57 protein-coding genes (2 of these 57 cut by a window edge) are annotated in these 55603 nt (G+C 61.7%); 15 read left to right on the top strand and 42 right to left on the bottom strand.

Going from position 1 to position 55603, the window contains the following annotated elements:
• The 6 genes from RAK1035_RS14895 to RAK1035_RS20410 form a co-directional block, all read left to right on the top strand.
• Positions 1–520, top strand: the 3' end of a protein-coding gene (locus tag RAK1035_RS14895; protein ID WP_008280942.1) for a response regulator. It extends 842 nt beyond the left edge of the window; 520 of the gene's 1362 nt are visible here — the last part of the coding sequence; its start codon lies beyond the left edge, outside the window; the stop codon is at positions 518–520.
• Positions 521–572: 52 nt separating this feature from the next.
• Entirely contained in the window at positions 573–2888 is a 2316-nt protein-coding gene (locus RAK1035_RS14890) for an ATP-binding protein (RefSeq protein WP_441346847.1), read from the top strand.
• A gap of 7 nt (positions 2889–2895) precedes the next feature.
• Positions 2896–4305, top strand: a complete 1410-nt coding sequence (gene ntrX, locus RAK1035_RS14885; protein ID WP_008280940.1) for a nitrogen assimilation response regulator NtrX — start codon at positions 2896–2898, stop codon at positions 4303–4305.
• Positions 4306–4500: 195 nt separating this feature from the next.
• Entirely contained in the window at positions 4501–5442 is a 942-nt protein-coding gene (locus tag RAK1035_RS14880) for a sulfurtransferase (protein ID WP_037297623.1), read from the top strand.
• Between the two features lie 48 nt (positions 5443–5490).
• Complete coding sequence (locus tag RAK1035_RS14875) at positions 5491–6594, top strand: YeeE/YedE family protein (RefSeq protein ID WP_008280938.1); 1104 nt, start codon at positions 5491–5493, stop codon at positions 6592–6594.
• On the top strand, positions 6591–6761 hold the full coding sequence (locus tag RAK1035_RS20410; RefSeq protein ID WP_008280937.1) for a hypothetical protein: 171 nt from the start codon (positions 6591–6593) through the stop codon (positions 6759–6761). The genes RAK1035_RS14875 and RAK1035_RS20410 overlap by 4 nt, the downstream gene beginning before the upstream one ends.
• Positions 6762–6773: 12 nt before the next feature.
• Here the strand turns inward: RAK1035_RS20410 and RAK1035_RS14870 are convergent, their stop codons facing one another.
• From RAK1035_RS14870 to RAK1035_RS14855, 4 genes are all read right to left on the bottom strand, one after another.
• Complete coding sequence (locus RAK1035_RS14870) at positions 6774–7976, bottom strand: M23 family metallopeptidase (RefSeq protein ID WP_008280936.1); 1203 nt, start codon at positions 7974–7976, stop codon at positions 6774–6776.
• 104 nt (positions 7977–8080) lie between these two features.
• A complete protein-coding gene (locus tag RAK1035_RS14865; protein WP_008280935.1) occupies positions 8081–8740 on the bottom strand; it encodes a protein-L-isoaspartate(D-aspartate) O-methyltransferase in 660 nt (219 codons plus the stop codon).
• Positions 8737–9519 (bottom strand): 5'/3'-nucleotidase SurE, encoded by a 783-nt coding sequence (gene surE, locus RAK1035_RS14860; RefSeq protein WP_008280934.1) that lies wholly within the window; start codon positions 9517–9519, stop codon positions 8737–8739. Before surE ends, RAK1035_RS14865 begins: the two co-directional genes overlap by 4 nt.
• A gap of 73 nt (positions 9520–9592) precedes the next feature.
• Positions 9593–10246, bottom strand: coding sequence for an SDR family NAD(P)-dependent oxidoreductase (locus RAK1035_RS14855; protein WP_008280933.1), 654 nt, complete (start codon positions 10244–10246; stop codon positions 9593–9595).
• Between the two features lie 107 nt (positions 10247–10353).
• Between RAK1035_RS14855 and RAK1035_RS14850 the strand changes: the two genes are divergently transcribed.
• Positions 10354–10923 (top strand): biotin transporter BioY, encoded by a 570-nt coding sequence (locus tag RAK1035_RS14850; RefSeq protein WP_008280932.1) that lies wholly within the window; start codon positions 10354–10356, stop codon positions 10921–10923.
• Positions 10924–11000: 77 nt separating this feature from the next.
• On the opposite strand, the gene RAK1035_RS14845 is transcribed toward RAK1035_RS14850, so the two are convergent.
• The 12 genes from RAK1035_RS14845 to RAK1035_RS14790 form a co-directional block, all read right to left on the bottom strand.
• A complete protein-coding gene (locus RAK1035_RS14845) occupies positions 11001–11261 on the bottom strand; it encodes a hypothetical protein (RefSeq protein ID WP_008280931.1) in 261 nt (86 codons plus the stop codon).
• 155 nt (positions 11262–11416) lie between these two features.
• Positions 11417–12871 carry an amidophosphoribosyltransferase gene (purF, locus tag RAK1035_RS14840; protein WP_037297727.1) on the bottom strand — a complete coding sequence of 485 codons (1455 nt, stop codon included), beginning with the start codon at positions 12869–12871 and terminating at the stop codon, positions 11417–11419.
• A 123-nt stretch (positions 12872–12994) separates the two neighbouring features.
• Positions 12995–13444, bottom strand: a complete 450-nt coding sequence (locus tag RAK1035_RS14835; RefSeq protein WP_008280929.1) for a DMT family transporter — start codon at positions 13442–13444, stop codon at positions 12995–12997.
• 3 nt (positions 13445–13447) lie between these two features.
• A complete protein-coding gene (locus RAK1035_RS14830) occupies positions 13448–14008 on the bottom strand; it encodes a CvpA family protein (protein WP_008280928.1) in 561 nt (186 codons plus the stop codon).
• Positions 14009–14034: 26 nt separating this feature from the next.
• Positions 14035–15399 (bottom strand): DNA repair protein RadA, encoded by a 1365-nt coding sequence (gene radA / locus RAK1035_RS14825; RefSeq protein WP_008280927.1) that lies wholly within the window; start codon positions 15397–15399, stop codon positions 14035–14037.
• A 55-nt stretch (positions 15400–15454) separates the two neighbouring features.
• The gene (locus RAK1035_RS14820) at positions 15455–16219 is read right to left on the bottom strand and encodes a hypothetical protein (RefSeq protein WP_050775750.1); all 765 of its coding nucleotides are present in this window, start codon (positions 16217–16219) and stop codon (positions 15455–15457) included.
• Between the two features lie 135 nt (positions 16220–16354).
• Positions 16355–16816 (bottom strand): paraquat-inducible protein A, encoded by a 462-nt coding sequence (locus RAK1035_RS14815; RefSeq protein WP_037297620.1) that lies wholly within the window; start codon positions 16814–16816, stop codon positions 16355–16357.
• Positions 16813–17559, bottom strand: coding sequence for an ABC transporter ATP-binding protein (locus RAK1035_RS14810; protein WP_008280924.1), 747 nt, complete (start codon positions 17557–17559; stop codon positions 16813–16815). Before RAK1035_RS14810 ends, RAK1035_RS14815 begins: the two co-directional genes overlap by 4 nt.
• Positions 17556–18341, bottom strand: a complete 786-nt coding sequence (locus tag RAK1035_RS14805) for an MlaE family ABC transporter permease (protein WP_008280923.1) — start codon at positions 18339–18341, stop codon at positions 17556–17558. Before RAK1035_RS14805 ends, RAK1035_RS14810 begins: the two co-directional genes overlap by 4 nt.
• Positions 18338–19375, bottom strand: coding sequence for an alanine racemase (alr, locus tag RAK1035_RS14800; RefSeq protein WP_008280922.1), 1038 nt, complete (start codon positions 19373–19375; stop codon positions 18338–18340). The genes RAK1035_RS14805 and alr overlap by 4 nt, the downstream gene beginning before the upstream one ends.
• Before the next feature lie 132 nt (positions 19376–19507).
• A complete protein-coding gene (locus tag RAK1035_RS14795; protein ID WP_375553612.1) occupies positions 19508–19636 on the bottom strand; it encodes an entericidin EcnA/B family protein in 129 nt (42 codons plus the stop codon).
• Between the two features lie 29 nt (positions 19637–19665).
• Positions 19666–21489 carry an extracellular solute-binding protein gene (locus tag RAK1035_RS14790; protein ID WP_037297618.1) on the bottom strand — a complete coding sequence of 608 codons (1824 nt, stop codon included), beginning with the start codon at positions 21487–21489 and terminating at the stop codon, positions 19666–19668.
• Between the two features lie 282 nt (positions 21490–21771).
• Between RAK1035_RS14790 and RAK1035_RS14785 the strand changes: the two genes are divergently transcribed.
• Positions 21772–22545 (top strand): 3-hydroxybutyrate dehydrogenase, encoded by a 774-nt coding sequence (locus RAK1035_RS14785; protein ID WP_037297722.1) that lies wholly within the window; start codon positions 21772–21774, stop codon positions 22543–22545.
• Positions 22546–22675: 130 nt separating this feature from the next.
• Here the strand turns inward: RAK1035_RS14785 and RAK1035_RS14780 are convergent, their stop codons facing one another.
• The gene (locus tag RAK1035_RS14780) at positions 22676–23371 is read right to left on the bottom strand and encodes a DUF502 domain-containing protein (protein ID WP_008280918.1); all 696 of its coding nucleotides are present in this window, start codon (positions 23369–23371) and stop codon (positions 22676–22678) included.
• Between the two features lie 257 nt (positions 23372–23628).
• Here RAK1035_RS14780 and rpsB point away from each other — a divergent pair, with 257 nt between their 5' ends.
• On the top strand, positions 23629–24393 hold the full coding sequence (rpsB, locus tag RAK1035_RS14775) for a 30S ribosomal protein S2 (RefSeq protein ID WP_037297615.1): 765 nt from the start codon (positions 23629–23631) through the stop codon (positions 24391–24393).
• Positions 24394–24470: 77 nt separating this feature from the next.
• Positions 24471–25343 (top strand): translation elongation factor Ts, encoded by an 873-nt coding sequence (tsf, locus tag RAK1035_RS14770; RefSeq protein ID WP_008280916.1) that lies wholly within the window; start codon positions 24471–24473, stop codon positions 25341–25343.
• A 376-nt stretch (positions 25344–25719) separates the two neighbouring features.
• On the opposite strand, the gene RAK1035_RS14765 is transcribed toward tsf, so the two are convergent.
• The 5 genes from RAK1035_RS14765 to RAK1035_RS14745 form a co-directional block, all read right to left on the bottom strand.
• A complete protein-coding gene (locus RAK1035_RS14765; protein ID WP_008280915.1) occupies positions 25720–26475 on the bottom strand; it encodes a LuxR family transcriptional regulator in 756 nt (251 codons plus the stop codon).
• The gene (gene aroQ / locus RAK1035_RS14760; RefSeq protein ID WP_008280914.1) at positions 26472–26915 is read right to left on the bottom strand and encodes a type II 3-dehydroquinate dehydratase; all 444 of its coding nucleotides are present in this window, start codon (positions 26913–26915) and stop codon (positions 26472–26474) included. The genes RAK1035_RS14765 and aroQ overlap by 4 nt, the downstream gene beginning before the upstream one ends.
• A gap of 249 nt (positions 26916–27164) precedes the next feature.
• Positions 27165–28571, bottom strand: a complete 1407-nt coding sequence (locus RAK1035_RS14755) for an MATE family efflux transporter (RefSeq protein ID WP_008280913.1) — start codon at positions 28569–28571, stop codon at positions 27165–27167.
• A gap of 91 nt (positions 28572–28662) precedes the next feature.
• Positions 28663–29922 carry an NAD(P)/FAD-dependent oxidoreductase gene (locus tag RAK1035_RS14750; protein WP_008280912.1) on the bottom strand — a complete coding sequence of 420 codons (1260 nt, stop codon included), beginning with the start codon at positions 29920–29922 and terminating at the stop codon, positions 28663–28665.
• A 3-nt stretch (positions 29923–29925) separates the two neighbouring features.
• Complete coding sequence (locus tag RAK1035_RS14745; RefSeq protein WP_008280911.1) at positions 29926–31149, bottom strand: acyl-CoA dehydrogenase; 1224 nt, start codon at positions 31147–31149, stop codon at positions 29926–29928.
• A 103-nt stretch (positions 31150–31252) separates the two neighbouring features.
• On the opposite strand from RAK1035_RS14745, the gene RAK1035_RS14740 reads away from it, so the two are divergent.
• A complete protein-coding gene (locus tag RAK1035_RS14740) occupies positions 31253–32164 on the top strand; it encodes a LysR substrate-binding domain-containing protein (RefSeq protein WP_008280910.1) in 912 nt (303 codons plus the stop codon).
• A 6-nt stretch (positions 32165–32170) separates the two neighbouring features.
• On the opposite strand, the gene phoB is transcribed toward RAK1035_RS14740, so the two are convergent.
• From phoB to RAK1035_RS14690, 10 genes are all read right to left on the bottom strand, one after another.
• Positions 32171–32860 carry a phosphate regulon transcriptional regulator PhoB gene (gene phoB, locus RAK1035_RS14735; protein ID WP_008280909.1) on the bottom strand — a complete coding sequence of 230 codons (690 nt, stop codon included), beginning with the start codon at positions 32858–32860 and terminating at the stop codon, positions 32171–32173.
• 15 nt (positions 32861–32875) lie between these two features.
• Entirely contained in the window at positions 32876–33604 is a 729-nt protein-coding gene (gene phoU, locus RAK1035_RS14730; RefSeq protein WP_008280908.1) for a phosphate signaling complex protein PhoU, read from the bottom strand.
• Positions 33605–33614: 10 nt separating this feature from the next.
• Positions 33615–34415 carry a phosphate ABC transporter ATP-binding protein PstB gene (pstB, locus tag RAK1035_RS14725; protein ID WP_008280907.1) on the bottom strand — a complete coding sequence of 267 codons (801 nt, stop codon included), beginning with the start codon at positions 34413–34415 and terminating at the stop codon, positions 33615–33617.
• Between the two features lie 16 nt (positions 34416–34431).
• The gene (pstA, locus tag RAK1035_RS14720) at positions 34432–35784 is read right to left on the bottom strand and encodes a phosphate ABC transporter permease PstA (protein WP_008280906.1); all 1353 of its coding nucleotides are present in this window, start codon (positions 35782–35784) and stop codon (positions 34432–34434) included.
• On the bottom strand, positions 35781–37241 hold the full coding sequence (gene pstC / locus RAK1035_RS14715) for a phosphate ABC transporter permease subunit PstC (protein ID WP_112303171.1): 1461 nt from the start codon (positions 37239–37241) through the stop codon (positions 35781–35783). Before pstC ends, pstA begins: the two co-directional genes overlap by 4 nt.
• Positions 37242–37301: 60 nt before the next feature.
• Entirely contained in the window at positions 37302–38339 is a 1038-nt protein-coding gene (locus RAK1035_RS14710) for a substrate-binding domain-containing protein (protein ID WP_008280903.1), read from the bottom strand.
• 165 nt (positions 38340–38504) lie between these two features.
• A complete protein-coding gene (locus tag RAK1035_RS14705) occupies positions 38505–39551 on the bottom strand; it encodes an ATP-binding protein (RefSeq protein WP_008280902.1) in 1047 nt (348 codons plus the stop codon).
• Positions 39552–39557: 6 nt separating this feature from the next.
• Positions 39558–40079 (bottom strand): gamma carbonic anhydrase family protein, encoded by a 522-nt coding sequence (locus RAK1035_RS14700; protein WP_008280901.1) that lies wholly within the window; start codon positions 40077–40079, stop codon positions 39558–39560.
• Positions 40076–40717 (bottom strand): guanylate kinase, encoded by a 642-nt coding sequence (gmk, locus tag RAK1035_RS14695; protein WP_008280900.1) that lies wholly within the window; start codon positions 40715–40717, stop codon positions 40076–40078. The genes RAK1035_RS14700 and gmk overlap by 4 nt, the downstream gene beginning before the upstream one ends.
• A gap of 60 nt (positions 40718–40777) precedes the next feature.
• A complete protein-coding gene (locus RAK1035_RS14690; protein WP_008280899.1) occupies positions 40778–41668 on the bottom strand; it encodes a YicC/YloC family endoribonuclease in 891 nt (296 codons plus the stop codon).
• 254 nt (positions 41669–41922) lie between these two features.
• Between RAK1035_RS14690 and RAK1035_RS14685 the strand changes: the two genes are divergently transcribed.
• A complete protein-coding gene (locus RAK1035_RS14685; protein ID WP_008280897.1) occupies positions 41923–42573 on the top strand; it encodes a PAS domain-containing protein in 651 nt (216 codons plus the stop codon).
• A 60-nt stretch (positions 42574–42633) separates the two neighbouring features.
• Here RAK1035_RS14685 and RAK1035_RS14680 read toward each other — a convergent pair whose 3' ends face one another.
• Entirely contained in the window at positions 42634–44004 is a 1371-nt protein-coding gene (locus tag RAK1035_RS14680) for a class II 3-deoxy-7-phosphoheptulonate synthase (protein ID WP_008280896.1), read from the bottom strand.
• A 174-nt stretch (positions 44005–44178) separates the two neighbouring features.
• Between RAK1035_RS14680 and RAK1035_RS14675 the strand changes: the two genes are divergently transcribed.
• Positions 44179–45180 (top strand): GlxA family transcriptional regulator, encoded by a 1002-nt coding sequence (locus RAK1035_RS14675; RefSeq protein ID WP_037297719.1) that lies wholly within the window; start codon positions 44179–44181, stop codon positions 45178–45180.
• Positions 45181–45242: 62 nt separating this feature from the next.
• Here RAK1035_RS14675 and RAK1035_RS14670 read toward each other — a convergent pair whose 3' ends face one another.
• From RAK1035_RS14670 to RAK1035_RS14655, 4 genes are read right to left on the bottom strand one after another with little or no spacing between them, the layout of a single operon-like run.
• Complete coding sequence (locus RAK1035_RS14670; RefSeq protein WP_008280894.1) at positions 45243–46331, bottom strand: PQQ-dependent sugar dehydrogenase; 1089 nt, start codon at positions 46329–46331, stop codon at positions 45243–45245.
• 32 nt (positions 46332–46363) lie between these two features.
• Positions 46364–48292, bottom strand: coding sequence for a 1-deoxy-D-xylulose-5-phosphate synthase (gene dxs, locus RAK1035_RS14665; protein WP_037297612.1), 1929 nt, complete (start codon positions 48290–48292; stop codon positions 46364–46366).
• Positions 48293–48324: 32 nt separating this feature from the next.
• Positions 48325–49188, bottom strand: coding sequence for a polyprenyl synthetase family protein (locus RAK1035_RS14660; protein ID WP_008280892.1), 864 nt, complete (start codon positions 49186–49188; stop codon positions 48325–48327).
• Positions 49189–49193: 5 nt separating this feature from the next.
• Positions 49194–49436: an exodeoxyribonuclease VII small subunit gene (locus RAK1035_RS14655; RefSeq protein WP_008280891.1), complete on the bottom strand. Its 243-nt coding sequence runs from the start codon at positions 49434–49436 to the stop codon at positions 49194–49196.
• Positions 49437–49538: 102 nt separating this feature from the next.
• On the opposite strand from RAK1035_RS14655, the gene RAK1035_RS14650 reads away from it, so the two are divergent.
• Positions 49539–50495, top strand: coding sequence for a phosphotransferase (locus tag RAK1035_RS14650; RefSeq protein ID WP_008280890.1), 957 nt, complete (start codon positions 49539–49541; stop codon positions 50493–50495).
• Positions 50496–50507: 12 nt separating this feature from the next.
• Here the strand turns inward: RAK1035_RS14650 and RAK1035_RS14645 are convergent, their stop codons facing one another.
• The 3 genes from RAK1035_RS14645 to RAK1035_RS14635 are packed head-to-tail and all read right to left on the bottom strand — an operon-like array spanning position 50508 to position 52195.
• On the bottom strand, positions 50508–51107 hold the full coding sequence (locus RAK1035_RS14645; RefSeq protein WP_008280889.1) for a pyridoxamine 5'-phosphate oxidase family protein: 600 nt from the start codon (positions 51105–51107) through the stop codon (positions 50508–50510).
• A 15-nt stretch (positions 51108–51122) separates the two neighbouring features.
• Positions 51123–51596: a nuclear transport factor 2 family protein gene (locus RAK1035_RS14640; protein WP_037297610.1), complete on the bottom strand. Its 474-nt coding sequence runs from the start codon at positions 51594–51596 to the stop codon at positions 51123–51125.
• A 53-nt stretch (positions 51597–51649) separates the two neighbouring features.
• Complete coding sequence (locus tag RAK1035_RS14635; protein WP_008280887.1) at positions 51650–52195, bottom strand: carboxymuconolactone decarboxylase family protein; 546 nt, start codon at positions 52193–52195, stop codon at positions 51650–51652.
• Between the two features lie 126 nt (positions 52196–52321).
• On the opposite strand from RAK1035_RS14635, the gene RAK1035_RS14630 reads away from it, so the two are divergent.
• Complete coding sequence (locus RAK1035_RS14630; protein WP_008280886.1) at positions 52322–53251, top strand: LysR family transcriptional regulator; 930 nt, start codon at positions 52322–52324, stop codon at positions 53249–53251.
• Between the two features lie 3 nt (positions 53252–53254).
• Here the strand turns inward: RAK1035_RS14630 and RAK1035_RS14625 are convergent, their stop codons facing one another.
• Both RAK1035_RS14625 and RAK1035_RS20660 read right to left on the bottom strand, forming a co-directional pair.
• The gene (locus RAK1035_RS14625; protein ID WP_008280885.1) at positions 53255–54985 is read right to left on the bottom strand and encodes a calcium-binding protein; all 1731 of its coding nucleotides are present in this window, start codon (positions 54983–54985) and stop codon (positions 53255–53257) included.
• A 149-nt stretch (positions 54986–55134) separates the two neighbouring features.
• On the bottom strand, positions 55135–55603 hold the 3' portion of the coding sequence (locus RAK1035_RS20660; protein ID WP_037297607.1) for a calcium-binding protein. It continues 2444 nt past the right edge of the window; the window shows 469 of its 2913 coding nt (coding positions 2445–2913); its start codon lies beyond the right edge, outside the window — the gene reads right to left on this strand; the stop codon is at positions 55135–55137.

Here is a 55603-nt window from a genome sequence, read left to right as displayed (position 1 = left end):
TTTGCGGGCACGGGTTGAGGATATTCCGCTGTTGGCAGAGCATTTTCTGGCGCGCGACGAGCGGGATGGACAACCCGCGCGGCATCTGTCGGAACAGGCGGCCGAGCTGATGCGCGCCTATAGCTGGCCGGGCAATGTGCGGCAGTTGGAGAATGCCGTGCGGCGAATCGGGTTGACCGCAATGGCAGAGGAAATCAGCCGGACCGAGGTTGAGGCGGTGCTGGGAAATCAGCCGCGCGCCGAGCCGGTGATGCGCGAGGGGCGGGGCGAAAGCCTGACAGCGTCGGTTGCGGGGCATTTGCGGCGGTATTTCGATCTGCATGGCGATGCCTTGCCGCCACCGGGGCTATATACTCGCGTTTTACGGGAAATCGAGCTGCCTTTGATCGAGATTGCCTTGGATGCTACGGCGGGCAATCAGGCGAAATGCGCCGATCTGCTTGGCATCAACCGCAATACGTTGCGCAAGAAGATCACCGATTTGGATATTAACGTGACACGCCGCCGCAAGTTGATGTAAAACTGCAACAGGGCTGTTGCTGAACGGGGGCTTGTGCCCTCTGACAGCCCATATGTTGCGGGGAAGCAGATGCAGCCCCACGAGGGAATGGGGGGTGTGCGTGGCAACGCAGACACGCGGGTTCAGGGGCAGACGGTTGTCGTGGGAGGGTGTGAGCCGCCTGCGCCGGTTGCAGCGTCTTCAGAATGGGGCAACGCTGAGCCTTGTGCTGTTGGGTCCTGTGCTGGCGCTTGCGACCTATCTTATGATGGGGCCGCTTGATCAGGGGGCCACGTCGAACGGGCTACGGCTGGTTCTGCTCTGCGACATGATCTATGTGTTGATGGTGGCCGGGCTGGTCATGCAGCGCGTGGCGCGGATGGTGGCGGCGCGGCGCAGTCGCTCGGCGGGATCACGGCTGCACCTGCGGTTGACGGGGGTGTTTGCGCTGATGGCGCTGTTGCCCACGATTACCGTGGCGGTGTTTGCGACATTGTCGGTGAATATGGGCCTAGAGGCGTGGTTTTCCGAGCGTGTGGGCCGGGTGGTGGACAGTTCCGTTGCAGCGGCGCAGGCCTATGAAGAGGAACATCGCCGCGATCTGGAGACGGATATTCGCGTGCTGGCGCGGGTGATCAATGCCACCAAACGCGCCGCCGTATTCATGACGGATGGGGATATTCGGCAAGTTCTGTCCTCTGGGCAGCGCGAGATTCAGCGGGGGCTGCGCGAGGCCTTTGTGATTGATGGCACGGGCGAGATCCGGGCCCGCGGTGAGCGGTCGTATCTGTTTGACTATGAGCGCCCGACGGCGGCGCAGATTGCCGAGGCGCAGGCCGAGGGCGTGGTGGTGATCCGGGATTGGGAGAATAACGAGTTTCGCGCGCTGATGCCGCTTGAGGCGTTGCCCGACCGGTTGCTTTACGTGAGCCGCACGGTGGATGGGGCCATTTTGAACCTGCTGGATGAGACCAAGGAAACCGCGAATTTCTACAAGCAGCGCGAGAGTGAGCGGGGGCGGGTTCTGTTTGAATTCGGGCTCTTGTATCTAGGGTTTGCCGTGATCCTGATCCTTGCGGCGATCTGGCTGGGCATGTGGTTTGCCGAGCGGCTGTCGCAACCGGTTGGGCGGCTGACCTCTGCGGCGCAGCGTGTGGGCGAGGGGGATCTGGATACGCAGGTGCGCGAGGAGGAGGGCGACGACGAAATTGCGCAACTCAGCACCTATTTCAACCAGATGACGCGGCAATTGAAGGGGCAGCGTGAGGCGCTCTTGACCAATACGCAGCAGATCGAGCGACGGCGGCGGCTGTTTGACTCGGTGCTTGGGTCTGTGTCATCGGGCGTTGTGGGATTGGATGCTGAGGGGCGCGTGACCTTTGTCAACCGTGCGGCAGAGCGGTTGCTGGATTGGTCCGAGGATCAGCAATCGCTGGCGCTGAATGCGGTGGTGCCGGAATTTGGTGCGCTGTTTGATCGGCTGCGCATGGTGCCGGGCGGATTTGTGCAAGAAGAAATCAAGGTGATGCGCGGCACGCGGCAGGAAAATTTGCTGGTGCGGATGTCGACCCGGATCAGCGAGGCGGGCACGCGCGAGGGCTATGTGGTGGCGTTTGACGATGTGACCGATCTTGTGAGCGCGCAGCGCATGGCCGCATGGGGGGATGTGGCGCGCCGGATTGCGCATGAAATCAAGAACCCGCTGACGCCCATTCAATTGAGCGCTGAGCGGATCAAGCGCAAGTTTGCCAAGCAGTTGCCGCCCGAAGAGGCGCAGAGCCTCGAGCAATTGACCGATGTTGTGGTGCGCCAGACCAATGATCTGCGTCGGATTGTTGACGAGTTTTCCAAGTTTGCGCGGATGCCAGAGCCGGTGACGCAGCAAGAGAGCCTGAGTCAGGTGTTGCGCGAGGTCGTGCTATTGCAAGAGACTGGGCAGCCGGGGGTTGTGTTCGACCTGCGGTTGGATACGGCACCGCTTAGGGCAGATATTGACGCGGCGATGATCGGGCAGGCCCTGACGAATTTGGTGAAGAACGCCGGGGAAGCGATTGAAACGCTTCAAGAAAAAGGAGCGCCAGACGGGCATCGCCCAACGATTCGGATCGAGAGCGGAATCGAGGAAGACCGCGCCGTGATCCGCATTTCTGACAATGGGATCGGGTTGCCGCAGGACCGCGCGCGGCTGTTCGAGCCCTATGTGACGACGCGCGACAAGGGCACAGGTCTTGGCCTGCCCATCGTGAAGAAGATCATCGAAGAGCATGGCGGAACGTTGGTGCTGGTCGATGCCGAACCGTTCGAGGCGGGGGCACATGCAGGGGCGATGGCCGTGGTCAGCCTGCCGCTGGTTGTGCAAGACACTGTAGAGGCCAAATTGGCTGTTTGAGGGACCGATGAGTGATATTCTGATTGTCGATGACGAGCGTGATATTCGAGAGTTGATCTCGGATATTCTGGAGGATGAAGGCTATGCCACCCGTCGGGCGGGCAATTCTGACGAGGCGATGGCAGCGATTGCCGCGGAACAGCCGGGCCTCTTGATCCTCGATATCTGGCTCAAGGATAGCCATATGGACGGGATCGATATCCTCAAGACGGTCAAACGCGAATATCCGGATGTGCCGGTGGTGATCATCTCGGGCCATGGCAATATCGAAATCGCCGTCGCGGCGATCAAGCAGGGCGCCTATGACTTTATCGAAAAACCGTTCAACATTGATCAGTTGATGGTGGTGATCCGGCGCGGCATGGAAACCAGCCGGTTGCGGCGGGAAAATCAGGCGTTGAAGCGGCGGGAAACGGCACCGTCGGAGATGTTGGGCGAGGCTTCGGCGTTTCGGGCGCTGATGGGGCAATTGGACAAGGTGACGAAATCCAACGGCCGCGTCATGCTGTCGGGCCCTGCGGGGGCCGGCAAGGAATTGGCGGCGCGCTATATTCATGCCAATTCGGCGCGCGCTTCGGCACCGTTTGTCACGGTTGGCTGTGCCTCGATCGCGCCGGAGCGGATGGAAGAGGTGCTCTTTGGTCGCGAATCTGACGAGAGTGGCGTGGTGCCGGGCCTGTTGGAAGAGGCCAATGGCGGGGTGATCTATTTTGACGAGGTTGCGGATATGCCGATGGGCACGCAATCCAAGATTTTGCGGGTATTGGTGGATCAGACGTTTTTGCGGGTGGGGGGCAGCAGCAAGATTCAGGTGGATTTGCGGGTGATCTCTTCGACCAGCCGGGATCTGGAAGCGGAGATTGCCGCCGAGCGATTCCGGCGGGAGCTGTTTCATCGGCTGAATGTCGTGCCGATTGCGGTGCCGAGCCTCGAAGAGCGGCGCGAGGATATTCCGGCGCTGGCTGAGCATTTCATTGCCATGTTCCACAAGACCCAAGGGCTCGCGCTGCGGTCCCTGAGCGAGGAGGCGGCGGCGCTGTTGCAGACGATGCGCTGGCCGGGGAATGTGCGGCAGTTGCGCAATGTGATCGAGCGGGTGTTGATCTTGGGCGAAGGCAGCGGGCCGATTGCGGCGCGCGAATTGCCCAGCGAGAGCAGCGGGCCGGTTGACGAGGGGCGTGTGGTGTTGTCGGGGGCGATTGCCACCATGGCCCTGCGTGAGGCGCGCGAAGCGTTCGAGCGGGAATATCTGCTGACACAGATCAACCGCTTTGGCGGCAATATCAGCCGCACGGCGGAGTTTGTGGGCATGGAGCGCAGCGCCTTGCATCGCAAGCTGAAATCCTTGGGCATTGTGACCGGGGCCAAGGGTTCGGGGCGCGGGGACGAGAGTGAGGATTTTGAGGCATTCGGATAGAATGATCTGGGCGTTACGTATGAATTGGAAAAATATTCGTATTTGAGCGGCGTTGTAGTATCTTGATGGGATGACATCCCGCTGACCGGACGATGCGTCTTATTCGCGCGCGCGGCTGCGAAATAGGGGCGGATGTCTTGTTGTTACGCTATGCCGGGCCTAGGTACGGCGTCAGAACATCAAGGGGAGATCACCATGTTTGACAGCTTTAGAAAACTGGGACTGGCGGCGGCGCTGGCTGTAGCACCGCTCACCGCGATGGCGCAATTGGGGCCGCTCACCAACCCGGAGGAGGTGACGCAGGCGCAGGCGACACAAGAGGCGATCGTGCTCGATATTCGCCCCGGTGACGCTTATGAGGCCGGGCATATTCCGGGGGCGATCCCGGCACCTTATGGGCTGTTTCGCGGACCGGCCGACAATCCCGGACAAATCGTGCCCGAAGACAAGATGACCGAAGTTCTGCGCAGTCTGGGTGTGACGGCGGGACGGCCCATTGTGGTTGTGCATCAAGGCAGCGATCAGACCGATTTTGGCGCGGCAGCGCGGGTCTATTGGTCGCTCAAGTCGAGTGGGCTGACGGATCTGGCTATTCTCAACGGTGGTATGAACGCCTGGGAACAGGCGGGCAAACCGACCGCGACGGGTGCAGCAGGGGCAATCACCCCAAGCGATATAACTGTGACCTATGATCCGACCTGGACCGCCACGCGCGAGGATGTGAAGGCGATCATCGACGGCAAGGACAGCGCCGAATTGATCGACGCGCGCCCCGAAGCGTTCTGGAAGGGTGAAACCAAGCATGCCGCGGCCACCCAACCGGGCACCTTGCCGCAATCGCGGTATTTCACGCATGACCGTTGGTTCGGGAATGATGAGCCGTCGCTGATCAAGCCGGACCTGATCCGCGAGTTGGCAACGAAAAACGGGTTTGAGGCGGGGGATCGGCTGGTTTCTTTCTGCAACACCGGGCATTGGGCCGCGACCAACTGGTTCGCCCTGAGCGAAGTGGCGGGCATTGAAGGGGTGCGGATGTATCCCGAATCTATGGTCGGCTGGTCGAATGCGGGCTATGACATGGCCAATGTGCCGGGGCTGTTCCAGAATCTGCTGAACAAGATCACCGGCAAATACTGAAATAACACCTGATAGGAGCCCCGCGTGAGCCAAGCCGCTTCTGCCGCGATGTCGTCCTCACCCGGCGCTCTGTCGCGCCTTTTGGCTCTGGCCGCTGTGGCGGCGGTGGTTCTGGCGGTGGCCCTGTTCGCAGGGCCCCGCTATGGTCTTTTGCTGCTGATCGGGCTTGGCTTTGGTCTGGCGCTTGAAGGGTTTCGCTTTGGCTTTACCGGGCCATGGCGGCGGATGATCCTTGAGCGGGATGCCTCGGGGTTGTTGGCACAGCTTATTTGCATTGCCCTTGTGGCGAGCGTTGCCTTTCCGCTTTTGGCGGCGAATGGGGCAGAGCTGAAGGGTGCGCATGCGCCGATTGGCGTGGCGATGATCGGCGGTGCCTTTGTGTTCGGCGCGGCGATGCAGATCGTTCTGGGCTGTGGATCGGGCACGCTGGTCAATGCCGGGAGCGGCAATGCCATCGGCGCGGTGGCGCTGCCATTCTTTGCCATTGGCAGTTTTGCGGGCGCGTATCACCTGACATGGTGGACCAATCTGGGCAGTCTACCGGTCGTCGCGCTGTCGGGCGGGCAGGGGTTGGCGATCACGATGGTGGGTCTGGGCGCAGTCGCGGCCCTTGCCCTGATGGTGGGCAAGCCCGGCTCTTATCGCCTGCCTGCGCGGTATTGGGGGGCAATTCTGGCACTTGCGGGGCTGGCGATCCTGCATCTGGTGGTGGCGGGGCAACCTTGGGGCGTGGTTTACGGCTTGGGTCTCTGGGTGGCCAAGGTGGTGGTGGCCGTGGGGGGCGATCTGTCGGGATCGGCGTTCTGGTCGGCACCGGGCAATCAGGGGCAGGTGGCGGCAAGTGTGCTGACGGATGTGACCTCGCTCACCGATTTCGGATTGATCGGGGGGGCGGCGCTGATGGCGTGGTGGCGGGCCGGTCTCGCCTCGCCGGTGGGTGTTCTGCCTGCGCGGGCCTGGGCTGCGGTGATCATCGCGGGGCTGGTGCTGGGCTATAGTTCGCGGCTGGCCTTTGGCTGCAACATCGGCGCGTTTTTCAGCGGTATCGGCACCGGATCGGCGCATGGCTGGGTGTGGTTTGTCGCGGCCTTTGCCGGGTCTTGGGTGGGCGTGCGGTTGCGACCCTTTTTGGGGTTGGAGGCGCGCAAATGATCCGGGCGCATGTGACAGGTGCAGTGCTGGTGCTGATCGTCGCGATTGTTGCGTTTGATGCCGGGACGGCAGAGCCGCTCAATCCCTATACCGCGCCGCCGATGCTGGCGCTTGGCTCTGGCATGGCGGCGGCGGGGGCGCATTGCGCCGCACCGCCGCCGAAATAAACCCCGAGACAGTTAGCCCCCGAGAAAGCCCATCGGATCGACGCTGTCGAACCCGTCGCGCACCTCGAAATGCAGGGCGGGGGTGCCGGTACGACGGATCTCGGCCAGCTTTTGGCCGCGTGTCACGCTATCGCCTTTCTTGACGGTCAGACCTTCGACATTGGAATAGACGGTCAAGAGCGAGCCTGCGTGTTTGACCACGATGATCGGGATGCCGTTGGTATCCTCGGTGATGGCGGCGACGGTGCCCGCATCAGCGGCCACGACCGGCGCGCCCGGAGCGGCGGAGATGTCGATGCCATCATTGCGGCCCTTGGCATATTCACGGATGATATCGCCCTTGACCGGGAAGGCCATGCGCGCGCTCGTGGTCTTGGTTTCGGTCTTGCCCAGATCGGGAGCGGCGATTTTCTCGACCGGCGCGGCCTTGGGGGTTGTGACCTCGTCGGGCAGCGGTTTGGAGGCGCTCGGCGGGGTCGGGGTGGGCGTGCCTGCGCCGGGGGGCGTGACGGCGACCACATCCGCCTCGTCAAAGGGTTCGGTTTTCTCGCCCGGAAGCGCCACCGGGATCAGCAGGAATTGCCCCTCGCGCACCGCGAAATCCGGGCCTAGCCCGTTCCAATCGGCCAAGCTGCGGATCGAGACATTGTAGAGCCGGGCGATGGAAAAGGCGGTTTCGCCGCGCTCGACCTTGTGGCGCACGGGTTCTGCGCCGACCTGCGCCGGGGCTGTGGCGGTGCCGGGCGTTGCGGGAGGCAAGGCGGTGGCGGTCACAGTCTGGGAATCCGCGCGGCGGATCGCACCATCGGCGATGCTGCCGATGTCGACGCCGGAGGGCGATTGGATCGGGCCGCCCAAGGGTTCGGCGACGCGGCCGGGCAGGGCGATGATTTCGCCTTTGCGCAGGGGATCGCCGGTCTGCACGCCGTTGAAGCGGGCAATCTCTCCGGGGTCGGCCCCGATGCGGCGGGCAAGGCTGCCGACGGTATCGCCACGCTCGGCCACGGCGACCTGATAGCCGGGGTAAGAGATGATGCCGCGCGCATCGGGTTGTGGGCGCGGGGCGGTGGCATTGCGTGCCGCCTCGGCGGTGCTGGGGGCATTGCCAAAAGCGCCGCGCATGTCGAGATCCAGCGGTTTATCACAGGCCGCCAGAGCGAAGGCCATCGTCGCCAGAAGCGGTGCGGAGCGGGAAAATTTGCGCATCTCGATCATCCTCTTGAGTGGTCCCTTGTTGGCCGGGGCCTTGGGTTTACTGTTACTTTACGACGCCGTGGGTCACCGTATTCAGTTGTCATTGTGTTCAGTTGTCACCGTGGTCACCCATCGCGCCCCAGCCCCTCGACCAGAGGGACAAAGCGCACGGGGCGCAATTCGTCATAGTCAAACCCGGCCTCGTGCCGGGTTACGCGGATCAGCCGCTGCACGGCATCGGACTGGCCCACGGGCACAACCATGATACCCCCGATCTTGAGCTGGGCCAATAGGGGGCCGGGCGGGTCTTCGGCGGCAGCCGTAACGATTATTCGGTCAAAGGGGGCCTGATCGGGCAAGCCAAAGCTGCCATCGGCGGTGAGCGCGGTGATATTCGTCAGATCGAGGGCGCGAAAAATCTCGGACGCCTCTGTGACCAGACGTTTGTGACGGTCCACGGTATAGACACGGCGGGCCAACTGGCTGAGGATCGCGGCCTGATAGCCCGATCCGGTGCCCACTTCGAGCACCTTGTCGCGGTTCGTGACCTTGAGGGCCTGCGTCATCAGCCCCACCACAGAGGGTTGGCTGATGGTCTGGCCACAGGCGATGGGCAGCGGCATATCCTCATAGGCGCGCTCTGCGAAGTAGCCCCGGATAAAGGGGCCACGGTCGATCTGCTCCATCGCGGTCAGAACCCGCGCATCGGTCACGCCCTTGGAGCGCAGGGCAAAGAGAAACTGCATCTTGCGTTCGGCGCTGCTGTGATCCTCGTCGTCGGTCATTCGATCGCCTTGAGCGCCTCCAGCGCGTCATGGGCGGTAAGATCCGCGCGCATCGGGGTGACGGATATATAGCCTTGCAGGTTCACATCGGCATCTGATCCGGGGCTGGTGGGCTCGTTCTGGGGCGCGCCCGTGACCCAGAGAAAGCGCCGACCGGATGGGGCGACATGCGGTTCGACGCCAAAGCCCATGTCCCGGCGGAACCCTTGGTGTGCGGCGCGGATGCCCTTGACCCCGGAGGCAGGAAAGGGCGGAAAGTTGATGTTGTAGAAGATGCCGTAATCGTCACGTGTCCAGACGCCTTTATCCAGCAGGCGCTTTAGTGTGGGCAGGCCGTGCACGCGCGCCGCCTCGAATGTGTCGTCAAGATCGCGATTGGCGGGGCCGTAATATTGGCTGAGGGCCACGGCGGGCACGCCTTGCAACGCGGCCTCCATCGCGGCACCGACGGTGCCAGAATAGACGGCGTTTTCTGCGGCGTTGTTGCCGCGATTGACGCCCGAGAGCACAAGATCGGGGCGGGCGTCCTTCATCACGTCATGCAGACCTGCGAGAACGCAATCAGCGGGGCTGCCTTCGGCGGCGTAGCGACGCTCTGCCATTTTCGAGATCATCATCGGGCGCGTATAAGAGATGCAATGCCCGACGCCCGATTGTTCAAAGGCGGGGGCCACTGTCCAGACTTCGCCATCTGGACCGGCGAGCGCGTTGGCGATTTCGTCAAGGACAGCCAGACCGGGGGCGTTGATGCCGTCGTCATTGGTGATGAGAATACGCATGTGCCTGCCCTTTGTTTTTGTCTGGTCTCTGTCTAACGGGCGCGGGCGCGGGCGGCAAGCATGGGACGCCGGATCAGGACAAGGCCGCCATCAGGCGCGCTGCCTCGTCCCGCGGAGAGGCGAGACCCTCGCGGTCTTCACCGGGGTGAAAGCGGGCGCGGGTGGCGGTTGGCATGGGGGCCGGTGCCAAGATATGCACGCGCGGGCCGGTTTTGGCGGTCTCGGCTTGCCAAGAGCGCGCGAGCGCGATTTGTGAGGCTTTTGTTGCGCCATAGGCGCCATAGAATTTTTCGCCTGCGCGGGGATCGTCAAAAAACACAGCCTGACCATCTGTGCCCAGAAGCGGCGCGATGAAAGGGATCAGGATGCCGGTGGCGGTGACGTTGCAGGCCACGGATTTGGCCCAATCCCCCTCAGAGAGATGCGCGACAGGGGTCAAGGGGGCGGCATGGACCGCCGCGTGAACCCATGTTGCAACAGCGCCCCAGCGGTCGTGGATCGAGCGGCACAGCTGCGCCATGGCCCCGGTATTGGTGATGTCCATCGGGGCCAGCGTCGCCTGACCGCCTGCGGCCTGAATGCGGTCATCCAGTTCCTCAAGCGCGCCAGTGGTGCGGGCGACCGCGACGACGTGATGGGTTTTGGCCAAGGCTTCGGCCATGGCGGCCCCAAGGCCGCGCGAGGCGCCGGTGACAAGGGCGATCGGGAGGGGTGTGCTTGTGTCCATATAAGGGAAATCCCACCAGTTGCGGGGCAATTCAAGGGCAATCGCTTGACTTTCTCGCGCATGCAGCGAAAAAGTCGTGCCAGAGACATAACAGAGGGACGCGAACCATGCGCGATACAGTTTTGACCAAGGCCGTGATCGGTCACGACACAGTGCTCCGGAAGGTGGGGCTGGTTCTAGGCGGCTCTTTCCTGATTGCTGTGGCGGCACAGATCAGTGTGCCGTTCTATCCGGTGCCGCTCACACTTCAGACGCTGGCGATCCTGATGGTCGGGTTGACCTTTGGCTCGCGTCTGGGTGCGCTGACGCTGCTGGCCTATCTGGCTGAGGGCGCGATGGGCCTGCCGGTGTTTGCAGGTGGCTTGAACGGTGTGGCGTTGATGGGGCCGACCGCCGGTTTCCTTTTTGGGTTTGTCGCCATGGCCTATCTGGCCGGTCTTGCGGTCGAGCGTGGTCTGGCGCGCGGCGTCGTATCCACGGCGCTCTGTGGCATGGGCATTTCGGCGCTGCTTTATATTCCGGGGCTTGCATGGCCTGCGGCGATGCTGGGCAAGAGCGCGGATGCGCTGTGGTCGGGGTGGATGGCACCCTTCCTGCTGGGCGATGCGGTCAAGGCTGTGATCGCGGCGATGATCGTGACCGGGGCAACCGTGCTGATCCGCGCGCGCAAGGGCTGAGCCGCGCGCCAAGCGTACAACGTCAAAGAAACGCCGCCTCTGTAAAAGGGGCGGCGTTTTTCTTTGGGTGCATAGGATCAGGAGGCGGGCAAACTGAGGCGTTCGCTGCGGCCTGCGCGGGCGAGGATCACGACCCCTTCGCCAATGGCGGCGACGGTCGCGCTGCCAAGGTCTGTGCCGACCTCGACGGTGTGGACCGCGCCCTTTACGCGCAACAGCGCACGGGCATGGGACGGGCCGTGCAATGTGCCCAGCAGAACAAGCCCGGCATCGGGCAGAGCGCCGCGCAGGGTTGCGGCCTCTAATGTGGCGAGAGGAGTTTCTGTTTGATCTGTCACCCTGTGCCTCTTTCGTAAGATACTTTGGGGGCATCTAGACAGGGCAGGGGGCAGGGAGAAGGGGGGCCTGCGCGCATCGGCAAGGAGTTGCCGCAACGCAGCATTTCACGCGCAATTATCCGCTCAGCCGGGTTTCAGGGCTGAGCGGAGCGGTTTTATTCGGCGGCTTTCAGCGCGAAGCCTTTTTCGATCATGTCGGAGGGGGCCACCGGGTATTCGCCCGAGAAGCAGGCATCGCAATATTGCGGGCATTTGGCATTACGCCCGCCCGCTTCGCCCACGGCGCGATAGAGACCGTCGAGCGAGATGAACTTGAGGCTGTCCACCTGCAAGTGATCGCGCATCTCATCCTCGGACATGGTGGCGGCGAGCAGTTTTTCGCGCTGCGGTGTGTCGACCCCGTAAAAGCACGGCCAAGCCGTGGGGGGCGACGCGATCCGGAAATGCACCTCGGCGGCACCGGCATCAAGGATCATCTCTTTGATCTTGCGGCTGGTGGTGCCGCGCACCACGCTGTCATCCACGAGGATGACGCGCTTGCCCTCGATCAGGGCGCGGTTCACGTTGAGTTTGAGGCGCACGCCCATGTTGCGGATCTGTTCGGTGGGTTCGATAAATGTCCGGCCCATGTATTGGTTTCGGATGATCCCCATTGCAAAGGGAATGCCCGATTCGTGGCTATAGCCGATGGCTGCAGGCGTGCCGCTATCGGGGACGGGGCAGACCAGATCGGCATCAACCGGGGCTTCACGCGCCAGTTCCACCCCGATTTGATGGCGGGTTTCATAGACTGAGCGGCCACCGATGATGGAATCGGGGCGCGAGAAATAGACATGCTCGAAGATACAGAAGCGCGAGGATTGGCGGCGGAATGGAAAATGGCTTTCGACGCCGCTTTTGGCGGAAATCACCACCATTTCGCCGGGCTCGATCTCGCGTACGAAGGTGGCACCGATGATGTCGAGCGCGCAGGTTTCCGAGCTGAGCACCCAGCCTTCGCCCAACTGACCCAAGACCAGCGGGCGCACGCCCAAGGGATCGCGCACGCCGATCAGTTTGGAGCGGGTCATGGCGACCACGGAAAAGGCCCCCTCGACCCGGCGCAGCGCATCTTCCATCCGTTCGGGGATGTTGCGTTGCAGCGAGCGGGCCATGAGGTGAATGATACATTCCGTGTCCGAACCGGACTGAAAGATCGAGCCGCGCTCGATCAGTTCCTTGCGCAGCGCGATGGCGTTGGTGATGTTGCCATTATGGGCAATCGCCGCCCCGCCCATGGAAAACTCGCCAAAGAAGGGCTGCACATCGCGGATGGCGGCCCCTTTGGCCCCGGCGGTGGAATAGCGCACATGGCCGATAGCCAGCGGGCCGGGCAGGGTTTCCATCAGCGATTGGCTGGTGAAGTTGTCGCGCACATAGCCAAAGCGGCGCACGGAATTGAAACCTTGGTCGGGGCAATGGCTGACAATGCCGCCAGCCTCTTGGCCACGATGTTGCAGGGCATGCAGGCCGAGGGCTACGAAATTGGCCGCGTCGGTCAGACCGATCACGCCAAATATTCCGCATTCCTCCTTCAGCTTGTCATCGTCGAAGGGGTGGGCGGGGGGCATATGTTTGGGCAAAGCGGGCAGCTCCGAATCCATGGATATCGCTTGGGCGTGTCATACGCGCTCAGGCGACGCATGTCACGAAACTATCACAGATAACGTGGGGATGCGATGGGGGCCGCCGCGTCAGAACCGGGAAAGAATAACGCCGGTTCCCACCAAGAGGGCGGCGGTGAGCCGTGTCCAGGAGAGATCGCGCGCCGCGATGCCAAAGGCACCGATGTAATCGAGCACCATGGACCCAACCATTTGGCCAAGAATGAGCGCTGCCGTGGTGGTGAGCACGCCCAGAACCGGCACGCTCCAGAGGGAGGCCCAGACAAAGAAGGCCCCAAGCAGGCCCCCCAGCAAAAGCCAGCGTGGCGCTAGGGCCGCGCGACCAAAAGCGGCGCTATCCCCCGAGAGCGCCACCAAGAGCACCAGTGCCACAAAGCCCACGCCAAAGGAGACAGCCGCCGCCGCGACCGAGCTTTCGATGCTGCGTCCGAGGGCCGAATTGAGCGGAGCCTGAATGGCCACGGCAAGCCCGGCCACGGCCATGAAGAAAAGGGCGAGAACGGGGCTCTGCGGGAGCATGGGTTACTGCGGTGCCTCGCATTTGGCGATCAGCTGTTCGTATTGCCGGGTGATCCAGCCCAAGGCCTCATCGGGGTTGCGATCTTCGATCTTGCCGGTCAGTTGCGAGAAGACACGGGCCGAGCGGCTATCGTCGATGATCTGGATGGATTGCGAGGATATCACCGTCTGATAGACGAAATAGGCGATGGCAATCAGCAGCACGCCGCGCGCCACGCCAAAGACAAAGCCAAGCCCCTGATCCAAACCGCCCAGAACCGAGCGTTGCACCAGCGACGAAAAGAGCGGTGTGATCAGAGAGGCAATGATCAGCCCCACGGCAAAGACCACCGCGAAGGCCCCGATCATCGAAAGTTCGCAGCTATCGGCGATGAATTCGCCGATCACGGGGATTTCCTTGACCAGCGGTTCCACCTGCGGGGCGAAGATAAAGGCGAGAATGCCCGCCACAACCCAGCCTGCGATGGCCAGAGATTCGCGCACGAAGCCGCGCGAATAGGCGAGCAGTGCCGAGAGCACGATGAACAGCGCTACGACGCCGTCGATGATGGTAAAACCTTCCATATGCCTCTTCCTGTCTCGATAGACGCCTAACCCGCGCCGAAAATGTCACCCACGAATGTGGTCAGATCGCCCATATGGGTGAGTTTGAGACCACTGTCGCCCGTCGTCTTGCCACCCGACGGGGTAATCGCGGCTGTGAAACCAAGTTTTTGCGCCTCTTTCAACCTGTTTTCGGTCTGACCCACCGGGCGCAGCGCGCCAGAGAGGCTGATTTCGCCGAAAACTACGGTTTCTGCGGGGAGGGCGGTATCCTCACGCGCGCTCAAAAGAGCGGCGGCAACGGCCAAATCGGCGGCGGGTTCGCTGATCTTGAGACCACCGGCGACGTTGAGATAGACATCAAGCCCGGCAAAGGGGATGCCGCAGCGCGCCTCGAGCACGGCGAGAATCATCGCAAGCCGCGCGCCGTCCCATCCAACAACCGCGCGGCGCGGTTGGGCATGGGGCGTAGGGGCAACAAGCGCCTGCATCTCGACAAGCAGGGGGCGCGTGCCCTCGATGCCGGAAAACACGACCGAGCCGGGGGTGGGCGCGCCGCGCCCCGAGAGAAAGAGGGCAGAGGGGTTGGCCACCTCGGCCAGCCCTGCGCCCGTCATCTCGAACACGCCAATTTCATCAGCGGGGCCAAAGCGGTTCTTGACGGACCGCAGGATACGGAATTGATGGCCGCGCTCGCCCTCGAAATAGAGCACGCAATCGACCATGTGTTCGACCACGCGGGGGCCAGCGATCTGGCCGTCCTTGGTGACATGGCCGACAAGGATCACGGAGGTGCCAAAGCGTTTGGCAAAGCTGGTCAGTTCATGGGCGGCGGCGCGCACCTGGCTGACGCTGCCGGGGGCGGCCTCGACCGTGTCGGACCAGACGGTCTGGATCGAGTCGATGATCACGAGATCCGGCTTTTCGGATTCCATCGTGGTCAGTATGTCGCGCAGCGATGTGGCGGCGGCAAGTTTGACAGGGGCCTCGCCCAAGCCCAAGCGCTGCGCCCGCATGCGGACCTGCGCGCTGGCCTCTTCGCCGGAGATGTAGAAGGTTTTGAGGCCCGCGCCCGCAAAGCGCGCGGCGGCCTGCAAGAGCAGTGTGGATTTGCCGATGCCGGGATCGCCGCCCACCAGAATGGCACTGGAGGGCACAAGGCCGCCGCCCAAAACGCGGTCTAATTCGCCGATGCCAGAGAGGGTGCGGGGCGGCGGCGCCTCTTCGGTTGAAAGGTCGGTGAGGATGAGGGGCGTGCCGCGTTTGCCGCCCAAGGTTTTGCCCTTGGGACCGGTCGAAAGCGGCGCTTCCTCGATAATGCTGTTCCATTCGCCGCAGGCGTCGCAACGCCCCGACCAGCGGTTGTGAACCGCGCCGCAGGCCGTGCAGGTGAAGGTGCCGGGTTTTGCCATACCCGCCTGATGCCCCAAGCGGCGGGCGCGGTCAAATGCGAAACCTCAGAGTTGGTTATTCGGCGGCCTTTTGGGTGATGTCGATCACGGTGCCGTCATGACGCAACACATCCTCAAGCCCCAGTTCTGGCAGCACGTCGCGCAGGTCGTCGCGCAGGCGTTGCAATTGGCTTGCGGCGACGCTTTCCTCTAACTCGACCTCGTGGGACCAGTGTTTGAGTTCGCGGGTGATCTGCTTGGCCTGATCGAGCCGGGCATTGAAGGCCTCGACCTCTTGCTGGCGCTGCGTGAGGAAGTTTCGGGCGCGGGCGATACGGTCGTCGGAATAGACCTGCGCCAATTCCCGGCTGATATGGGACATTTGCGCCGCGACCTCTAAAAGGTCCGGTTCCAGCGTGCCCAGATCAGGGTGGTCACGCAAGTAGGCGAGGCGTTCGCGCACCGCGTCGAATTCGGACGAGAGGCGGAATAGACCTGCGCGATCCGCCGCATGGGCCGCGTGATAGGCGCGGGCCACGTCCTGCATGCCGATGTTGAACCGCCGGTGCGAGGTTTCCAACGCCATGATGCGGGCATTGGCAGGCAGAAAGACGCAGAGCAGCACCGCCAGAACGGTCAGGCCGATCTGGGTGATCTGGCCTGCGTTATCGTAGAGCGTGCCGCCAAAGGCGACGCTGAACTGGAGCCAAGGCAAAGCCCCGATGCTGGCGGCGATGGTCGCGGCGCTGAAACAAAGAGCGCAGAGCAGAAAGGTGATAAAGGCCAGACGTTGCAAAATGGAATGGGTTAAGAGTGCAGCAGATTTCAAAGTGGCGGTCATGACTTCCCCCTGAAAGATCATATCCAATATCGGCAAGTTTACGCCGATTGCCCAAAAGGCATAGCGTTAAATCCATCACCCCGGAGTCAAGTTTAGCGGAGTGTGGCGTGACTGCCCCGCAATTGTTGCGTGAAATCAGACAGTATCCGGCGGGTTGGGGGGATTGTGCCGGTGCCTGAGGCTGATCGCGAGAGAGGCGAGGATGCAGGCGGTAAAGAGGTAGAGACCCCAGGCCACCTCGACCCGCGCGAGACCGACACCTTTGACCACGATGATGTAGAGCGCGATGAGGAAAATATCGGCCATGGCGAGTTTGCCCAAGAGATGCAGCGCGGGTAGGGCGCGCGGCGAGAGAAGACCAAAATCGAGAAGGGCCAAGCCGATGGTCTTGAGATAGGGGGCGAAGAGGGCAAAGACCGTGACCAGAAGGGCCAAGTAGACATCGCTCTGCCAGAGCGCTTGCAGGCCGGAGATGATGCTGATTTCGGAGAGGCCAAAGAGCGGCAGGTCAATGCCTGCGCGCAAGAGGGGGGCGAACCACGCGAGGGGGAAAAGCGCAAGAAGTGCAAGATTTCCGTATCGCAGGGCTGCGTTCACCGCACCGCCTCGATCGGTCCCTCGGCGCGGCCGTGGATGAACTGGTCGAGATAGGGATCGCCGGAATGGTCCATCTCGGACACGGGGCCGGTCCATTTGATCACGCCATCATGCAGCATGGCGACATTGTCGGCGATGGCGCGCACGGAGGTCATATCGTGGGTGATGGTCATGGCGGTGGCGCCCATTTCGGTGACGATTTCGCGGATCAGGTCGTTGATCACGCCGGCCATGATGGGATCAAGGCCGGTGGTGGGCTCGTCAAAGAAGATGATTTCGGGTTCGGCGGCGATGGCGCGGGCGAGGCCCACGCGCTTTTGCATGCCACCCGAAAGCTCGGCGGGGAATTTATCGGCGACGTCGGGTTTTAGGCCAACGCGGCGCAGTTTCTCGATGGCGATTTCGCGGGCCTCGGACAGGGGCCGTTTGAGCGAGCCGCGCAAGAGGCGGAAGGCGACGTTTTGCCAGACGGGCAGCGAGTCAAAGAGCGCGCCGCCCTGAAAGAGCATGCCGAAGCGGGCGAGAAAAGCGTCGCGGTCGCCCTTGGTCACGTCTTGGCCGTCGAGGGTGATGGTGCCGCTGTCGGGGCGGATGAGGCCGAGAATACATTTCAGCGCCACGGATTTGCCGGTGCCTGAGCCGCCGATGATGACAAGCGAGGTGGCAGAGGGAATAGTCAGATCAACGCCGCGCAGGACGCGGTTGGAACCAAAGGCTTTGTGGACGTTGTGAAGCTCTATCATGACGCGAAAAACAGTTCTGTCAGGAGGTAGTTGGAGGCGAGGATCAGCACGCTTGCTGCCACAACCGCCGATTTGGTGGCGCGGCCCACGCCCTGCGCGCCGCGGCCCGAGTTCATGCCATAGTAGCAGCCCATCAGCGCCACGATAAAGCCGAAGGCCGCGCCCTTGATCAGGCCCGAGACCACATCCCAGGTTTCCAGAAAATCAATCGTGTTGTGCAGATAGGTCGCGGCGGAGAAATCGAGCCGCCCCACGCCCACGAGAAACCCGCCCATGATGCCCAGCACATCGCCCACGCCCACGAGGACCGGCACGGCCAGCGTCGCGGCCAGCACACGGGGCAGGGTGAGGTATTTCATCGGATTGGTCGAGAGGGTGGTGAGCGCGTCGATCTGCTCTGTCACCTTCATCGTGCCAATCTCGGCGGCAATTGAAGAGGCGACGCGCGCCGCCACCATGAGGCCGCCCAGAACGGGGCCAAGTTCACGGGTGAGGCCGATGGCGACAATCGAGGGCACCACGGTTTCAGCGTTGAAGCGCGCGCCGCCCGCGTAGATCTGAAGCGCCAGCGCGCCGCCGGTAAAGAGCGCGGTCATGCCCACAACCGGCAGCGAGAGCCAGCCGATCTGCACCAGCGCATGCAGGAATTCGCGAAAGTAGAAGGGCGGGCGTGCCAATTGACTGATCGTATCGGCCGCAAAGAGCGCGATGCGCCCAATGGCGGCCAGACCTGACAGCACGGTGCGGCCAATAGAGGCCAGAAAACCAAGAATAAAACTCATCCGCCGATATAGCGCCGCGTATAGCGCGCCCCCAGTGAGGTCAGGATTTCATAACCGATGGTGCCTGCGTTATCGGCCAGTGTGTCGATGGTCTGATGTGGCCCCAAGAGGTTCAGGCTGGCGGGATCGTGGCCGAGATCGGTGATGTCGACGCAGATCAGATCCATGGAGATGCGGCCCGCGATGGGGCAGGGGGTGTCATCCGCCCAAAGGCTGGTCTTGGGCCCCATGGCGCGCAGGATGCCATCGGCATAGCCTGCCGCAACGGTGGCGATGCGGGTGGGGCGGTTGGCGGTGAAGCTGTTGGCATAGCCCACCGTTTCGCCGGGCAAAAGATCGCGGCACTGGATCACGGGGATCTCGAGAGTGACAACGGGGTGTGCTGCGTCGAACGGACGCCCGCCATAAACGCCGATGCCGGGACGGGCGAGATCAAAATGATAGGCTGCATCAAGCAGGATGCCGCCGGTATTGGCAAAGCTGCGCGGCACGTCGAGCCCATCTGTCATCTCGCGGAAGGTGGCAAGCTGTTGCGGATTCATGGCGTGATCGGGTTCATCGGCGCAGGCGAGGTGCGACATGATGAGGGTTGGATTTTGCGCGAGCGCAATCTGGCGCAGGGCGGCCCATTCGGCAGGCTCCATGCCCAGACGGTTCATGCCGCTATCAAGCTGGATGCCAAACGGGTGCCCCGGCAGTGCCTCGGCATGGCGGATCATCTGATCGAGGGAATTGATCATCGGAATGAGCTTATGCGCGCGGAGCATCTCGGCATCGCCGGGCATATGGCCGGAAAACACATAGATTGCCGGGACCGCGCCCAGCGTCTCGCGCAAGGGTGCGCCCTCTTCGGCGACGGCGACGAAGAAATGCCGCGCGCCGGCGCGCGCGAGGGTTGGGGCCACGCGGGCGGCACCAAGGCCATAGGCGTCAGCCTTGACCACGGCAGCGGTTTCGCTGGTGTTCATAGCATCCAGCGCGCGCCAGTTGGCCACGATGGCGTCTAGGTCGATGGTCAGGGTTGCGGTGCTCATGGGGCGGGTTTTGACAGGATGGGCGGGGGCGTCAAGGGGAAAGGCATGGACACCTCCGGATCACGGGAAAACCGGCCCGTACCCAAGAGGGAGCAGGCGATAAAACGCTTGGGGAAAGGCGCGCCGAGTGGATCAGAACCAGCTCTGAACGCCGCGTGCCGCCCCGGATATATCCCGTCCTACACCATCAATCGTGGCGCATCCGGCCAGCGACGCGAGAAGGGCGAGCGCAATCAGTTTTCGCATGGGTTTGCCTGTCATTTGCCTGTGTCTGCTGCGATTTTTTATTATTAGTCTTGTAACCACCATACCTCGGGGAGGAATCCAATGCCATCCCCATAGATCGGCAGCCGTTCCGAAGGGTATGTCAACTGTGACTTATGCGCAATACGACCCACGCTATATTGATGGATCGGGATCACGTAACGCCCTGCTGTCAGCACCCGGTCAAGCGCGCGGGTGGCGGCGACAAACTCGGTGCGGTCGCGGGCGGTCAGCATGGCGCGGATCATCGCCTCGGCGGCGGGGGATTTCATGCCCATCAGGTTACGGCTACCGGGTTGGTCGGCATACTCGGCCCCCCAATAGAAGGTCTGTTCATTGCCGGGGCTGAGCGAGAGCGAGCGGCGCATCATGGTGAGGTCAAAATCAAACTGGGCCTCACGCTCGGCATATTGCGCCTTGTCGGTCATCTCGAGCTTGAGGGTGATGCCCAGCCGTTCGAGCGCCCGCGTGTAGATATCCATCATGGCGCTGGCCTGTGCCATGAGGCCATCCTGTTGCAACAGCACGGTGAGGGTGAGCGGTTGGCCTGCTGCGTTGACAAGCTGCCCATTCTCGACACGCCAGCCCGCCTCTTGCAGGAGATCGGCGGCGCGGCGCAGATTGCCACGGTTGCGCGCGGTGCCATCGCCCACCGGCAGGCTGTACCCCTCTAGCGTGCCGGGCGGGAGCGTATCGGCGAAAGGGTCCAGCAGGGCGCGCACGCGGCCCGTCGCGGGGCCATGATCCATGCCGAGTTCCGAGCCCGAGAAATAAGAGGTGATGCGCGGCTGTCGCCCGCCAGTCAGGGTATCGTTGATATATTCGAAGTTGAAGGCGGTGATCAGCGCCTCGCGCACGCGCCAATCGTCCAGCGGCGCGCGGCGGGTGTTCATCACAAAGCCGGTCATGCCCGAAGGTTTGCCATGGGGAATTTCGCTTAAGGTAATGTCGCCACGCTGAACGGCGGGGAAATCATATTGGCTGGCCCAAGCCTCGGCGTTGAATTCGCGCACATAGCTGACCAGCCCCGCCTTGAACGCCTCTTTCAGCACGGTGTCATCGCCGTAGAATTCGATGCGGATTTCGTCGAAGTTATTGGTGCCGCGCCGCAGGGGCAGGGCGCGGCCCCAATAGTCTGGGTTGCGCTTCAGGGTGACGTGGCGATTGACCTCGTAATCGCTGACCACATAGGGGCCGGTGCCGAGGGGGATGTCCTCGATCCCGGCTTCTGTGATGTCGCGCCCCTGCCATTGTGATTTTTGCAGGATCGGGCGCAGGCCGGCCAGAAGCGCCAATTCGCGATCCTCTTCTGAGAAGGTCAGGCGCACAGAGCGCGGGCCGGTTTGCGCGATGCTGGCGACCTTGGTCCAGAAGCCGCGATAGCGCGGGTGGCCTGCGGTGCCCAAAGTCTCGTAGGACCAGATCACATCTTCGATGGTCACGGGCGCGCCATCCGAGAATCGGGCCTCGGGGCGCAGGGTGAATTCGACCCACGTGCGGTCTTCATCCGTCTCGACCGATTCGGCCAAAAGGCCATAAAGTGTGAAGGGTTCATCCCAAGAGCGGCCCATCAGCGTCTCATGGGTGAGGTCAGCCAATTGCCAAGGCGGGGTGCCGCGCAGGATGAAGGGGTTGAGCGAATCAAAGCCGCCGACATTGCCGGTGACGACCCGGCCCCCCTTGGGCGCGTCGGGGTTGGCATAGGGCAGGGACACAAAATCAGGTGGCAGCGCCGGGGCCCCATACATAGCTATGCCATGCGCGGGGGCGGCAAGCCCCGGACCACCCGCCCAGACCAAGAGCATCGCGGTCAGTCCGGCCCGGATATGGCGGAATAAATCTGATCTCATTTCAGCGACAATCCCTTGATGCCCTTGTTTCCTTGGGTCGGACCCTAAAGAGGGATTCAAGGCTTTTCAAACTTTTAGCTTGGACTGCGGCGCAGGATTGCTTATAAGGGGGGCACTGCTCGATAGGTTTCTTGCCTGTATGAAACCTGCCTCAATAACTTAACGCCCGCTTCGTGCGGGCGTTTTTTTTGCGCCTGTCTGGCAGGCAGTATGGCTATTCCCCGTGCAATTTGCAGATGCAGCATATATGCTGCGCACGCAATGTTTATTGGGAGAAACCGCATGACTGTTAAAGGCAAGACCGCCGTCATTACCGGCTCGAATTCCGGCATCGGACTTGGCATCGCCGAAGAACTGGCGCGGGCCGGGGTCAATGTGGTGCTCAACTCTTTTACCGATTCGGAAGAGGATCACGCGCTGGCCGCGAGAATCGCCAAGGAGACGGGTGTTGAGGTGCGCTATATTCAGGCGGATATGTCCAAGGGCGATCAATGCCGGGCGCTGATCGAAAAAGCGGGGCGTTGCGATATTCTGGTCAACAACGCCGGTATTCAGCATGTCGCGCCGATTGACGCGTTTCCGAGCGAGAAATGGGACGCGATCATCGCGATCAATCTGAATTCCGCGTTTCACACCACGGCCGCTGCGCTGCCGATGATGCGCAAGGCGGGGTGGGGCCGGGTGATCAATATCGCAAGTGCCCATGGTCTGACCGCAAGCCCCTATAAATCAGCCTATGTGGCGGCCAAACATGGCATCGTGGGCCTGACCAAGGTTACGGCGCTGGAAACCGCAAAAGAGCCGATCACGGCCAACGCGATCTGTCCGGGCTATGTGCTGACGCCGCTGGTCGAGGCGCAGATCCCCGATACGATGGAGAAATACGGCATGGGGCGGGAAGAGGTGATTGAGAAGGTCATGTTGGAGCGGCAACCGTCCAAGGAATTCGCCACGACCGAGCAGTTGGGCGGCACGGCGCTGTTTCTATGCTCGGATGCGGCGGCGCAGATCACCGGCACCACGATCAGTGTTGATGGGGGGTGGACCGCGCTCTGAGAGGAGAGGCCGGGGGCGCGGCCCCCGGACCCCCGAGGTATTTCGGGCCAGATGAAACAAAGTCTGGCGCTCTGTTGCATGACAGGGCCGCATGGGATGGCGCGCGGGATGTCTGGGGCAAATGCCCCCCCTAATCCTCTGATTTTTTGCGCATTTCCTCGGATTTCTTCTGATCCGGATAGACCAGACCGGCGGAAATCACCAGTTTGGCGGCGTCTTCGATGCTCATATCCAGTTCGATCACATCCTCGCGCGGGAAATAGAGCAGAAAGCCTGAGGTGGGGTTGGGCGTGGTCGGGACGAAGACACTGAGCACCGCGCCGTCGGTCCGGGCCTTTTGGTTGATCTCGCCGCGCGCCTCGGTCGAGATGAAGCCGATGGCCCAGATCCCCTTGCGCGGATATTCGACCAAGCAGGCCTTTTCGAAGCTGCGTTCGGATTGGGCAAAGACCGTTTCGGCAATCTGTTTGACGCCAGAATAGATCGAGCGCACCACCGGCATACGGTTGACAAGAGATTCCGCGAAAAGGATCAGGGACCGCCCGATCAGCCCCTTGGCCACCCAGCCCACAAGCACGGTGAAGATCAGAAAGATGATCACCCCGACACCGCGCAGGTTGATGCCGATATATTGTTCGGGCTGATACTGTGCGGGGATGAGCGGCAGGACAAACCCATCGACCCAACCGATCAATGTCCACATCAACCAGACGGTCAGGCCCACAGGGGCAATGACCACAAGCCCGGTGAGAAAGGACGCGCGCAGGCCGCCGAAGCGTTTTGGTTTGCGCGGCGGAGGGGGCAGATCGTCAAAGGGAGTGTTCATCACGGTTCCATCCTGCGGATCACGCGGATATCTAGGCACAATGGACCCCGCTCACAATGGGGCATAGGGCCCTGTTGGCGACGTCGCTCAAAATACCTGAGCGGGGCTTGTATAGGGGCCAGAGGGCAGGTATACGCGCGCCACTGTAACCCGCAGGCATGGGCGGGCTGTTGGGGGAGACATCCCCAACCGTCCACCGGTTGAAGCATCCGCTTCTCTTCCCGTGTCGAGGCGAAAACCGGAAAAGGAACTTTGTAATGGCTCTTCCCGAGTTCACGATGCGTCAGTTGTTGGAAGCTGGCGTTCACTTTGGCCACCAGACGCAGCGTTGGAATCCCCGCATGGGCGAATTCATTTATGGCGCGCGCAATGGCATCCATATCATGGACCTCACCCAGACCGTGCCGCTGCTTGATGCCGCGCTGCATGCCATCCGTGAGACCGTGGCCAAGAACGGCCGCATCCTGTTTGTCGGCACCAAGCGTCAGGCCGCACAGCCGATCGCCGAAGCCGCAGAGAAATGCGCCCAGTATTACATGAACCACCGTTGGCTGGGTGGCACGCTGACCAACTGGCAGACCGTGTCCAAGTCGATCCAGCGTCTCAAGCAGATCGACGAGATGATGGAGCATGGGGCAGAGGGCCTGACCAAGAAAGAGCGTCTGGGCATCGAGCGCGACCAGATCAAGCTTCAGGCCAGCCTGGGCGGGATCCGCGAAATGGGCGGCGTGCCGGACATGCTGTTCGTGATCGACGTCAAGAAAGAGGCGCTTGCCGTGGCCGAAGCCAACAAGCTGGGCATCCCGGTAGTGGGCATCGTGGACACCAATTGCTCGCCTGCGGGCATTGATTACATCATCCCCGGCAACGATGACGCCGCACGTGCCATTGCGCTTTATTGCGATCTGGTCAGCCGTGCCGCGCTTGACGGTATGTCGGCACAGTTGGGTGCTGCGGGCGTTGACATGGGCGCGTTGGAAAACCTGCCGGTCGAAGAAGCGCTGGCCGAAGCCGAGAGCTGAGGCACCGTCATCAAACTGACATGGGGGCAGGGGTATTCCCGCCCCCAATCCCGAGACCGAATTTGAGGAGAGCCGAGATGGCGATCACTGCTGCAATGGTAAAAGAACTGCGCGAGAGCACAGGCGCAGGCATGATGGACGCAAAGAAAGCGTTGACTGAGACAGATGGCGATATGGAAGCGGCGGTTGACTGGCTGCGCACCAAGGGTCTGGCCAAGGCCGCCAAGAAATCCGGACGCACCGCTGCCGAGGGTCTGGTTGCGGTCAAGGTTGCGAATGGCGTTGGTGTCGCGGTTGAGATCAACTCCGAAACCGATTTCGTCGCCAAGAACGCCGATTTCCAGGGCATGGTTGCCGCGATCGCCGAGGCTGCCGTTGGCGTAGCTGACGTGGACGCGCTGAAGGCTGCAACCGTGAACGGTAAGGCTGTTGCCGATCTCGTGACCGACAAGATCGCCACCATTGGCGAGAACATGGCGCTGCGCCGCATGGCCCGCGTTGAGGGTGACGGCGTGGTCGCCTATGTCCACAATGCCGCCGCTGAGGGCATGGGCAAGATTGGCGTTCTCGTGGCGTTCAAGGGCGATGAGGGTTTTGCCCGTCAGGTGGCCATGCATGTTGCCGCGACCAACCCCGCCGCGTTGAACGAGGCGGTTCTGGACCCGGCGATTGTTGAAAAAGAGCGTCAGGTGCAGATCGACATCGCGCGCGAATCCGGCAAGCCGGACGCGGTGATCGAAAAGATGATCGTGGGCCGGATGGCCAAGTTCATGGCCGAAGTCACGTTGATGGGTCAGGCGTTTGTGATGAACCCCGATCTGACGGTCGAGGCCGCGGCCAAGGAAGCCGGCACCGAGATCTCCGCATTCGTGCGGTTGGAAGTCGGCGAAGGCATCGAGAAGAAAGAAGAGGACTTTGCCGCAGAGGTGGCCAAGGTCGCTCAGGGCTGATCCGCCCGACAGATCACCCAGACAGGGCGTCCCGGTGGGGCGCCCTTTTTTATTTTCTGCGCTTTGGGCCTGAGGTCTAAATGAAAAAACGGTGCCTTCCTTGCGGAAGGCACCGTTTCTTGACCGGCGCGTCTATTGGGGATGAAACACCGATCAGGTAGCGCCGACCGTCAGTCCTGATAAATAAGAACCAACGGCCGACATCCGGATTAGCCGGAGTGAGAAACACCGCCTGTCAATTGATCAAACGATCCTGCCCACATTTGTTCCCAGGCAAAATAGCCACCACTCACGGAACGATCTGATCATGCTACGTAACGTCAACTTGCGAAAGTAAGGAAATCCATACCATCGCTTACAGGCTTCATTTTATTGACTATTTTTCAATAAAAAAGATCTGGTTCTGGAATGCCGCCTTTAGCACCGCCTGTGCCGTGGTTTCAACAGACAGCGCCTGTCGCGCGAGGCGCAGGTGCTTTTCAACCGTGGCCGGGGTCAGGCCCATGATGGTGGCGGTGTCTTGGATCGTCTTGCCGTCGCCAACCCAGCCCAACACTTGGCGCTGTCGTAGGGTCAGGGCGCGGCCCGGTGCGCAATAGGGCAGCGAGAGAATGCGCAGATGTGCGACATTGTTGAGGGCAAGGATCTGCTCGCCGCACCGTTCCCAGAGGTCGTCCACCTCTGACTGAGTTACGCCCTTTCGCGCCGTGAGGGCAATCGCGCCTTTGGTGCGCGGGCTGAACGATTTGAAACTGATGGAATAGCCTGCCGTCACACCATGGGCATGGTTGAACTCGACGACCCGGCGTTCCTGGGGGGTGAGGGTGCCGCTGTCGGTCATGTGGCGCAGCACAGACCAAGAGCAGGCGCCTTCATTTTCAAGCGCCCAACGCACCATGGGCGCGTTGAAATAGAGACCTTCACCCACAAAGACATTCGTGTAGCAGGGATCGTGATTTGTCAGCATCAGGAAATCGTCGGGATCGCCGAGCGATGTTGCGGTGCGATACCGTGTGTAGCCATAGATCAGCCGGTCAAAGCCATACTCTGCCATGAACTGGGTATGATGATCCCACAGTTCCTCAATCGTGGCGGCATTGAGCAGGGTGTTGACCCTCGCGGCTTCGATCATCCGGCGCGCTCCAGATGGCCGAGCATTGCGTCAAGCGCCAGAACATAGCCTTGCGCGCCAAAGCCGCAGATCACCCCAACGGCGACGCGGGCAATGTAGGACTGATGGCGAAACGCCTCGCGCGCATGCACATTCGACAGATGCAGTTCGATGGTCGGAATGGCGACCGAACTGATGGCATCCATCAGCGCCACAGAGGTATGGGTATAGGCACCGGCGTTCAGAATGATGCCGTCATAGGTGCCACGTGCCGCGTGAATCTGATCGAGCAGCGCGCCTTCGTGATTGCTCTGGAAAAAAGCAAGAGTGACGCCGCGCTGACGGGCGGCATCCTGACACATGGTTTCGATATCAGCGAGGGTGGTGTGCCCGTAAACCTCGGGCTGCCGTGTGCCCAAAAGATTAAGATTGGGTCCGTTCAGAAAGAGAAGTGCGGTCATGGTAAAACTCCTGCAATCTTCTCTTAAACCGCGAATCCGTTCCGAGTCGAGGCCTGCGTGGTCGTACCGCGCGCATCTGCAGGGTGATGTGTATTCTGATCACTGTTGCTGCAAGGAGTCTCACATCAAGAGTAAGGTGTAAGATGTTGGTTTTAAGTGTTTTACGGCGAGCGTTGTATGCTGTGACGCGGTTTTCGTGATCTACATTAATTACATAATACTGATTATGCGAAATAAAGATATAGATCTTCAGGACCGGCTGCACCGGTTCATCACCACCTGCATGCGTTGGTCGGGGCATGAGAAATGCCCCAACAAAGGATCCTTACACGGTGCTTCGATCACGCGCAGGCTGAGCCATGTGGCGACACCGGCAAAGACCACCCCGCCAAGCGCCTGACCCAAAAGAACCCCCGGCGCACCCCAGATCATCCCGAAGGCCACCGCAAAGGGCCAAATCCCCAGCGTGTTGCGCGCCCAGTTGATCCATGTCGAATAGCCCGGATGGCCAAGGTTGTTGAACGAGGCATTGGCGATGAAGATCGCCCCGTTGAAAAAGGACGCAAGCGCCAGCGGGCCTAGGTAGAGGTAGAGCAAGCTGCGCATCTGTCCGGTGGCGTCAAAAAGATCAGCAATCGGCCCGCGAAGCACAAAGAGCAGCGCCGACATCGTGAGAACGTAGAGAGCCAGAAACTTGAGCCCGTCAAAGAAGGTCTCTTGCACCCGGTCCAGCCGCCCTGCCCCAAAATTCTGGCCAAAAATCGGCCCGATGGCCCCAGAGAGCGCCAGAACCACCGAAAAAACAACGGGCACCAGCCGATTGATCACCGCCATGCCGGCCACAGCATCTGCGCCATATTTGGCCATTTCCCGCGTCACGATCGCGGCACCGACGGGGGTTGCGACGGTTGCCAGCATCGCGGGCGCGGCAATCTTGATCGCGCCGCCGCAATCGCGCGCCACGCAGGCGAAATGTGGTTTGGCAAAGGCCTGATAGCGCGAGATGGCATAGCCCAAGGCCAATGCCATGGTCGCGATACGCGCAAAAACCGTTGCCACTGCAGCCCCTTCGAGACCCATGTTGAGGCTGAAGATCAGGATGGGATCAAGCACAAGGTTAACGCCAGCGCCCAAGAGCGCGGGATACATCGCCCCGCGTGCATCGCCATAGGCACGCAACACCGCCACGGCAACCATCGAGAGGCCCGAAACAAAGGTAGAGGGCAGAATGATCCACAGATAGGTCGCCGCCATGTCGCGCATCGCTCCGTCTGCGCCCACCAATCCGAGGATTTCATTGACAAAAGGCAAGGCCAAAAGGGGCACAAGCAGACCCACCGCCATAGCAAATACCGCCGTTGCGCTGGCCGCTTCGCGCGCGGCGGCGCGGTCTTTGCGCCCTTCGGCCTGTGCAACAAGCGCCCCTGCGGCGATGGAGAGGCCGATGTTGATGGCGCTTGCAAAGAACATGATCGTGCTGGCATAGCCTGCGGCGGCCGCCAATTCCTCGCGGCCGAGCATGGCAATGAACAAAATATCAATAAGATCAACGGCAAAGATAGCCATCAAGCCGATGCTTGAGGTGAAGGACATCACCGAGATATGCCGAAAAAGATTGCCTTGGGTAAAGCTGCCGCCGGTGTCGGTGAGGGCCATGTTCTGCTCCTGTTAACTTACCGGTGACCACATATACCCTAAGCAAAGGGGTGCAATTGGCACGCGTTCAACACTTAGTGTGCAAATCTGCTCAGCCGCGGGCCGCCACCGCATGAACCAGCCGCGCGCCGGTCTCGTAATAGAGCGATTTGAGGGTGACGAACTGCTCTGCATGGCTTTCGACCACGGGAACAGGAAGGCCGCTGTGATCGCCAGACAAGAGCGCCAGCGCGGCGGCACGGCCAAAGACGGTGCCGGGGCCGATGCCCCGCCCGGAATAGCCAAAGATCGCCAGAGCGCCCGGCCCCATGCGCTGAATCCGGGGCAAATGGTCGTGGGTCATGGCGATGCGACCGGCCCAAGCGTGCTGAATTTCCACGCCAGCCAGACGCGGGAAAAGCTGTGTCAGCTTGCGCCGCGCCCAATTGGCATGAACGGTCACATCCCCCCCCATGCCCCCCAGTATAACGCGCCCTGCCCCGTCGCGGCGCACCGAGGTCATCACGAGGCCCGTATCCCAGCAGCCCTCGCCACCCGCCAGAATATCGCCCGCCAGATTGTCGCCGATGGGGGCAGTCGCCAGCTGGAAATACTCGACTATCGGCACATCGGGGCGCGAGACATGGGTGACGGGGCGGTGATAGGCATTGGTGGCGATCAGCAGATGCCGCGCCCGGAGTTTGCCGCCGGGGGTGGTGATGATCCACTGGCCGCTGCGATGTTCGGCGGCGGTGACAGGGGTTTGCTCACAGATCAAGGCGCCTGCGTCATGGGCGGCGCGGGCCAAGCCGCGCGCATAGGAGAGCGGCTGAATCGTGCCCGCGCGCGCATCGTGCAATGCGCCATAAAACCTATCCGTGCCCGTGCGTTGCGCGGTGCTGTTCATGTCAATCAGGCGCACAGGCGCGCCGCGTGCGGCCAATTGCGCGTGGCGCGATTGCAGATCTGCCATCGCCTTGGGCGCGTGGGCCAGATGCAGGGTGCCGTTGCGGGTGGCCTCGCAGGCGATGCCATGCTGTGCGATCAGGTCAAAGACCAGCGATGGGGCCTCGGCGAGAACCGCGTTAAGATGTTCGCCCGGCCCAGGCCCGAGGATTTTGCACACATCATCGGGTGGCAGCCAAAGCCCGGCGTTGACAAGGCCCACGTTGCGGCCAGAGCCGCCCTCGCCCACGGTTTCGGCCTCGAGCACGGCGACATCAGCCCCCTGCCCGGCTGCATGCAGCGCCGCCGACAGGCCCGTAAACCCCGCGCCGATGATGGCCAGATCCACCATGCGTTCACCGCGCAGGGGCTGTGCGGTGAAGGTTTCAACGGCACTTGCGCGCCAGAGGTTGCCAAGCCCCGGCATGGATCAGAAGAAGGCCTGAAGCCCGGTCTGTGCCCGGCCAAGGATCAGAGCATGCACATCATGCGTGCCCTCGTAGGTGTTGACCGTTTCGAGGTTGACCATGTGGCGGATGACCTGAAACTCTTCGGAAATGCCGTTGCCGCCGTGCATGTCGCGGGCATGGCGGGCTATTTCGAGCGCCTTGCCGCAATTGTTGCGCTTGATCATCGAGATCATTTCGGGTGCGGCATTGGCCTCGTCCATCAGGCGACCGACGCGCAGCGCCGCTTGCAGGCCGAGGGTGATTTCGGTTTGCATATTGGCCAGTTTCAGCTGAAAAAGCTGGGTTTGCGCCAAGGGGCGGTTGAACTGCTTGCGATCCAGCCCGTATTGCCGAGAGGCGTGCCAGCAGAATTCGGCGGACCCCATAACGCCCCATGCGATGCCATAACGGGCGCGGTTGAGACATCCAAAGGGGCCTTTAAGCCCTTGAACATTCGGCAAAAGAGCGGATTCCGGCACCTCGACGTTATCCATCACGATCTCGCCGGTGACAGAGGCGCGCAAGGAGAGTTTGCCGCCCACTTTGGGCGCGCTGAGACCCTTCATGCCCTTTTCGAGGATGAAGCCACGGATTTTCCCGTCATGCGCCTCGGATTTGGCCCAGACAACAAAGACATCCGCGATGGGGCTGTTGGAAATCCACATCTTGCTGCCGGTCAGGCGATAGCCGCCCGTTGTGCGCACGGCGCGGGTTTTCATGCCGGCAGGATCGCTGCCCGCATCCGGCTCTGTCAGGCCGAAGCAGCCGATCAGATCGCCACTGGCCAGACCGGGCAGATATTTGCGGCGCTGTTCCTCGGAGCCATAGGCATAGATCGGATACATCACGAGCGAGGATTGCACGCTCATCATCGACCGATAGCCCGAGTCCACCCGCTCGATTTCGCGGGCGACGAGGCCATAGGTGACATAGTTCGCACCCAGCCCGCCGTATTCCTCGGGGATCGTGGTGCCCAAGAGGCCCATTTGGCCCATTTCCTTGAAGATATCGGGGTCAACGCGCTCTTCGCGGTAGGCGGCGATGACGCGCGGCTGCAAAACCTCCTGCGCAAAGGTGCGGGCGCTTGCCGCGATCATGCGCTCTTCTTCGGAGAGTTGGTCATTGAGGCGAAAGGGATCGGCCCAATCAAAACTGTTGAGATCCGGGGCATCCTTGGCGCGCAGGGTTGGAGTATTGGCGTTCATGGCGGGCTCCTGTCACTTAATTTGCGAGTTGGGCACAGGTTACACTGGCAAAACGCCGATGAATAACGATAAATTCACATTGACATATGAGTAAACCGCAAGAATGACCCTGCCCCGCCGCTTTCTTCCGTCGATTGCCTCGTTGCGTGCGCTAGAGGCGCTAGACCGTTTGGGCAGCGCCACAGCGGCGGCGGCGGAACTGTCGCAAACGCAAAGTGCGGTCAGCAGGCAGTTGAAAACATTGGAGGATCAACTTGGCGTGGGGTTGGTCGTGCGGCAAGGGCGTGGCATTCACCTGACGCCGGAAGCCGCCGATTATGCCGATAAAATCCGGGGCGCGCTGCAACAGATTGCTCAAGCGTCGCTCAAGCTGACGACGGACCCGGCGGGCGGGAGTCTGAGCCTTGCGATTCTGCCGACATTCGGGATGCGCTGGCTGGTGCCGCGATTGGCCGAGTTTGCGCGGCTTTATCCCGAGGTGACGATCAACCTGTCAACACGGCTGAAGCCGTTTAACTTTGTCACGGAACCCTTTGATGCAGCCATACATTTTGGCAAGCACGATTGGTTGGGCACCGAAGCGCTCCGGCTGCGGACCGAGCGTGTGGTAGCGGTGGCAACGCCAGAATTCTTGGCAGCGCATGCGCCAATCGAACGCGCGGCAGACCTGATGCGCCTGCCGCTCTTGCAGATTGAGACGCGCCCCGGTGCCTGGCCTGCGTGGTTCGAAGCGCAGGGCGTGACCGGGGCCAAGGTGAGCGGCACCATCTATGACCAATTTTCAACCATCACGCAGGCGGCGTTGCATGGATTGGGGGTCGCTCTTTTGCCGGATTATCTGGCAGAGCAGGATCTGGCGACGGGCCGATTTAGATCAGCTTGGGGGGACAAGACGCTGATTTCCGGGGCTTACTATCTTGTTTGGCCCGTCCAAAATGCGCGCGATCCGGCGCTCTGCAAGTTCCGCGATTGGCTGGCGGGACAGGCCGAGGATGAAGACCTGCTGCCGCGCTGACGGGGATCAGCCCAAGGCATAGCCCGCGCCGCGCACGGTGCGCAGCGGATCATCGCCGCCGTGCTGGCACAGCGCCTTGCGCAGCCGCCCGATATGGACATCGACGGTGCGGGTGTCGACATAGATGTCACGGCCCCAGACGCGATCAAGAAGTTGCTCGCGGGACCAGACGCGGCCCGGTTTTTCCATGAAGGTCGACAGCAGGCGAAATTCCGTAGGGCCGAGTTTGAGCGGCTTTTCACAGCGGGTCACACGGTGGGTTTCGGCATCAAGCACGATATCGAGATATTCCAGCCGTTCGCCTACTGTAGCGGGGCGGGTGCGGCGCAGTTGGGCGCGGACACGCGCCATCAGTTCGACCAGCGAATAGGGTTTGATCACATAGTCATCGGCCCCGGTTTCCAATCCGCGCACGCGGTCCACCTCTTCAGAGCGGGCCGAGAGCATGATGATCGGGATGCCGCGCGTTTCCGAGCGGGTCTTGAGCTGGCGACAGACCTCGATGCCCGACACATTCGGCATCATCCAATCCAGAACGATGATGTCGGGGGGCATTTCCGCCACCATCAAGAGCGCCTCTTCACCATTGCTGGCGGTCAGAACATGAAAGCCGTCGGCCTGGAGATTATAGCCCAACACTTCGCGCTGTGCCGGTTCATCCTCGACCAAGAGGACGGTGGGTTGATCAGCAGACATCGGCGGCTCCTCGTTTTAGTGGCTGCCCTTGGGCGCAAGGCTGGGGTCAACCGAGGTCGTATCGCTTTTGGGGCGCGGATCATCGGGGAACTGGCCCGAGACAAGGTAGATCACCTGTTCGGCGATAGAGGTGACAAGATCGCCCATGCGTTCGGTGTTCTTGGCGATGAAATGCAGATGCATGCAGGGCGTGATGTTGCGCGGATCTTCCATCATGAAGGTCAGGAATTCGCGGAAGATCGCGTTATACATCTGATCGACATCGAGGTCGCGGCGGATTACCTCATGGGCGAGGTCCATGTCGCGCTGGATATAAGCGTCGAGCACGTCTTTCAGCATTTCTTCGACCTCGCGGGCCATGCGCCGCAGGGCCGAGGGCGAGCCGTTGACAGCCGCCATCTGGCTGAGGACCGAGGTGCGTTTTGCCATGTTCTTGGCATAGTCACCGATGCGTTCAAGGCTGGCGGAAATCTTGATCACGGTCAGGACAACCCGCAGATCGCGCGCGGCGGGCGACCGCAGCGCCAGCACGCGGGCGGCCTCTTCGTTGATCTGCTCTTCGAGCGCGTCAATCGCCTTGTCGCGGCCGCGCACCTCTTCGGCCAGTTCGTCATCGCGGGTTTCAAGCGAGCGAGCGGCGTCGGAGATCGCGCGTTCGACCATGCCGCCCATCTTCATGATATGGGCCTGAATGGTCTCGAGGTCGCGGTCGAAGGATGAGACGATGTGCTGATGGTCAGACATGGAGCGTTCCTTAGCCAATGCGCCCGGTGATGTAGCTTTCGGTGCGCTCATCCTTGGGGTTGGTGAAAATCTGGCCGGTATCGCCGAATTCGACGAGATGACCGAGGTGGAAGAAGGCCGTTTTCTGGCTGACGCGCGCGGCCTGCTGCATTGAGTGGGTGACGATCACCACAGAAAACTCTTGCCGCAATTCGTCGATCAATTCCTCGACCTGCGCCGTGGCGATGGGATCAAGCGCCGAGCAGGGTTCATCCATCAACAGAACCTCGGGCGAGGTGGCGACGGCACGGGCGATGCACAGACGCTGTTGCTGGCCGCCCGAAAGGCCGGTGCCGGGCTGATCGAGCCGGTCCTTGGCCTCGTTCCAGAGAGCGGCGCGGCGCAGGGATTTTTCGACAATTTCGTCGAGATCTGCCTTGGTGCGGGCAAGCCCGTGGATGCGCGGGCCATACGCCACGTTGTCATAGATCGACTTGGGGAACGGGTTGGGTTTCTGAAACACCATGCCCACCTTGGCGCGCAATTGCACCGGATCGACCTTTTTGTCGTAGATGTCTTCGCCGTCGATGCGGATGTCCCCCTCGACGCGGCAGATGTCGATTGTGTCGTTCATCCGGTTGATGCAGCGCAGGAATGTGGATTTGCCACAGCCCGACGGGCCGATAAAGGCGGTCACGGTCTTGTCCAGGATATCGACATCCACGTCCTTGATGGCATGCGTCGCGCCATAATAAACCTGCACCTTGCGCGCGGCGATCTTGATATCGTTATTGGTCACTGTCGTCTCCGCGAATTTGGGGGCGTCATACATGGGTCTATACCTTTGTTTACCAGCGGCGTTCAAACCGTCTGCGCAGCAGGATGGCGGCGATGTTCATGATCACGAGGAAGACGAGCAACACGATGATGGCCCCGGATGCGCGTTCCACAAAGGCCGGGTCGCCACGCTGCGTCCAGTTATAGACCTGCACGGGCAGTGCGGCGGCGGGGTCAAAGAACCCTTCGGGCGGGCCTGCGGGATATTCGCGCACAAAGGCAACCATACCGATCAGCAGCAGGGGTGCTGTTTCGCCAAGCGCCTGCGCCAGACCGATGATCGCGCCGGTAAGGATGCCGGGCATGGCCAAGGGCAGGACATGGTGAAAGATCGCCTGCATCTTGGACGCGCCCACACCGAGGGCTGCATCGCGGATCGAGGGCGGCACAGATTTCAGCGCCGCACGGGTGGCGATGATGATGGTGGGCAGGGTCATCAGCGTGAGCACGAGACCGCCCACGATGGGGGCCGATTGCGGCAGGCCCACCATATTGATGAAGATCGCCAGACCCAGGATACCGAATACGATGGAGGGCACGGCAGCGAGGTTCGAGATATTCACCTCGATCAGGTCGGTCCAGCGGTTCTTGGGCGCGAATTCCTCAAGATAGATCGAGGCCGCGACACCCAAGGGCAGTGACAGGACCAGCACAATCAGCATCATATAGGCCGAGCCGATGATCGCCACGCCCAGACCGGCGGCCTCGGGGCGGGTGTCAGAGGCATCGGGCGCGGTGAAGAAGGCCCAGTTGAATTTGGTCGTAAGGATGCCTGCGTCTTTGAGCTGTTGGGCAAGCTGCAATTGCTCGGGCGAGACATTGCGGTCGAGTGCCGCGCTTTCCATCGTCACGCGGCCTTTGAAGAAGCCGTCGATGCGGCCTGCGGCCAGCAGATCGAAGGGCACGGTTTCGCCGATCCTGTCCGGGTTGGCCAAAACAAAGTCGCGCAAGGTGGCGGGGGCCTCTTTAGAGATCAACTCGCCGGCAGCCTTGGCATTCGCGACATCCGAGGTGACACCGGTCCGCTCGATCGCGGCGACCATTGCCGCCTCGATCAGCGGGGTATAGCCGAAGGTCGAGACCTTGGCGATGTCGTCGCGATTGCGGTTGCCGTTTTTGTCAAGTTTTGCGGGGTCCAGATAGACCTCAAGCTCGACATAGGTCTGCTGAAAAGACGACAGGCCACTCGCAAGGATCGAGGCCAGCAGGCCCACCAAGGAAAGAACACCGATGGTGACGGCAACAAGCCCCATCATGCGGAACCGCGCCTCTTTGGCATTGCGTTGCTTGGTGCGGGCATCCTGCGTCAGCAAAGACCCTTTGCGCGGTGCCGGAACAGCGTCTGAGGCGGTGAAATCGGTCATTCGTACTGCTCCCGGTATTTGCGCACGATCACAAGGGCGATGACGTTCAGCCCAAGCGTGAAGACAAAAAGCGTAAGGCCGAGGGCGAAGGCGACCAGCGTTTCAGGGCTGGCGAATTCGGTATCGCCGGTCAACTGGCTTACGATCTTGACGGTGATGGTTGTCATAGCCTCGAACGGGTTGAGGCCAAGTTTGGCGGCGGCCCCTGCCCCCATGACCACGATCATGGTCTCGCCAATAGCGCGGGAGGCGGCCAAGAGGATGGCCCCGACCACACCGGGCAATGCGGCGGGCAGGATCACCTGCTTGATGGTTTCGGATTTGGTAGCGCCAAGGCCATAAGAGCCATCGCGCATGGATTGCGGCACGGCGTTGATGATGTCATCCGAGAGCGACGACACGAACGGGATGAGCATGATCCCCATGACCAGACCGGCCGTCAGCACCGAAGAGGACGAGGTGCCAAGACCCAGTGGCGAGGCGATATAATCGCGCAGGAACGGGCCCACGGTGATCAGCGCAAAGAGGCCATAGACGATGGTCGGGATACCGGCGAGAACCTCGATGGCCGGTTTGGCAAAGGCGCGCAGCGGCTTGCTGGCATATTCCGCCAGATAGATCGCAATCATCAATCCCAGAGGCACCGCCACCAGCAGGGCCAGAAAACTGACATAGAGCGTGCCCCACAAGAGCGGCAGGATGCCCAGATCAGACCCGCCCCGGAATTGCGGGTTCCACACGGTCGAAAAGAAGAAATCGCGCGCCGGATACATCTTGAAGAAATTGATGGTCTCAAACAGCAGCGATGCGACAATACCCGCGGTGGTGAGGATCGCCACCAGCGAGGCCCCGATCAAAAGCGCCAGCACAAAGGTTTCAGAGGCGTTGCGCGCGCGTTGATCGGGATGCACCCGCGACCAAGACCACGCCAGCAGGCCAAGCGACAGCCCCAGCACCGCTAGGGTCATCAGAAAGTTCCCGGCATTTTGCGATTTGCGCAGCTCCTTGGCCGCCTCGAACACGGGCACCGGCACATCCGAGCCAAGCGCCACGCCGACAGTGCCAAGCCGGTTGCGAATGTCGGTGAAATCCGCGCGCATTGCGCCCAGATCGTCCTCGGACATCTCGCCTGCGGCCATCAGGGCATCAAGCCCGCCCGCAATCCGGCGCACATCGGCCATGACAAGGCTCTTGGCGCCGCCTTCGGGGATCACACTGTCGGGGATCATGCCCGCGACGCGCCCCTCAATCATCAGGGGCTGCAAAAAGAGCCACGCGAGCATCAGCAATAGCGCCGGGACTGCCGTATAAAGCGCGACCGCCTGACCATAATAGTTCGGCAGCGAGTGCAGTTTCTTGCCCGTGGTCTTGGAGGTTGCATAGGCGCGTGCGCGCCCCAAGAAAAAGCCCAGCCCACACAGGCCGAGCACGATCAGGGTGATATAGCCGGTACTCATCTGCTCTCCGCCAAAAAGGGAGGGATGGCGCGGATGCGCCACCCCTCAGAGGTCTTGGTCTTAGTTCAGCACGCCCATGGGCACGCGGTTGGCAACCATTTCCTGCGTCTTGGCAAGCTCGGGGTCGGACACGAGGCCATAGGCCGAGAGCGGGCCATCGGGGCCTGAGATTTCGTCGGACACGAAGAACTCGATATATTCCTGCATGCCGGGGATCACATCGAGATGCGCGTTCTTGACGTAGAAGAACAGCGGACGCGACACCGGATATTCACCCGAAGCGATCGATTCGACCGAGGGAACAACGCCGCCCATGGTGGCAACCTGAAGTTTGTCGGTGTTGTTCTGGTAGAACGAGAGGCCAAAGACGCCGATACCGTTCTTGTTGGCATCCACACGGGCCAGCGTTTCGGTATAGTCGCCGTCGATGTCGATGGACACGCCATCGGTGCGCAGCGCCATACATGCCTTTTCAGCGGCTTTCTCGTCGCCGCCATTGGCCGCAAGATGCAGATCATAGGTGCCGTTTTCTTCGCAACCGGCGATGATCACCTTTTCGTCGAACACTTCGCGGGTGCCGTGCTTGGTGCCGGGCACGAAGGCGAGGATTTCGTCGCCGGGCAGATCGGCGCGAACATCGGACCATACCTTGTTGGTGTTGTCGGCCAGAGCGCCATCCTTGGACACCTGAGCCGCCAGAGCCGCGTGCCAATCGGCCGGGGTAAAGGCATAGGCCGGGCCGTTAATGTCAGAGGCAAACACGATGCCGTCATAACCGATGCGGACTTCCATGATCTCGGTCACGCCATTCTGGGCGCAGAGGTCGATGTCGGATTGTTTGATGCGCGAAGAGGAGTTGGCGATGTCGATGGTGTTTTCACCCACGCCTTCGCACAACTTCTTGCGGCCAGCGCCCGAACCACCGGATTCCACGACCGGGGTTGGGAAATCAAAGTTTTCGCCAAACGCTTCGGCGACGATGGCGGCATAGGGCAGCACGGTCGAGGAGCCAGCGATCTGGATGTTGTCACGGGCCGCAGCAGTGCCAGCGGCGAGGGCCGTCAGGGCCAGGGCGGAAACGGTGGATTTGAACAGCATGAGTTGCTCCTGAGTTCGGTTTCACGGGACGCCCAGGCAGGGGCGACCTCGGGATCACCACTAGGTGAGAACCACAACGCTTTTGTTACACTTATGTAACGGTTTTATGACACGCGGAGAAGTTGGTGGTTCTGGGCGATTTTTTCGCGGTCGAGGCGGGCGTGCTCAGGCCTCTTGGCGATCCCATTGCGGCAGAATCACTGAAAATTCGGCACCCTCCCCAAGGGTCGAGGAGATTCGCAGCCGTCCACGGTGGCGATTGACGATATGTTTGACGATGGCGAGGCCAAGGCCCGTGCCCCCCATCTCGCGCGAGCGGTGGGTGTCGACGCGGTAGAAACGCTCGGTCAGCCGGGGAATATGCAGCGGCTCGATTCCGGGCCCCTGATCACGCACCCGCGCCAGAATGGCCGGCGCACGCAGGGTGGCATCGCGCACAATACGTTCCAGCGTGATGGTGATATGGTTGCCTGTACCGCCATATTTGATCGCGTTTTCAATCAGGTTGGTAAAGACCTGCTGCAACTGGTCATCATTGCCGCGCACGATCATGCCGTCGGGCGCCTCAAAGGTAATCTCGCAGGCACGATCACGCGCCAAGGGGCGCAAGGCATGCAGAACCGAGCCGATCACCTGACCCAAGTTGACCTCTTCGCGCGGGCGCACGCGCTCTTCGCTCTCTACCCGGCTGAGGGACAGAAGATCGCGCACTAGGCGCTCCATCCGGGCCGCTTCGGACTGCATGATCCCAAGGAATCGGTCGATGGCGGCCTGATCGTGGCGCGCAGGCCCTTGCAGGGTCTCGATGAACCCCATGAGCGCGGTGAGCGGCGTGCGCAGTTCATGGCTGACATTGGCCACGAAATCGCGCCGCATCTGGGCGGCATGTTCGCGCTCGGTCAGGTCCTCGAAACACACGAGCGTGCCGCGCGCATCCAGCGTTTCGACATAGCCCACATGCACCTGAAAGCTGCTGTCACGCCCCGCCTCGGATGTTTGATAGGTGATCTTGCGCGGCTGTCGGTCGCGCAGGCTGGCCTCTATTGCCTCGAGCACATCGGGCTGTCGGAGCGCGGTCAGGAGATGTCGCCCCTCAAGCCCCTGCCCCAAATGGTCACGCGCGCCTTGGTTGGCGGCGATGATGCGATCATCCGGCCCCACCAGAATGGCCGCCAGCGGAATACCTGCCAGAACCGTGGCCAGACCCTGCATCGCCCGTCAGAGCGCCACAAGCCCGGTGCGATACCGGCGCATATTCTGTTGGTAATGCAGCGCTGTGGCGCGCAGCGTGGCAATCGCGGCGGCGTCCAGACTGCGCACCACCCGGCCCGGCGCGCCCATCACAAGGCTGCCTTCGGGAATTTCTTTGCCTTCGGTGATCAAGGCCCCTGCGCCGATCAGGCTGTTGCGCCCGATGCGCGCACCATTAAGCACCGTGGCCCCCATGCCGATCAGCACGTTTTCTTCCAAAATACAGCCATGCAGCATCGCCTTGTGCCCGATGGTGCAGCCCGGCCCGATGACGAGCGGATAGCCCATATCGGTGTGCATCACGCAGTTTTCCTGCACATTGCTGCCCGCGCCCACGCGGATTTCCTCGTTATCACCGCGCAGGGTGCAGCCGAACCAGACCGAGGCCAAATCCTCGATCACCACTTTGCCAATCAGATTGGCATCGGGGGCGATCCAGCTGTCTTCGGCAATCTGCGGCGCATGGCCGTCGAGCGTATAGATCGTCATTGCATCTCCTCGAATTCAGTTTGCAGCGCGCGCACATGTGCGGTTAGCCCCGGTTGCTGGCTGCGGCGCAGGCGCGTGGCCTCGATAATCGTTTTGAGCCGCGCCTCGGTGGCGTCCAGATCTTCATTGACCAGCACGAAATCATAGCCGTCCCAATGGCTGATTTCGTCCCAGCTTTTCTCCATCCGCTTGGCGATGACATCGGGCGCATCCTGTCCGCGTGTTTCCAGCCTGCGGTGCAATTCGCGGATCGAGGGCGGCAAAAGAAAGATCGAGAGCGTATGCGCGCCCAAGGCCGAGTTACGGATTTGCTGCGCGCCCTGCCAATCAATATCAAACAACACGTCACGCCCCGCGTCGATGGCGGCCTGAACCGGGCCCCGTGGGCTGCCGTAAAAATTGCCAAACACATGCGCATGTTCCAGCATATCGCCGGCGGCTACATCCTGTTTGAACTGCGGCTGCGACATGAAGTGATAATCTTGCCCGTCCACCTCTCCGGGGCGTGGCGCACGGGTCGTGGCCGAAACCGAAAAGGCAATCGTCGGGTCCCAGTCACGCAATCGCCGTGACAGCGTGGACTTGCCCGCGCCGGACGGCGAGGAAAGAATGATCAAGAGGCCCCTGCGGTTGCTCATGCTGTCCCTTGTCCTTCTTCTTGGTGCAAATACTCAAATCCTGCGCGGGCCGCGCGTGCCTCATTCGACATTTTGCACCTGTTCGCGCATCTGGTCGATCACCGTCTTGAGGCTGAGCCCGATCTCGGTCAGGCCGCTATGCTGCGCCTTGGAGCAGAGCGTATTGGCCTCTCGGTTGAACTCTTGGCTGAGAAAGTCGATCTTGCGGCCCACGGGCGCGCCGGACTCAAGCAGGGTGCGGGCGGCTCGCACATGGGCGCGCAGGCGGTCCAATTCTTCGGTCACGTCGAGCTTGACCGCGAGCAGTGCCAATTCCTGTGCCAGACGTGCGGGATCGAGATCGGTGGCGCTGTCCCGTAGGCGGGACAAGGCCGTTTGGTGCGCGCGGGCGATGTCGGCGCTACGCTGGGCGAGCAGGTCTTGGGCCGCTTGCGTCAGGCGGGCGATCTCATCCAGTTGCGCGTGCAGAATCTGCGCCAGAGCCGCCCCTTCGGCGGCGCGCATGGCAAGAAAATCGGTGAGCAGCGGTTCGAAATCCGCAAGAAGGGCGGCGCAGAGCGCGGTGCTGTCACTCTCGCCGGTGCCAGCTTCGAGCACGCCGCGCAGCGTCAGGATGTCGGCGGCGGTGGCCGGGGCGAGCGACAGACCAGAGGACATGGCGCGATCCTCGACGAGGGCCATGGCGCGCAGCACATCCTCGAGCCGGTCCGGGTTGACCGCCACTTGGCCGCTGGCATCCGCACTGTTGAGCCGCAGGGTGAGCGAGACATTGCCCCGCGCCAGCACCTGCCCCAGCCGCGCCCGGAGCGCGGGGTCCAATCCCTCGATCCAGTCGGGCACGCGCAGGCGCAGGTCGAGCCCTTTGCCATTCACGCTGCGCAAGTCCCATGTCCAGTCATGGCCCGGAATGGCCCCTTTGGCAGTGGCGAAAGCGGTCATCGACTGGATCATCGGCGGTCGTCCTTGGGGCTTGCGGCGTTGCCCCGTCCTAGTGCGTGACCCGGCGGCTGGCAAGTCCCCGGTGGCCTGCCCCACCGCCCCGAGAGGTTAACCAATCTCCGCGATTTTTAGATAAATTCCCAAAAACTTGTGGCAGTCTTGGTCCAACGTGCGGTGCCTCAGGCGCTGCGCAAGGTTCATCAGGCAGGCTGTCGTTGCAGGGCTTGATCGGCAGGGTGCAAAGGCAGGGTGCAAAGGAGTGGGTCATGCAGGATGACAGAACCATCTCGTGTTTTCCGGGGGTCACAGCCGTTGACCGGCTGCATGCCGCCGATTTGCAGGCGCTTCACAGCTATTGGGCGGGGCTTTGCGAGGGGGCCGAGGTGCCGCGCCGCTCAGACATCAACCCGCGCCATATTGGCGGGCTGCTGTCCAATGCCTTTATCGTCGAACGCATCGCACCGGGGGTGACGCGGCTGCGGGTGGCGGGGTTGCATCTTAATGCGTTGATGGGGATGGAAGTGCGCGGCATGCCACTGTCGAGCCTGATCACGCCTGCGGCGCGCGAAACCTTTGCGCTGGCGCTGGTGGATCTTTTCGAGCGGCCTGCGCGGTTGGACATAGACCTGCACGCCAAGGCGGGATTGGGACGGCCCGAGATGACGGGGCGTCTTTTGCTCTGGCCGTTGCGCAGTGATCTGGGGGATGTGTCGCGGGCGCTTGGCTGTTTGGTCACGCAGGGCGACATCGGCCGTGCCTCGCGCCGGTTCGAGATGACGTCGGTTCGGGTGCTGCCCTTGGACGCCACAGCGGCACCGGCGGCAAAGCCGAATGAACCCTTAACCGGAGGTCTGCGCGGTGAATGGCCGGTGCGCGGTGCGGCGCGCGGGCGTGCGCATCTGCGGGTGGTCAAGTAAGCCGCGCTGAGGCACCAACCCCAACAGGGCCTTGCTCCCCGTTGCGGTCTGGCAGTTCTCTTATCCTGCTTCGGCCTGACGGCGATCATGGCGCAGGGATTTCAGTTCTTCCGCCACGAGGAAGGCCAGTTCGAGCGATTGGCTGGCATTGAGGCGCGGATCGCAGGCGGTGTGATAGCGCGCCGACAGGTTTTCTTCGGAGAGCGCCCGCATGCCTCCGGTGCATTCGGTCACATCCTGCCCGGTCATCTCGAAATGCACGCCGCCGGGGATGGTGCCCTCGGCCTTGTGGATGCCAAAGAATTCCTGAACCTCGCGCAGGACCAATTCAAACGGCCGGGTTTTATAGCCGGTCGCGGATTTGATCGTATTGCCATGCATCGGATCACAGACCCAGAGCACCGATGCCCCCTCTTCCTGCACCGTGCGGATCAGGCGCGGCAGGTTTTCCGCCACCTTGCCCGCACCAAAGCGCGCGATCAGTGTCAGACGCCCGGCCTCATTGCTGGGGTTGAGCGTGGCCAAGAGCCGCTTGAGATCGTCCGAGGTCATCGACGGGCCGCATTTAAGGCCAATGGGATTCTGCACGCCACGCAGAAATTCGACATGCGCGCCATCCGGCTGCCGGGTGCGGTCGCCGATCCACAGCATGTGGCCAGAGCCCGCCAGCCATTTCCCAGAGGTGGAGTCGAGCCGGCACAGCGCCTCTTCATATTCCAGCAAGAGGCTTTCATGCGAGGTGTAGAAATCCACGGTCTTGAGCGTATGGGCATTGTCGCTGTCCACACCCGCCGCTTTCATAAAGTCGAGCGCGTCCGAGATGTGATTGGCCATTTCGCGGTATTTCGCGGCTTTCTCGCTTTCGGTAAAGCCCAGCGTCCAGGCATGGACCTGATGCACATCGGCATAGCCGCCGGTTGAAAAAGCACGCAACAGGTTCAGCGTGGCCGCAGCCTGCGTATAGGCCTGCAACATCTTGTCCGGATTGGGAATGCGCGCCTCGGGGGTGAAGGCCAGTTCGTTGATGATATCGCCCCGGTAGCTGGGCAATTCCACGCCCTCGATCACCTCGGTCGGGGCCGAGCGCGGCTTGGCGAATTGCCCCGCCATGCGGCCAACCTTGACCACTGGCACCTTCGCCCCATAGGTCAGCACCATCGCCATTTGCAGCATCACCTTGAAGGTGTCGCGGATCGCATCAGCCGAGAATTGATCAAAGGCCTCGGCGCAATCGCCGCCCTGAAGCAAGAACGCTTCGCCGCGCGCAGCAGCGCCGAGCGCACGTTTGAGCCGGCGCGCCTCACCGGCGAAAACCAGCGGCGGATACTGCCTGAGACGGGCCTCGACATTGGCCAGTGCGGCGGCATCGAGATAATCAGGCATCTGCACCCGCGGTTTCGCGCGCCAGCCCGTTTTCTGCCATTCCGTCATCGTCCTTACTCCGCATTGAACGTAATCTGAGACCCGTGCTTAGCAAAGCGGCGGGCAAGAGGCCATATGAAACGCACAAGAATGCGTCGCAAATCGACCATGGCTCTCTTGTCAATCGCGACAGATTCGTGACAGACCGCTATAGAGGCCGTTGTGCCGGGGAATCGAGTGATGATGACGTCAGAGGCCACGAAGATCGCGGTGAAAGCGCCGAAGGAGCCCAAACGCTTTGTGTTTGTGTTGCTGGACAGATTCACCCTGCTCAGCTTTGCCTCGGCCATCGAATGTCTGCGCATCGCCAATCGTATGGCCGAAGAAGAGCTGTATAGCTGGGTTTTGACAGGTGATTCCGAGGATGTGATCACCTGCTCTGCCGGGGTGCGGTTCAATCTCGACTTTGCGCTCTCCGATTTGAACCGCGAGGATGTGGTTCTGGTTTGCGGCGGCATGGATGTGCAAAAGGCCGCCACCAAGCGCATGTTGAACTGGCTGCGCCGTGAGGCGCGCAAGGGGCTGCGCATGGGGGGGCTGTGCACCGCGTCCTATGTTCTGGCGCGCGCAGGGCTTTTGGATGGCAAGCGCGCGACGATCCATTGGGAAAACCATGACAGTTTTCTCGAAGAATTCGAGGATGTCACCCTGACGAAATCGGTCTTCGTGATTGATGGCAACCGGATGAGCACGGCGGGCGGCACGTCGTCGATTGACCTCATGCTCAATATCATCGCGGATGATCATGGCGAGAAGCTGGCCAATGCCGTGGCGGATCAGCAGATCTATAGCTCGATCCGCACCGATCAGGACACGCAGCGTCTGAGCGTTCCGACACGCATCGGCGTTCGGCATCCCAAGCTGAGCCAAGTCATTCAGATGATGGAAACCAATATCGAAGAGCCGATCAGCCCTGCGACATTGGCACGCGATGTGGGCATGTCGACCCGGCAGTTGGAACGGCTGTTTCGCCGGTATCTCAGCCGCAGCCCCAAGCGGTATTACATGGAACTGCGCTTGCAAAAGGCGCGCAACCTGTTGATGCAGACCGATATGACCGTGATCAACGTGGCGCTGGCCTGCGGATTTGCCTCGCCCTCGCATTTCTCAAAGTGCTACCGGGCGCATTATAACACGACGCCCTACCGCGAACGCGGCGCACATAGCTCGCGCCTGTCTGTTTGAGGGTGCGGCCAGGCTGGGGGCGCTGCCCCCAGACCCCCGAGGTATTTCAAGCCAGATGAAGATCAGCCCGGGCTGAGACGGTAGGCGGCACCCTGCCCGACGCTGAGAAACCAGATTGACCCATCCGGGGCCTCTCGGATGTCGCGCACGCGCTGGGTTTCGCGGGATTTGAGGCGCTCCACCTCTGTAAGCGGCGTGCCATCGAGGCGCGAGATCATGTCGAATTTGAGGGATCCGACAAAGATATCGCCGCGCCATTCCGGAAACATATCGCCCTGATAGATCATCATGCCAGAGGGCGCGATGGAGGGATCCCAATAATGCGCGGGCTGTTCCAAGCCGGATTTCTGCGTGCCCTCGCCGATTTTCAGCCCTGAATAGTGGCGACCATAGGAAATCACCGGCCAGCCGAAATTCGCGCCTTTGGCGATGCTGTTCACCTCATCGCCGCCGCGCGCGCCATGTTCCACCACCCAGAGATTGCCCTTGGCATCAAGCGCCGCGCCTTGCGGGTTGCGGTGGCCATAGGACCAGATTTCAGGTTGCGCCCCGGCGGTTTGCGTGAACGGGTTGTCCGAAGGGATGGTGCCATCGCGGGCGATCCGGACGACCGCGCCGTTTTGCCGTGCCAGATCTTGGGCCGAACTGTCATCGCCCCGGTCGCCGATGGTGGCGTAGAGCATCCCATCGCGCCCCTCGACCAGACGCGAGCCGAAATGCCGCCCGCCAGAGGAGCCGGGTTCCAACTCGAATATCACGGTCCAATCGGTGAGGCGATCCGCCCCGGGGGCAAGGCGGGCATGGGCGATGGCGGTGCCTGCCCCGCCCGGTTGCGGTTTGGAATAGGTGAAATAGAGCTGACGGCTTTGCGCGAAATCGCGGGGCACGAGAATATCAAGCAATCCGCCCTGCCCGCGTGTGGCAACATCCGGCAGGCCGGTGATGGCCCGACCTTGGCCTTTTATGACATGCAGAAGGCGGCCACCTTTTTCGGTGATGAGCAGGCTGTCATCGGGCAGAAAGCCAATGGCCCAAGGATCGTTGAGCTGGTCAACCATTTTGGTGACAGTCAGTTTGCCCGCGCTGCTATCGAGCGCGTGGGCCGGGGTTATGGCGAAACAGGCCGCCAGAATGAGAGGGATAAGGCGCATCGCTTTCTCCTTTTCCCATCCAGATAGGTATGTCAGGCGCGTTTTCCAGCCAGTTGTGCGATGCCCAGCACGTCAAGCACCCGCGCTTCGATGTCGGCGGCGTTCAGACGCGCGACGGCATACATATCCTCGGCGCTGGCCTGATCTATGAACGTGTCCGGCAGGACCATGGAGCGGAATTTGAAGCCGCGATCAAAGACCTGAGCTTCGGCCAAGAAGTGACTGACATGGCTTGCAAATCCACCAATCGCGCCCTCTTCGACGGTGATCATCGCCTCGTGGTTCTGGACGAGATCGAGGATGAGCGCCTCATCCAGCGGTTTGGCAAAACGGGCATCGGCGATGGTGGGCGTAATTCCGCGCGCACGCAGGGCTTCGGAGGCTTTGAGCACCTCTGAGAGGCGCGTGCCAAAGGAGAGGATCGCCACGCGCGCGCCCGTCTGGATGATGCGCCCCTTGCCAATTTCCAGCGGTTCGCCGCGTTCGGGCATGGTGACGCCCATCCCCTCGCCGCGTGGATATCGGAACGCAATCGGGCCCTCATCATGGGCGGCGGCAGTGGCGACCATATGGACAAGCTCGGCTTCGTCGGCGGCGGCCATGACCACAAAACCGGGCAGATTGGCAAGAAAGGCCGTGTCGAAGGCCCCCGCGTGGGTGGCGCCGTCTGCGCCCACAAGCCCCGCACGGTCGATGGCAAACCGCACCGGCAGGCGCTGAATCGCCACATCATGCACGACCTGATCGTAGCCGCGTTGCAAAAAGGTGGAATAGAGCGCGCAAAAGGGTTTGAGCCCCCCCGCCGCCAGACCGGCCGAAAAGGTAACGGCATGCTGTTCCGCGATGCCCACGTCAAAGAGCCGCGAGGGGTAGCGTTCGGCAAAGAGGTTGAGGCCGGTGCCATCGGGCATGGCGGCGGTCACGGCGCAGATCTTGTCGTCCTGTGCGGCATGGGCCAGCAGCGCCTTGGCGAAGACGCCGGTATAGCTGGGGGCGTTCGAGGGCGATTTGCGCTGTTCGCCGGTCAGCACGTCGAATTTGGCGGTCGCATGGCCGCCATCGCGGGCGCGCTCGGCAGGGCCATAGCCCTTGCCCTTCTTGGTCAGCACATGAATAAGGATCGGCCCGGTGGCGCGCGCCTTGACGGTGCGCAGAACCGGCAAGAGTTGGTGCAGGTCATGGCCGTCGATGGGGCCGACATAGCTGAACCCCAGTTCCTCGAACAATGTACCGCCCACGGCCAGCCCCTTGAGCATATCCTTGGCGCGGCGCGCGCCCTCTTGAAAGGGGGGCGGCAGCAGGGAAATGGCACCTTTGGCGGCGGCCTTGAAATCCTGAAACGGGGCCTCGGCATAGAGCCGCGAGAGATAAGAGGACAGCGCTCCCACTGGCGGGGCAATCGACATCTCGTTGTCGTTGAGGATGACAATCAGGCGTTTCTTCAGGTGGCCTGCGTTGTTCATCGCCTCAAAGGCCATGCCAGCCGACATCGCCCCGTCGCCGATGACGGCGATGGCATCGCCAAGGCCTGATGGGCAATTGCCCCCCAGATCGCGGGCCACGGCAAAGCCAAGTGCGGCGCTGATCGAGGTAGAGCTATGGGCCGCGCCAAACGGGTCGTAGGGCGATTCCGAGCGTTTGGTAAAGCCCGACAGCCCGTCCTTTTGCCGCAAGGTGCGGATGCGGTCGCGGCGGCCCGTCAGGATCTTGTGGGGGTAGCATTGATGCGACACGTCCCAGATGATCTTGTCGCGCGGCGCGTCAAACACGTGATGCAGGGCGACAGTCAGCTCCACCACGCCCAGACCGGCCCCCAGATGCCCGCCGGTTTCCGACACGGCGGAAATGGTTTCCGAGCGCAGTTCATGCGCCAGTTGCACCAATTGGCTATCGGAAAACCTTTTGAGATCGGCGGGGCTGGCGACCTGATCAAGCAGCGGTGTTTGCGGGCGGTCGGACATCATGCCCCTCCGTGGGGTAAATTCAGCAAAGTCTAGCTTTGGCGCGAGATAACGAAACGGGCAAGGTCGCGCAAGCGTTCGCCCCGTTCCCCGTAACAAGATAGTGCGTCGCAAGCGGCGTCAACAAGGGATGCGGCGCGGGCGCGGGCCCCGTCCAAGCCCAGCAGCGAAACAAAGGTGGCCTTGCCTGCGGCGGCATCCTTGCCCACGGCCTTGCCTGCGGCGGCGGCATCGCCGGTCACGTCGATCACATCGTCTTGAATCTGGAACGCAAGACCAAGCGCGCGGGCATAGGTGCTTAGCGGGGTCATATCGGCATGGGCCATGCACGCGCCTGCGGTGGCGGACCACAGGATGAGCGCGCCGGTCTTGCCGGCTTGCAACGTCGTGATCTCATCCAAGCTGAGCGGCGATGTGGCGGTTTCGGCGGCAATGTCGAGCGCTTGGCCCAGAACCATCCCCTGCCCTCCGGCTGCACGAGCAAGGCTAAGTGTCAGACCGGCGCGCACCTCAGCCGGGCCGCAATCGGGATGCGCCACCAATTCGAACGCCAGCGATTGCAGCGCGTCGCCCACAAGAATCGCGGTCGCCTCGTCCCATTTGATATGGACGGTGGGTTGACCCCGGCGCAGGTCGTCATTGTCCATGGCGGGCAGATCGTCATGCACAAGGCTATAGGCGTGCAAGGCCTCAATGGCCGTGGCGGGCCAAATCGCGGCTGTCTCAGGCACATCGTGCAGCCGCGCGCTTTCCATCACCAAAAAGCCTCGGATGCGCTTGCCGCCCTGCGTGGCATAGCGCATGCCCTCGGCAACGGGGCCGGTGCCAAAGGGGGCAAGAACGCGGGAAAGATGCGTTTGAATGGTTTCAGCCTCGGCGGCAAGTCGCGCCTGCATCTGGATCAGAGACCTGTCACCGGGGTCGTGCCGGTGGGCTGGCCATCGGCGTCGAGCGTAATGGCGGCGACTTTTTCTTCGGCCTCTTTCAGTTTTTCTTCGCAGCGTTTCTTGAGCTTGGCGCCGCGCTCATAAAGCGTGATCGACTCGTCCAGCGCCACATCGCCCCGTTCCAGCCGCCCAACAACCTGCTCCAGCTCTTTCATCGCCTGTTCAAAGGTCATCTCGGAGGGGGGCGTATCGGTCATCGGCTGGTCCTCGTGCTGGGCATTTCAGCACCTAGCATAGGGTGCTGTGGCGGGGGGTGCAATTCGGTTGACGCTTCATTGCGGCTGAGGGACAGTTGGCCCATGTCAGAGCCTGTCCTCCCCCTGTCCGACCTTGATGCGTTGGCCCGTTTGGATGCCCGCCTGCGGGCATTGGTGACGGCGCATCCGGACCTTACAGGGTTGGACATCTCAGAGGTGCTGCGCATTGTACCGGGCAAGCGCGCGGTTCTGGCCGGGCGTCTTGATGGGCGCGCGGTGGTGGCGCGGTTGGTTGAAGAACGCGGTGCCGAGGCCTTGGCCAAGGAATGGGCGGAGTTGCAGCGCATCTGGCCGCATATGCAGAGCGGGCGTTACCGTGTCGCCGAACCCATTTGCTACCTGCCGGATGCGCGGATTTTGGTGATGGAACGCGCGCCCGGTGAGGCGCTGTTGGAACATCTCTGGCAGGCGGATGTGGGCAGCCGAGCGCAACATCTGCGCCCCGCTGCCGAATGGTTGCGGGACTATGTCGAGATCAGCGAGGGGTGGAAGCCGGGCAATGCCAAGGGCTGGCTCGCGCGGGCCGCGCGGGCCGCTGCCACGCAACCGTTTGGGCGATTACGCCGCATCGAGAGTGGCATTCTCGCGCATCTGACAGAGATGGCGACCGCGCTAGACGGGGCTGAATGGCGCGTCGCGATCAGCCATGGTGATTTTCATCCCAACAACCTTATTCTGGGAGAGGATCGCCTGACAGGGATCGACACCGGCGGCTCTGGCCGGTTGCCCGTCTGCAAGGATATCGCCCGCTTTCTGGTGCATATGGGGCGACGTGGCATGATCCCGTCGGGGCGGCGGTATCTGGGGGTTGATGCCGAGGGGCTCGAGGTTTTTGCCGAGGTCTTCGCGCTGACCGAGATCGAGCGCAACCTTTGGCTGCCGTTCTTTATCGGCATCGAGGCGCTTATTCGGGTCGAGACCCGCGCGCTCAAACACAGTCGGATCAAGCGCGCGGAAGAGTTGTATGGCCTCTTGCTGGATGACCTTGCCGCGCTGTGAGCGCGCTCAGGTCTAGAGGCCAAGCGCCGCCTCAAGCGTTGCGATCCGCGACAAGAGCGGGGCTGTCACGCCGTCGATCTGCTCCATGCTGAAGCGTGGGGTAATGTGCTGGGGGCAGTTCCAGTCAAACCCTTCGACGGTGATCAAGAACCCGCGCTCGATGCGGGCGCGGTAATCGGGCAGGTCCAGCCGCGCCAGTGTTGCCGTATCTTCAAGCCCCACAGCCCGCGCGCGCCCAAGAATCTTGAGCCGGCGGCGGTTTGGATAGTCCATCAAAAACAGCGACACGCGGTCATCGGTGCTGAGGTTGCCAAGGCTGATATACTGGCGATTGCCGCGAAAATCGGCAAAGCCAAGGGTGCGATCGTCCAGCACGCGAAGAAAGCCCATAGGCCCGCCGCGATGCTGGATATAGGGCCAGCCGGTTTCGGTGACCGTGGCCATATAGACAGAGTCGCGGGCCGCGATGAATTCGGCTTCGACTTCGCTCAAATATAGGTTCACCGGACCGTCCGCAGCCTGCATCCGGGCATAGGAGGCGCGGCTGCCCTGCTCCTCTTGCAGCCGTGTCACCGTTGGGGTGAAGGCGATATTCGCAAAATGATGGGGCATGACATCCTCTGAGGGTTATAGGCCAAGATCGGAAAGGCCGGGGTGATCAGCGGGGCGCGGCCCTTGTGGCCAATGGAACTTGCGCTCAGATTCTTTGATGGGCTGGTCATTGATGCTGGCAAAGCGCAGGCGCATGAGGCCCTTTTCGTCAAACTCCCAGTTTTCGTTGCCATGGCTGCGATACCAATTTCCGGCATCATCGCGCCATTCATAGGCAAAGCGCACGGCGATACGGTTCTCGGCAAAGGCCCAAAGTTCCTTGATCAACCGATACTCCAACTCGCGAGCCCATTTGCGGATAAGAAAGGCCGTGATTTCCTCGCGGCCAACTGGAAATTCGGCGCGGTTGCGCCAACGGCTATCGGGCGTATAGGCCAGCGCCACGCGCGCGGGGTCGCGCCCGTTCCAGCCGTCTTCGGCCATGCGCACTTTTTGGGTTGCGGTCTCGTGGGTAAAGGGAGGAAGCGGGGGACGAGCGTCTTGGGTCATTGGCGATCCTTGGTTGGGGGCACAGCGCTGGGCGGCGCTGTGCCGATCTGTGCTCAAGCGGCGGTGTTCAACGTGACCTTGGGAAAGTCGATCTCGACCTGTGTGGCCTTGCCCAGGATATTGGTAAAGATATTCATGGCAACATGGGTAATGATTTCGACGATCTCAGCGTCGGAATGACCAGCGGTGCGCAGGGCGGCAAACTCTGCTTGGCTCACTTCACCTGCATGTTCGACCAGCGTACGGGCAAAGGTCAGCGCCGCCTCGGCCTTGGCATCGGCGGAACGGCCCGCACGGTTGGCAAGGATTTCGTCACTGTCCAGCCCCACCTTGCGGCCAATCGCGGTATGGGCAGACACGCAATACTGGCAGCTGTTCTGTTCGGCCACCGCAAGCGCGATGCGTTCGCGCGTCAATGGGTCAAGCGCCCCTGCCCCGGCAATGCCATGCAGCCCAAGGAACGCCTGAAGCGCCGCGGGGCTATTGGCCAGAACGCGGATGAAATTGGGCACCATACCAAGCGCCGATTGCACGGCATCCAGCAGCGCCTTGGCCTCGCCTGTGGCGGTTTTCGGGTCGATAACAGAAATACGGGCCATGTCTTTTTGTCCTTACATTGAGAGCGCGCAGGCAATGCGCCGCGCTTGGGCATAAGGTGGAGCAGAATGGTATTTGAAAGAATAGACGAAATGTGGAATGGTTTATTCCGTTGAAAGGAATAATTGATGAACCGTTTGCACGAGATTGAGGTGTTCATCGCTGTGGCAGAGGCCGGCAGCTTTGCGGGTGCGGCACGGCGCCTGCACCTGTCGCCGCCTGCGGTGACGCGGGCGATTGCCGCGCTTGAGGATCGGTTGGGCGCGCGCGTCTTTCAGCGTACCACGCGCAGTCTGACCATCACCGATGTTGGCGAGCGGTTCTTGGGTGCCGCGCGGCGCGTGCTTGGTGATCTTGACACCGCAGAGCGTGAGGCGATGGGAGAGACAACCGCGCCGCAGGGGCATTTGACGGTCACCGCGTCGGTGACGTTTGGCCGTTCCGCCCTTGGGCCGATGGTTGGCAGCTTTTTGGTGGCGCATCCGCGTGTGTCGGTCTCGGTGCTCTTGCTCGACCGGGTGGTCAATCTGGTCGAGGAAGGCGTGGATCTGGCCATTCGCATCGGGGAGTTGCCCGAGTCCCGGCTGATTGCCAAACGGTTGGGTACGGTGCATCGCATTCTGGTGGCAAGCCCCGAGTATCTGGCGCAACACGGCACGCCCGCTGCCCCTGCGGACCTGCGCCACCATGCGGTGATCGCCTTTACCGGGCTGATGCCCAACCGCGAGTGGCGGCATCGCAGCGGGCAGCGCAGTGCCAGCGTGGCACTTGCCCCGCGTCTCGAAATCAACGACGCGGTGGCCGCCATCGACGCGGCAATATTGGGTCAGGGCATCACGCCCACCCTGTCCTATATGGTGGCAGGCCACATTCGGGCGGGGCGTCTGGTGCCGGTGTTACAGGCCCATACTCTGCCGCCGCAACCCGTTAATCTCGTGTATCCCGAGGCGCGGCTGATGGCCCCCAAGCTGCGCGCCTTTCTGGATTTCGCCGGTCCCCGTCTCAAATCTGCGCTTGCGGATCTGGCCGAAGGTGTGGCCGTGCCAAAGGCGCTCTGACGATCACAGGAACTGGAAATCGTCCACCGTCAATTGCGCAGCAGTGACCCCCTCAACGAGGATGGTGTTGCCATTCACCGTCATCTGCGCGCCGCCCGCCCAATCGACGATCTTCATCGCTGCCAGAAAGCCCGCCAGACCGTTGCCACCGTTGTTGATGTTCTCAACGCCGGTATCGGGATCGAAGCGGCGGATCAGGAAGATATCTGAACCATCCTCGAAATCGGTGATCGCATCCGACTCGCCGTCGAAAAAGGCGCTGAACACGAAAAGATCGGCATCCGCACCGCCAGTGATCACATCGTTGCCCGCCCCTGCGTTGATCGTGTCATTGCCCGCGCCGCCGTCGATCACATCGTTACGCCCGCCGCCAGCAAGGAAGTCATTGCCGTCGCCGCCAAAGATGCTGTCATTGCCCTCGCCGCCGCCAACCCGGTCATCGCCCGCGCCTGCGTTGATGGTGTCCCGACCGGTGCCGCCGCCGATATCATCCGCGCCCTCACCGCCATCAATGCTGTCATTGCCGAAGCTGCCCGACATGCTGTCGTTGCCCTCGCCACCCTGAAGCGTGTCACTATCGGCACCACCGGCAACCACGTCATTGCCCGCGCCGCCCGTGATGCTATCCGCACCAAAGCCGCCGCCGATGATGTCGTCACCACTGCCGCCGTCGATAGTGTCATCGCCCTGACCCCCGCCGATGCTGTCGTTGTCAGCACCGCCGGAAATCAGATCATTGCCATCCGAGCCGGAAATGGAATCGTTGCCGCCGTTGCCTTCGAGCGTGTCGTTGCCGGGCCCGCCCGCGAGCCCGTCATGGCCCTGTTCCCCGATCAAGGTATCGTTGTCATCGGTACCAATCAGGGTATCACCCCCCTCTGCCGCCACAAGAAACACGCCCGGACGCCCGACGATTTCCTCGATCAGGTCGCTCACCAGAACGGATTGCCCCGCAAATTCGACCTGCTCGATGTTGATCAGATCATCCACGCCTTCAGAGGGCGAGGCAAGGCGCAAGCCGGTCTCAGTCAGAGTGATCTGAAACTCGCTCGGCGAGCCAATGTTATAAGTGGCCGTATCGAAACCTTCGCCGCCGTCCAGCAGGTCATCGCCCTCGCCGCCGTTTAGCACGTCATTGCCGTCAAGCCCCAGCAAGGTATCCTGCCCTTCGTCGCCTGTGAGAAGGTCTTGACCGTTGGTGCCAATCACAAGCTCGTCGTCTGACAGCTCTGACACCGTTGTGTTGGCGAAGGCACTGATTGCAATCGGCTGATTTGGGGCGAATGGCCCTTGGGTCACAGGGTTGCCGCCACGGATGGAGGAGACAAATTGCCTGAAAGACTCAAGATCATTGGGTTGCGGAACAGAGGAGGTGCCTAACTGGAAGAAATAATTGTCATTGGTCCGGACATTAAAAAACGACAGCATGACAGCAGAGCCGGATGTAGCTGTAAGCACCCCTAAAGACGCCAGACCAATCGCGTTATCATCCAGTCTGAGGTCAATGCCATCAAGGCGCGCGATCTGAAACTCGCTGAGGTTGTTGATGATGACGTCTGGAATCTCTCCGGCGGTGGCGGGCTCTGCCAAGCGATAAGAGAATTGATCGGCTGGCACGGAGAGTTCCAGCGACACAGTTCGGAAATTCCCAGCCAGGACCGAGAGTGTGCCATTCGGGAGTACAAAGATGCCATCAATACGCGCCGCAAAACCGTTAACCGTAAAAAGATTCATGACCTCACCCACCAACGCTTTACGCGTTCGGTAAAACCGAATGCCGCCAGTTTCAAGCTATGAAATCTATGCCCTTGCGTGGGCCAATGTTGTTGATACCAAAAGAGCGCCCTTGGGCGCTCTGATGCAGTGGCTTAGCGCGAGAACCATTAAAGAAACTGGAAATCCTCAAGCGTCAGCTGTGCGGCGGTGATGCCTTCGACAAGGATCGTGTTGCCATTGACGTTCATCTCTGCGCCCGCTGCGGTGTCGGTGATGCTCAGCGCCGCAAGGAAGCCGACAAGACCATTGCCGCCGTTGGTGATATTCTCAAACCCGGTGTCGGGATCAAACCGGCGGATGAAAAAGCTGTCCACCCCATCTTCGAAATCGGTGATCACATCCACCTCGCCATCGAAAAAGGACGAGAACACGAATTGATCCGTGCCTGCACCGCCGCTCATGCGATCACTGCCCGAGCCGCCGTTGATCGTGTCATCGCCAGTGCCGCCGTTGATCGTGTCATCGCGACCGCCCCCGGCGAGAAAATCGTTGCCGTCTTCGCCAAGGATGCTGTCATTGCCCTCGCCGCCGCCCACGCTGTCATCGCCGGCACCTGCGTTGATGGTGTCCTGACCG

This window comes from Roseovarius sp. AK1035 (genome assembly GCF_003288315.1).
Lineage (GTDB): Bacteria > Pseudomonadota > Alphaproteobacteria > Rhodobacterales > Rhodobacteraceae > Roseovarius > Roseovarius mucosus_A.
This window is presented reverse-complemented; position numbering and strand designations above follow the sequence as displayed.

Coding starts and splice junctions, on each gene's coding strand:
- RAK1035_RS14890 (WP_441346847.1), top strand. CDS start 573: ATGTTGCGGGGAAGCAGATGCAGCCCCACGAGGGAATGGGGGGTGTGC.
- ntrX (WP_008280940.1), top strand. CDS start 2,896: ATGAGTGATATTCTGATTGTCGATGACGAGCGTGATATTCGAGAGTTG.
- RAK1035_RS14880 (WP_037297623.1), top strand. CDS start 4,501: ATGTTTGACAGCTTTAGAAAACTGGGACTGGCGGCGGCGCTGGCTGTA.
- RAK1035_RS14875 (WP_008280938.1), top strand. CDS start 5,491: ATGTCGTCCTCACCCGGCGCTCTGTCGCGCCTTTTGGCTCTGGCCGCT.
- RAK1035_RS20410 (WP_008280937.1), top strand. CDS start 6,591: ATGATCCGGGCGCATGTGACAGGTGCAGTGCTGGTGCTGATCGTCGCG.
- RAK1035_RS14870 (WP_008280936.1), bottom strand. CDS start 7,976: ATGATCGAGATGCGCAAATTTTCCCGCTCCGCACCGCTTCTGGCGACG.
- RAK1035_RS14865 (WP_008280935.1), bottom strand. CDS start 8,740: ATGACCGACGACGAGGATCACAGCAGCGCCGAACGCAAGATGCAGTTT.
- surE (WP_008280934.1), bottom strand. CDS start 9,519: ATGCGTATTCTCATCACCAATGACGACGGCATCAACGCCCCCGGTCTG.
- RAK1035_RS14855 (WP_008280933.1), bottom strand. CDS start 10,246: ATGGACACAAGCACACCCCTCCCGATCGCCCTTGTCACCGGCGCCTCG.
- RAK1035_RS14850 (WP_008280932.1), top strand. CDS start 10,354: ATGCGCGATACAGTTTTGACCAAGGCCGTGATCGGTCACGACACAGTG.
- purF (WP_037297727.1), bottom strand. CDS start 12,871: ATGCCCCCCGCCCACCCCTTCGACGATGACAAGCTGAAGGAGGAATGC.
- RAK1035_RS14835 (WP_008280929.1), bottom strand. CDS start 13,444: ATGCTCCCGCAGAGCCCCGTTCTCGCCCTTTTCTTCATGGCCGTGGCC.
- RAK1035_RS14830 (WP_008280928.1), bottom strand. CDS start 14,008: ATGGAAGGTTTTACCATCATCGACGGCGTCGTAGCGCTGTTCATCGTG.
- radA (WP_008280927.1), bottom strand. CDS start 15,399: ATGGCAAAACCCGGCACCTTCACCTGCACGGCCTGCGGCGCGGTTCAC.
- RAK1035_RS14820 (WP_050775750.1), bottom strand. CDS start 16,219: ATGACCGCCACTTTGAAATCTGCTGCACTCTTAACCCATTCCATTTTG.
- RAK1035_RS14810 (WP_008280924.1), bottom strand. CDS start 17,559: ATGATAGAGCTTCACAACGTCCACAAAGCCTTTGGTTCCAACCGCGTC.
- RAK1035_RS14805 (WP_008280923.1), bottom strand. CDS start 18,341: ATGAGTTTTATTCTTGGTTTTCTGGCCTCTATTGGCCGCACCGTGCTG.
- alr (WP_008280922.1), bottom strand. CDS start 19,375: ATGAGCACCGCAACCCTGACCATCGACCTAGACGCCATCGTGGCCAAC.
- RAK1035_RS14795 (WP_375553612.1), bottom strand. CDS start 19,636: ATGACAGGCAAACCCATGCGAAAACTGATTGCGCTCGCCCTTCTCGCG.
- RAK1035_RS14790 (WP_037297618.1), bottom strand. CDS start 21,489: ATGAGATCAGATTTATTCCGCCATATCCGGGCCGGACTGACCGCGATG.
- RAK1035_RS14785 (WP_037297722.1), top strand. CDS start 21,772: ATGACTGTTAAAGGCAAGACCGCCGTCATTACCGGCTCGAATTCCGGC.
- RAK1035_RS14780 (WP_008280918.1), bottom strand. CDS start 23,371: ATGAACACTCCCTTTGACGATCTGCCCCCTCCGCCGCGCAAACCAAAA.
- rpsB (WP_037297615.1), top strand. CDS start 23,629: ATGGCTCTTCCCGAGTTCACGATGCGTCAGTTGTTGGAAGCTGGCGTT.
- tsf (WP_008280916.1), top strand. CDS start 24,471: ATGGCGATCACTGCTGCAATGGTAAAAGAACTGCGCGAGAGCACAGGC.
- RAK1035_RS14765 (WP_008280915.1), bottom strand. CDS start 26,475: ATGATCGAAGCCGCGAGGGTCAACACCCTGCTCAATGCCGCCACGATT.
- aroQ (WP_008280914.1), bottom strand. CDS start 26,915: ATGACCGCACTTCTCTTTCTGAACGGACCCAATCTTAATCTTTTGGGC.
- RAK1035_RS14755 (WP_008280913.1), bottom strand. CDS start 28,571: ATGGCCCTCACCGACACCGGCGGCAGCTTTACCCAAGGCAATCTTTTT.
- RAK1035_RS14750 (WP_008280912.1), bottom strand. CDS start 29,922: ATGCCGGGGCTTGGCAACCTCTGGCGCGCAAGTGCCGTTGAAACCTTC.
- RAK1035_RS14745 (WP_008280911.1), bottom strand. CDS start 31,149: ATGAACGCCAATACTCCAACCCTGCGCGCCAAGGATGCCCCGGATCTC.
- RAK1035_RS14740 (WP_008280910.1), top strand. CDS start 31,253: ATGACCCTGCCCCGCCGCTTTCTTCCGTCGATTGCCTCGTTGCGTGCG.
- phoB (WP_008280909.1), bottom strand. CDS start 32,860: ATGTCTGCTGATCAACCCACCGTCCTCTTGGTCGAGGATGAACCGGCA.
- phoU (WP_008280908.1), bottom strand. CDS start 33,604: ATGTCTGACCATCAGCACATCGTCTCATCCTTCGACCGCGACCTCGAG.
- pstB (WP_008280907.1), bottom strand. CDS start 34,415: ATGTATGACGCCCCCAAATTCGCGGAGACGACAGTGACCAATAACGAT.
- pstA (WP_008280906.1), bottom strand. CDS start 35,784: ATGACCGATTTCACCGCCTCAGACGCTGTTCCGGCACCGCGCAAAGGG.
- pstC (WP_112303171.1), bottom strand. CDS start 37,241: ATGAGTACCGGCTATATCACCCTGATCGTGCTCGGCCTGTGTGGGCTG.
- RAK1035_RS14710 (WP_008280903.1), bottom strand. CDS start 38,339: ATGCTGTTCAAATCCACCGTTTCCGCCCTGGCCCTGACGGCCCTCGCC.
- RAK1035_RS14705 (WP_008280902.1), bottom strand. CDS start 39,551: ATGCAGGGTCTGGCCACGGTTCTGGCAGGTATTCCGCTGGCGGCCATT.
- RAK1035_RS14700 (WP_008280901.1), bottom strand. CDS start 40,079: ATGACGATCTATACGCTCGACGGCCATGCGCCGCAGATTGCCGAAGAC.
- gmk (WP_008280900.1), bottom strand. CDS start 40,717: ATGAGCAACCGCAGGGGCCTCTTGATCATTCTTTCCTCGCCGTCCGGC.
- RAK1035_RS14690 (WP_008280899.1), bottom strand. CDS start 41,668: ATGATCCAGTCGATGACCGCTTTCGCCACTGCCAAAGGGGCCATTCCG.
- RAK1035_RS14685 (WP_008280897.1), top strand. CDS start 41,923: ATGCAGGATGACAGAACCATCTCGTGTTTTCCGGGGGTCACAGCCGTT.
- RAK1035_RS14680 (WP_008280896.1), bottom strand. CDS start 44,004: ATGACGGAATGGCAGAAAACGGGCTGGCGCGCGAAACCGCGGGTGCAG.
- RAK1035_RS14675 (WP_037297719.1), top strand. CDS start 44,179: ATGACGTCAGAGGCCACGAAGATCGCGGTGAAAGCGCCGAAGGAGCCC.
- RAK1035_RS14670 (WP_008280894.1), bottom strand. CDS start 46,331: ATGCGCCTTATCCCTCTCATTCTGGCGGCCTGTTTCGCCATAACCCCG.
- dxs (WP_037297612.1), bottom strand. CDS start 48,292: ATGTCCGACCGCCCGCAAACACCGCTGCTTGATCAGGTCGCCAGCCCC.
- RAK1035_RS14660 (WP_008280892.1), bottom strand. CDS start 49,188: ATGCAGGCGCGACTTGCCGCCGAGGCTGAAACCATTCAAACGCATCTT.
- RAK1035_RS14655 (WP_008280891.1), bottom strand. CDS start 49,436: ATGACCGATACGCCCCCCTCCGAGATGACCTTTGAACAGGCGATGAAA.
- RAK1035_RS14650 (WP_008280890.1), top strand. CDS start 49,539: ATGTCAGAGCCTGTCCTCCCCCTGTCCGACCTTGATGCGTTGGCCCGT.
- RAK1035_RS14645 (WP_008280889.1), bottom strand. CDS start 51,107: ATGCCCCATCATTTTGCGAATATCGCCTTCACCCCAACGGTGACACGG.
- RAK1035_RS14640 (WP_037297610.1), bottom strand. CDS start 51,596: ATGACCCAAGACGCTCGTCCCCCGCTTCCTCCCTTTACCCACGAGACC.
- RAK1035_RS14635 (WP_008280887.1), bottom strand. CDS start 52,195: ATGGCCCGTATTTCTGTTATCGACCCGAAAACCGCCACAGGCGAGGCC.
- RAK1035_RS14630 (WP_008280886.1), top strand. CDS start 52,322: ATGAACCGTTTGCACGAGATTGAGGTGTTCATCGCTGTGGCAGAGGCC.
- RAK1035_RS14625 (WP_008280885.1), bottom strand. CDS start 54,985: ATGAATCTTTTTACGGTTAACGGTTTTGCGGCGCGTATTGATGGCATC.